48 protein-coding genes (2 of these 48 cut by a window edge) are annotated in these 57,671 nt (G+C 43.6%); 30 read left to right on the top strand and 18 right to left on the bottom strand.

Annotated features, from left to right (window positions below; genetic code table 11):
• The 11 genes from fliD to QQL66_RS13760 all read left to right on the top strand — a co-directional run.
• Positions 1-623, top strand: partial view of a flagellar filament capping protein FliD gene (gene fliD, locus QQL66_RS13710; protein ID WP_284382144.1) — the 3' end only. Its footprint begins 1,456 nt before the window's first position; only the last 623 of its 2,079 coding nucleotides appear in the window; its start codon lies beyond the left edge, outside the window; its stop codon occupies positions 621-623.
• Between the two features lie 77 nt (positions 624-700).
• The gene (locus QQL66_RS13715; protein WP_284382147.1) at positions 701-4,060 is read left to right on the top strand and encodes a tetratricopeptide repeat protein; all 3,360 of its coding nucleotides are present in this window, start codon (positions 701-703) and stop codon (positions 4,058-4,060) included.
• A 32-nt stretch (positions 4,061-4,092) separates the two neighbouring features.
• Positions 4,093-5,121, top strand: a complete 1,029-nt coding sequence (gene gmd / locus QQL66_RS13720) for a GDP-mannose 4,6-dehydratase (protein ID WP_284382150.1) — start codon at positions 4,093-4,095, stop codon at positions 5,119-5,121.
• On the top strand, positions 5,118-5,909 hold the full coding sequence (locus QQL66_RS13725) for a hypothetical protein (RefSeq protein ID WP_284382151.1): 792 nt from the start codon (positions 5,118-5,120) through the stop codon (positions 5,907-5,909). Before gmd ends, QQL66_RS13725 begins: the two co-directional genes overlap by 4 nt.
• An 11-nt stretch (positions 5,910-5,920) precedes the next feature.
• Positions 5,921-6,592 carry a hypothetical protein gene (locus QQL66_RS13730; RefSeq protein ID WP_284382153.1) on the top strand — a complete coding sequence of 224 codons (672 nt, stop codon included), beginning with the start codon at positions 5,921-5,923 and terminating at the stop codon, positions 6,590-6,592.
• Between the two features lie 40 nt (positions 6,593-6,632).
• Positions 6,633-8,057, top strand: a complete 1,425-nt coding sequence (locus QQL66_RS13735; protein ID WP_284382154.1) for a mannose-1-phosphate guanylyltransferase/mannose-6-phosphate isomerase — start codon at positions 6,633-6,635, stop codon at positions 8,055-8,057.
• Positions 8,054-8,761, top strand: coding sequence for a class I SAM-dependent methyltransferase (locus QQL66_RS13740; RefSeq protein ID WP_284382155.1), 708 nt, complete (start codon positions 8,054-8,056; stop codon positions 8,759-8,761). Before QQL66_RS13735 ends, QQL66_RS13740 begins: the two co-directional genes overlap by 4 nt.
• A gap of 20 nt (positions 8,762-8,781) precedes the next feature.
• Entirely contained in the window at positions 8,782-10,443 is a 1,662-nt protein-coding gene (locus QQL66_RS13745) for a tetratricopeptide repeat protein (RefSeq protein ID WP_284382156.1), read from the top strand.
• Positions 10,444-10,528: 85 nt separating this feature from the next.
• Positions 10,529-10,963 (top strand): flagellar export chaperone FliS, encoded by a 435-nt coding sequence (gene fliS, locus QQL66_RS13750; RefSeq protein WP_284382158.1) that lies wholly within the window; start codon positions 10,529-10,531, stop codon positions 10,961-10,963.
• Between the two features lie 31 nt (positions 10,964-10,994).
• On the top strand, positions 10,995-11,294 hold the full coding sequence (locus tag QQL66_RS13755) for a flagellar protein FliT (protein ID WP_284382159.1): 300 nt from the start codon (positions 10,995-10,997) through the stop codon (positions 11,292-11,294).
• A 208-nt stretch (positions 11,295-11,502) separates the two neighbouring features.
• Positions 11,503-12,969 carry a sigma-54 interaction domain-containing protein gene (locus QQL66_RS13760; protein WP_284382162.1) on the top strand — a complete coding sequence of 489 codons (1,467 nt, stop codon included), beginning with the start codon at positions 11,503-11,505 and terminating at the stop codon, positions 12,967-12,969.
• Between the two features lie 167 nt (positions 12,970-13,136).
• Here the strand turns inward: QQL66_RS13760 and QQL66_RS13765 are convergent, their stop codons facing one another.
• The 8 genes from QQL66_RS13765 to gloB all read right to left on the bottom strand — a co-directional run bounded on the left by QQL66_RS13765 (position 13,137) and on the right by gloB (position 24,357).
• Positions 13,137-13,940 carry an enoyl-ACP reductase FabI gene (locus QQL66_RS13765; RefSeq protein ID WP_284382163.1) on the bottom strand — a complete coding sequence of 268 codons (804 nt, stop codon included), beginning with the start codon at positions 13,938-13,940 and terminating at the stop codon, positions 13,137-13,139.
• Positions 13,937-15,544, bottom strand: coding sequence for an ABC transporter ATP-binding protein (locus QQL66_RS13770; protein WP_284382166.1), 1,608 nt, complete (start codon positions 15,542-15,544; stop codon positions 13,937-13,939). Before QQL66_RS13770 ends, QQL66_RS13765 begins: the two co-directional genes overlap by 4 nt.
• 12 nt (positions 15,545-15,556) lie before the next feature.
• On the bottom strand, positions 15,557-16,639 hold the full coding sequence (locus QQL66_RS13775; protein ID WP_284382168.1) for an ABC transporter permease: 1,083 nt from the start codon (positions 16,637-16,639) through the stop codon (positions 15,557-15,559).
• Positions 16,640-16,641: 2 nt separating this feature from the next.
• Positions 16,642-17,736, bottom strand: coding sequence for a microcin C ABC transporter permease YejB (locus QQL66_RS13780; RefSeq protein WP_284382169.1), 1,095 nt, complete (start codon positions 17,734-17,736; stop codon positions 16,642-16,644).
• An 83-nt stretch (positions 17,737-17,819) separates the two neighbouring features.
• Positions 17,820-19,715, bottom strand: a complete 1,896-nt coding sequence (locus QQL66_RS13785) for an extracellular solute-binding protein (protein WP_284382170.1) — start codon at positions 19,713-19,715, stop codon at positions 17,820-17,822.
• Positions 19,716-19,727: 12 nt separating this feature from the next.
• Positions 19,728-21,659: an extracellular solute-binding protein gene (locus QQL66_RS13790; protein WP_284382172.1), complete on the bottom strand. Its 1,932-nt coding sequence runs from the start codon at positions 21,657-21,659 to the stop codon at positions 19,728-19,730.
• A gap of 27 nt (positions 21,660-21,686) precedes the next feature.
• Complete coding sequence (locus tag QQL66_RS13795) at positions 21,687-23,366, bottom strand: lytic transglycosylase (RefSeq protein WP_284382173.1); 1,680 nt, start codon at positions 23,364-23,366, stop codon at positions 21,687-21,689.
• A gap of 118 nt (positions 23,367-23,484) precedes the next feature.
• Positions 23,485-24,357: a hydroxyacylglutathione hydrolase gene (gloB, locus tag QQL66_RS13800; protein WP_284382176.1), complete on the bottom strand. Its 873-nt coding sequence runs from the start codon at positions 24,355-24,357 to the stop codon at positions 23,485-23,487.
• A gap of 25 nt (positions 24,358-24,382) precedes the next feature.
• On the opposite strand from gloB, the gene QQL66_RS13805 reads away from it, so the two are divergent.
• The 3 genes from QQL66_RS13805 to dnaQ are packed head-to-tail and all read left to right on the top strand — an operon-like array spanning position 24,383 to position 26,441.
• Positions 24,383-25,231 (top strand): class I SAM-dependent methyltransferase, encoded by an 849-nt coding sequence (locus QQL66_RS13805; RefSeq protein ID WP_284382178.1) that lies wholly within the window; start codon positions 24,383-24,385, stop codon positions 25,229-25,231.
• Complete coding sequence (rnhA, locus tag QQL66_RS13810; RefSeq protein ID WP_284382180.1) at positions 25,232-25,672, top strand: ribonuclease HI; 441 nt, start codon at positions 25,232-25,234, stop codon at positions 25,670-25,672.
• Positions 25,673-25,727: 55 nt separating this feature from the next.
• Entirely contained in the window at positions 25,728-26,441 is a 714-nt protein-coding gene (gene dnaQ / locus QQL66_RS13815; protein WP_284382182.1) for a DNA polymerase III subunit epsilon, read from the top strand.
• 141 nt (positions 26,442-26,582) lie between these two features.
• Here the strand turns inward: dnaQ and nhaB are convergent, their stop codons facing one another.
• Positions 26,583-28,091, bottom strand: coding sequence for a sodium/proton antiporter NhaB (nhaB, locus tag QQL66_RS13820; RefSeq protein WP_284382184.1), 1,509 nt, complete (start codon positions 28,089-28,091; stop codon positions 26,583-26,585).
• Between the two features lie 184 nt (positions 28,092-28,275).
• On the opposite strand from nhaB, the gene QQL66_RS13825 reads away from it, so the two are divergent.
• Both QQL66_RS13825 and QQL66_RS13830 read left to right on the top strand, forming a co-directional pair.
• Positions 28,276-29,979, top strand: coding sequence for a FimL-related protein (locus QQL66_RS13825; RefSeq protein WP_284382185.1), 1,704 nt, complete (start codon positions 28,276-28,278; stop codon positions 29,977-29,979).
• 16 nt (positions 29,980-29,995) lie between these two features.
• Entirely contained in the window at positions 29,996-30,613 is a 618-nt protein-coding gene (locus QQL66_RS13830; protein WP_284382186.1) for a hypothetical protein, read from the top strand.
• A 109-nt stretch (positions 30,614-30,722) separates the two neighbouring features.
• Here the strand turns inward: QQL66_RS13830 and QQL66_RS13835 are convergent, their stop codons facing one another.
• Positions 30,723-31,037: an SCP2 sterol-binding domain-containing protein gene (locus QQL66_RS13835; RefSeq protein WP_284382188.1), complete on the bottom strand. Its 315-nt coding sequence runs from the start codon at positions 31,035-31,037 to the stop codon at positions 30,723-30,725.
• A gap of 345 nt (positions 31,038-31,382) precedes the next feature.
• Between QQL66_RS13835 and sohB the strand changes: the two genes are divergently transcribed.
• From sohB to QQL66_RS13850, 3 genes are all read left to right on the top strand, one after another.
• Positions 31,383-32,438: a protease SohB gene (gene sohB / locus QQL66_RS13840; RefSeq protein ID WP_284382190.1), complete on the top strand. Its 1,056-nt coding sequence runs from the start codon at positions 31,383-31,385 to the stop codon at positions 32,436-32,438.
• 52 nt (positions 32,439-32,490) lie between these two features.
• Positions 32,491-33,501 (top strand): YhdH/YhfP family quinone oxidoreductase, encoded by a 1,011-nt coding sequence (locus QQL66_RS13845; protein WP_284382192.1) that lies wholly within the window; start codon positions 32,491-32,493, stop codon positions 33,499-33,501.
• Between the two features lie 153 nt (positions 33,502-33,654).
• A complete protein-coding gene (locus QQL66_RS13850) occupies positions 33,655-34,005 on the top strand; it encodes a hypothetical protein (protein WP_284382193.1) in 351 nt (116 codons plus the stop codon).
• A 65-nt stretch (positions 34,006-34,070) separates the two neighbouring features.
• Here QQL66_RS13850 and QQL66_RS13855 read toward each other — a convergent pair whose 3' ends face one another.
• The 5 genes from QQL66_RS13855 to metH all read right to left on the bottom strand — a co-directional run bounded on the left by QQL66_RS13855 (position 34,071) and on the right by metH (position 42,982).
• Entirely contained in the window at positions 34,071-35,249 is a 1,179-nt protein-coding gene (locus QQL66_RS13855) for a cation:proton antiporter (RefSeq protein ID WP_284382194.1), read from the bottom strand.
• Between the two features lie 141 nt (positions 35,250-35,390).
• A complete protein-coding gene (locus QQL66_RS13860) occupies positions 35,391-35,885 on the bottom strand; it encodes a DUF934 domain-containing protein (protein ID WP_284382196.1) in 495 nt (164 codons plus the stop codon).
• The gene (locus QQL66_RS13865) at positions 35,869-37,536 is read right to left on the bottom strand and encodes a nitrite/sulfite reductase (RefSeq protein WP_284382197.1); all 1,668 of its coding nucleotides are present in this window, start codon (positions 37,534-37,536) and stop codon (positions 35,869-35,871) included. Before QQL66_RS13865 ends, QQL66_RS13860 begins: the two co-directional genes overlap by 17 nt.
• Before the next feature lie 322 nt (positions 37,537-37,858).
• Entirely contained in the window at positions 37,859-39,262 is a 1,404-nt protein-coding gene (locus QQL66_RS13870; RefSeq protein WP_284382198.1) for an MATE family efflux transporter, read from the bottom strand.
• 27 nt (positions 39,263-39,289) lie between these two features.
• Positions 39,290-42,982 (bottom strand): methionine synthase, encoded by a 3,693-nt coding sequence (gene metH / locus QQL66_RS13875; protein ID WP_284382199.1) that lies wholly within the window; start codon positions 42,980-42,982, stop codon positions 39,290-39,292.
• A 410-nt stretch (positions 42,983-43,392) separates the two neighbouring features.
• Here metH and nfuA point away from each other — a divergent pair, with 410 nt between their 5' ends.
• Positions 43,393-44,001, top strand: a complete 609-nt coding sequence (nfuA, locus tag QQL66_RS13880) for a Fe-S biogenesis protein NfuA (protein ID WP_284382201.1) — start codon at positions 43,393-43,395, stop codon at positions 43,999-44,001.
• A 154-nt stretch (positions 44,002-44,155) separates the two neighbouring features.
• On the opposite strand, the gene QQL66_RS13885 is transcribed toward nfuA, so the two are convergent.
• A complete protein-coding gene (locus QQL66_RS13885; RefSeq protein WP_284382202.1) occupies positions 44,156-44,482 on the bottom strand; it encodes a hypothetical protein in 327 nt (108 codons plus the stop codon).
• 214 nt (positions 44,483-44,696) lie between these two features.
• On the opposite strand from QQL66_RS13885, the gene QQL66_RS13890 reads away from it, so the two are divergent.
• The 8 genes from QQL66_RS13890 (at position 44,697) to QQL66_RS13925 (ending at position 53,590) form a co-directional block, all read left to right on the top strand.
• The gene (locus QQL66_RS13890) at positions 44,697-45,446 is read left to right on the top strand and encodes a pseudouridine synthase (RefSeq protein WP_284382203.1); all 750 of its coding nucleotides are present in this window, start codon (positions 44,697-44,699) and stop codon (positions 45,444-45,446) included.
• A 138-nt stretch (positions 45,447-45,584) separates the two neighbouring features.
• Positions 45,585-46,598, top strand: a complete 1,014-nt coding sequence (locus QQL66_RS13895) for an alpha/beta fold hydrolase (RefSeq protein ID WP_284382205.1) — start codon at positions 45,585-45,587, stop codon at positions 46,596-46,598.
• A 126-nt stretch (positions 46,599-46,724) separates the two neighbouring features.
• Positions 46,725-47,360, top strand: a complete 636-nt coding sequence (locus tag QQL66_RS13900) for a glutathione S-transferase family protein (protein ID WP_284382206.1) — start codon at positions 46,725-46,727, stop codon at positions 47,358-47,360.
• A gap of 26 nt (positions 47,361-47,386) precedes the next feature.
• Complete coding sequence (locus QQL66_RS13905) at positions 47,387-47,725, top strand: c-type cytochrome (protein WP_284382207.1); 339 nt, start codon at positions 47,387-47,389, stop codon at positions 47,723-47,725.
• Positions 47,726-47,886: 161 nt separating this feature from the next.
• Positions 47,887-48,954: a GGDEF domain-containing protein gene (locus QQL66_RS13910; protein ID WP_284382209.1), complete on the top strand. Its 1,068-nt coding sequence runs from the start codon at positions 47,887-47,889 to the stop codon at positions 48,952-48,954.
• A gap of 123 nt (positions 48,955-49,077) precedes the next feature.
• Positions 49,078-50,142 (top strand): helix-turn-helix domain-containing protein, encoded by a 1,065-nt coding sequence (locus QQL66_RS13915; protein ID WP_284382211.1) that lies wholly within the window; start codon positions 49,078-49,080, stop codon positions 50,140-50,142.
• A 206-nt stretch (positions 50,143-50,348) separates the two neighbouring features.
• The gene (locus tag QQL66_RS13920; protein ID WP_284382213.1) at positions 50,349-52,127 is read left to right on the top strand and encodes a parallel beta-helix domain-containing protein; all 1,779 of its coding nucleotides are present in this window, start codon (positions 50,349-50,351) and stop codon (positions 52,125-52,127) included.
• Positions 52,128-52,222: 95 nt separating this feature from the next.
• A complete protein-coding gene (locus QQL66_RS13925; protein ID WP_284382215.1) occupies positions 52,223-53,590 on the top strand; it encodes a hypothetical protein in 1,368 nt (455 codons plus the stop codon).
• Between the two features lie 85 nt (positions 53,591-53,675).
• On the opposite strand, the gene QQL66_RS13930 is transcribed toward QQL66_RS13925, so the two are convergent.
• The gene (locus tag QQL66_RS13930) at positions 53,676-54,632 is read right to left on the bottom strand and encodes a ChaN family lipoprotein (protein WP_284382218.1); all 957 of its coding nucleotides are present in this window, start codon (positions 54,630-54,632) and stop codon (positions 53,676-53,678) included.
• 47 nt (positions 54,633-54,679) lie between these two features.
• Between QQL66_RS13930 and tmpT the strand changes: the two genes are divergently transcribed.
• Both tmpT and QQL66_RS13940 read left to right on the top strand, forming a co-directional pair.
• Positions 54,680-55,324, top strand: coding sequence for a thiopurine S-methyltransferase (gene tmpT, locus QQL66_RS13935; RefSeq protein ID WP_284382220.1), 645 nt, complete (start codon positions 54,680-54,682; stop codon positions 55,322-55,324).
• Between the two features lie 112 nt (positions 55,325-55,436).
• Positions 55,437-56,054, top strand: coding sequence for a MiaE family protein (locus QQL66_RS13940; protein WP_284382221.1), 618 nt, complete (start codon positions 55,437-55,439; stop codon positions 56,052-56,054).
• Between the two features lie 70 nt (positions 56,055-56,124).
• On the opposite strand, the gene QQL66_RS13945 is transcribed toward QQL66_RS13940, so the two are convergent.
• Positions 56,125-57,671 carry the 3' portion of a cation:proton antiporter family protein gene (locus QQL66_RS13945; RefSeq protein ID WP_284382223.1) on the bottom strand. Its footprint extends 34 nt past the window's final position, so the window shows 1,547 of its 1,581 coding nt (coding positions 35-1,581); the start codon falls outside the window, past its right edge; the stop codon is at positions 56,125-56,127.

Genomic DNA, 57,671 nt, shown 5'->3' on the forward strand with positions numbered 1-57,671 from the left:
CAGCTGAAATTCAGACGCAAATTGATGCAGATTCTGCGCTTTCAGATGTGGGGGTAACAGTCTCTGTTGATTCGGATACGTTAATTTTTACCTCAGAAAAATTTGGATCGTCATCTTCTGTTAATTTAACCAGTGTTGAAGATGGGAGTGCTTATGGCCTAGCTGCGGGTTCAGGTACTGATGGTGTTAATGTTGAAGGAACGATCAATGGGCAAACGGCAACCGGTAGTGGGCAAAGACTTTCCTTAAGCCTCAAAGATGACCCGGCAGATGGTGTTTCTGTTGATGTAACAGCAACCTCATTTCCTGCTGGTTCAAGTCAAATAACGTCAACAGTGACTGTTGCTGATGGTGTTGCACAAAGCATGGTTGAGAGTTTCAACGACATGCTTTCCTATGAGGGGTTAATTAGCAATAAAATTTTATCCTTGAATGAACAGTTGAGTACGGTAGATCAGCAACGCACCGACTTGGATGAGCGCCTTGAATCATTCCAGGAACGGCTAACTAGGCAGTTCATTGCTGCGGATTCTCGAGTATCACAGCTTAATAATACTGAGCAATTTGTAAAAACTCAGCTGGCCGCAATTGTCAATTCCTTTACTGGAGCAAGTAAAGATTAGTGAGGCTTTGTTCTGGCATTTTTTTTGCTTTTATTCAGCTATAGTTTAAATACTGTCAAAAAAATGCTGGGAACAATATGAAACCGCTAATACGTATTTTACCGATTAAAGAAAAAAAACGTGAATTATTAACTATCGGTGATATTACGGCATTGGAATCCCTACTAGGCTCTATGTCTGTAGAGCTCACTAAGTTGTATCCAGTCTTTCTCAATGATGTCATGTTGGAAGTGTCTCTCAAGCAACATGGTCTTCAAGTACTAATTGAGCAAGCATCTCAAATTCCTGATAGACAACTGGCTTCTTATACACGTGGGGCCTTATATACTCTTGCGGGTTCTCCAACGGATGCATTACACGCTTTAGCCAGTTCTTTAGAGTCTAAAGAGGGTGATCCTCTATCCTGTATTTATGCGGCCAGATCATGCGTTCAGAAGGGGTTGCTGAAAGAGGCCGCTCAACTTTATGAGGCGGCAGGGGATTATCGTCTACCGGAAAGCTGGTTGGAGTTGGCTAAGGTATATAATTCTCTCGGCTATTACCCACGGGCTCATGAGTGTTTTGAAAAAGCATTTGAGGTATTTAACGATGATGAAACGTTGCTTTCATTGATTGTTTTTCTCCGAGACAGGTTAAGGATGGAAGAGCAGTTTCGATCCAGTTATCAGCAACGTCTCTTGATCTTGCTCGACGTTTCTATGTCTGAGTTGCAAGACAGAGAAGCAGAGCTTCTTGGTATGAAAGCTGATGTGGCCTATATTCGCGGGGATGATCAAGAAGCTGAATCGTTGTACCGTGAAGCCTTAAATTTAGATCCTAATAATCTTTCTGCTGAAGTGAATTTAAGTTACTGCCTTTTACGTCAAAGTAAGTTTGAAGAAGGGTGGGCGTTGAACTCTAATAGAACTGCTGTGGCTAGTAATGCGGTATTGCAGTACGAGGGGTTATCTTTACTTCCGAAGTGGGAAGGTCAATGTCTTAAAAATAAAACAATGTTAGTTTTAAGCGAACAAGGCGTAGGGGATCAAATTCTTTTTGTTAGGTATTTATTACTTTTACAAAGCCGTTTTGTTTTAAAGGATATTGTCTGCATTGTTGAACCAAGAATTGCTTCGTTGTTTGAATTTTCTGACTTCGGAAAAGTGCGATTTGTAAGTGTTGATTCAACGAAATTAAATGCCCAAGGATTTGACTATTATAGTTATTTAGGGGATTTACCTCGGAATTTGGGTGCGGGTACTGACGCTACGCTGTTTAAAAGCGAGCAATATATATATGCGCATCGAACAAGGGTTCATGAGTATAGAGATAAGTACTTTAAACTATTCGGTAATAAAAAGAAGATAGGCATAACCTGGAAAAGCTCCAGTAGGCTCTCTGGTGACCGGAAAAACCTGGAGCTGGCTAGTATGGCTCCGCTGTTTGAGCTTGAAAATGTACAGTGGATTTGTCTTCAGTATGGTGATGTCTCTGAAGATTTGTATAAATTAAATACCGCCTTTGAAACCAATATTTATGTGGATGAAACAGTAGACTTAACCAATAATCTTGCATTATCCGCTGTACAAATTATGGCGCTTGATTTGGTTGTTACTGTTTCAAATGCTACCGCTCATTTGTGTGGTGCATTGGGTGTTGATTGTTTGCTGTTAACATCCAAGTCGCCGATGTGGTATTGGGGAGGAGATGGAGAAAAATCCGTTTTCTATCCATCTATAAGTATTTATCGCCAGAAAGAACACAATCAATGGTTGGAAGTGGTCGAGCGAGTTAAAAAGACCATTAGTGAAAACTACACCTCTGTTACGTCAAAAAACACAATTTCTGATGTTGAATTGCATAAGGCATTTACAGCTGGAAAATATCAACAAATTATTGAACGCTTATCTGGAGAGCCTGTTGCCTCTTTAACGTTCGCTCAAAAATTATTGTTAGCTAATAGTTTCTTAAAAGAAGGCTTTCCAACAGAAGTTACGAGGGTTCTGGACTATTGCTCTATAGAAGAAAAACACTCAGAAGAAACTCTTCTGCTTTATGCAAAAGTCGGGATTTATAAGAAACAATTTGCACAAGCAGAAACAATACTAAACTCCATAGTGCAAAATGAAAGAACTGTAAACTGGTATTTAGTCTACATAGATCTGTTCTTATCTCAGGAAATTCATAACCCTTCAGTAGAACATGCCTGGAAAACCCTACTCAAAATTTCATCTTCTGATCAAGATTTAGATGCTTTGGTTGTTTATTTCTCTGAAGTAGTTAAGAAAATAGGCCAAGAACAGTATTTTAATGTTGTTAAGTTCAACATGCTGAAGCAAATGTTAGAAGACTTTGATAGAAGTTTTGGCAAAAGAAATCCGGTTGTAAACTGTTTTTTAAAAGCAGAGATGTACAATCTTGAAGGCCAACCAGAGAAAGCTATAGCTTATTATGAAAAAGCCATCAAAATTAAACCGGAATTAAAGCAGAGATTTACAAATACCCTTGGATATTGCTTTCTAAGGGTTGGTGAATTTAAAAAGGGGTTTCAGCTTGTTGAAGAACGCTTAATGTTAGATAAACGGCTGACTCGTTCTGATTCACTAACCTATGAGTATGAAAAACTTAAACATAAACATCTAAATAAAAGCAAAGGCAAAGTTTTGTTAATAACCTCCGAGCAAGGTTTAGGTGATCAATTGCTTGGGCTTCAGTTTGTAAGAAAGTTGCAAACTTACTTTAAAGGTAAGGTTGTTCTAAAGGTTGATTCAAAGCTTCTTCCTGTAGTGAAAGAGACTTTTTCTGATTTATTGTATGTCGGCTCGGACTTAGATCAACTACCAGAAAATATATTGTCACAGATTGATTATCAGCTACCCATTGCTAGTATCTCAGCTTTAATTCCAGAAATCTTTGAAAACTATACGCCCGTTGATCAAATCATTAAAGCTAATCCAGAACGTGTTCAGTTTTATCGAAATAAATATAAAGAACGCTTTGGGGATAAAAAACTGATCGGTGTTTCATGGCGAAGTGCAAGCCCAACTTGGAAGGGCCGTAAAGACATGAATTTAGATGATTTCAAACCTTTATTAAGCGCAGAGGATATTCAATGTATCTCCATTCAGTATTCTGATGTAAAGAGTGAGATAGACGATTTTAATGCTGCGAACGGGGTTTCGTTATTTCTTGATGAGAGTTTTGACGCGACGAACGACCTAAAAGAGCTATTCTGCCAAATTGCTGCTTTGGATGCTGTTGTGACGATATCAAATGTAAACGCTCATTTTGCTGGTGGATTAAATATACCTGTTCATCTTTTAGTGAAGAAAATGTGTTTATGGCACTGGCATGCCAATACCAGTCAGAGTATGTGGTACCCATCTATGACGATACATAGAGAGCGCGAATTTAATGAGTGGGGTCAGGTTATGGCTGAATTGGTCAACGAACTCTAGTGGATGAGCAAAGAATTACTAAGGAATGATTGATGAAGAAGAAAGCATTAATTACTGGTGTTACTGGACAAGACGGAGCATATCTCGCTAGATTCCTACTAGATCAGGGATATCAGGTATTTGGCGCATATCGTAGAAGTGCAACGTTAGATACTTCTAGACTCGATTATCTGGGGATAACAGATGATGTAGAGTTTGTGGCGTTTGATCTTTTAGAGTTTAGTAACATAGTTAGGACGCTAGAACAGTGTAAGCCTGATGAAATTTATAACTTGGCTGCTCAAAGCTTTGTAGCTTTGTCCTTTGAACAACCTCTATACACTTCTGATGTGGATGGCCAAGGTGTTCTTCGTATACTTGAAGCAATTCGATTGCTTGGTATGGAGAAAAGCACGAAATTTTATCAAGCATCTACCTCGGAGATGTTCGGAAAAGTTAAAGAAACTCCACAAACAGAAGACACTCCTTTCCATCCTAGATCGCCTTATGGTGTAGCTAAGTTATTTGCCCATTGGGCGAATATCAACTATCGAGAGTCATACGGCCTATTTGGTTGTAACGGCATCCTCTTTAATCACGAATCTCCTTTACGCGGTTTGGAGTTTGTCACTCGAAAAATTACCCACAAGCTTGCTCATATGGCGACTCATGGTGGTGAGCCTCTTGAACTCGGAAACATGGAAGCCAAAAGGGATTGGGGATTTGCTGGAGATTATGTGAAGGGTATGTGGTTGATGCTACAGCAAGACAATCCTGATGACTATGTACTTGCAACAGGTCAAACCTACACTGTAAAAGAATTTGTAAATTTATCTGCAGCTGCTCTGGATATTCAACTGGATTGGGTTGGTGAAGGGGTAAATACCCAGGCTATTAATCGTAAGTCAGGTGAAGTTGTTGTTAAAGTAAACCCTGAGTTTTATCGTCCATCGGAAGTAGATTTACTGCTCGGTGATTCTTCCAAAGCTAAAAGTCAACTTGGTTGGGAGCCTGAAACTACGCTTTCGGAGCTGGTTACTATGATGGTTGAAGCCGATCTGAAGCGGGTGTCGAAGATATGAAAAAAATTACATTGGTAACCACTTTTCATAAAGAGGGTTATGAGAAATATGGTAGACGAATGCTTCAAAGTTTTGTTGAGCATGCGCCTCAAAACATTAATTTAGTTGCATATGCCGAGGACTTTCAACCTGATTTTGTGTCTGATCGTGTGACGTATATAGATCTCCATAAGGCCTGTCAAAATCTTGTGACATTCAAGAAGAAATTTGGTCGGTTCACTGAAGCAAAGGGGATAGTGTTCCAGAATAATAAGGCGGTTTATAGCTATCACTTCGACGCTATTCGTTTCTCTCATAAGGTTTATGCGGTCGTACATGCCGCAAAACACTTGGACAGTGATTTGATGTTTTGGGTTGATGCCGATGTTGTGGCTATTAAATCGATTCCGGAAGGATTTTTTGAGGGATTAATGGCTGAGGATGTTTATACGTGCTACTTAGGAAGAGAGCATATGTATACTGAATGTGGCTTAGTTGGGTATAACCTGAAACATCCTGAAAATATTAACTTTGTTCAGTTAATGGAAAATATCTATAACTACGGTGACCTGTTCTTACTTGAACAGTGGCATGATTGTATGGTTTACGATGCGGTACGTGATCACTTCTTCAAACAGGGTAAGATAAAGGTAAACAACTTATCTGCTCATCTTAAAAAGAATATGCATCCGTTTATTAATACTGAGTTGGGTGAATATATGGATCATTTGAAAGGTCCAGCAAGAAAAGAAAACGGAGCTTCTTTTGATAGTGACTTTGTTTCTAAAAACGGTCAAAAGATAAATTAGGGAGTAACCTCATGCCTTCACAACATGAAGAAGATCTCTTGATTGAATTTTTTCTGAATAAATTATCAATTGTGCAGGGAAACTGTATTGAAATTGGGGTTAACAACTTTAGCCCTACTGGGGACATACAGTGTAATACTCACAAATTACTTTCCGAAGGTTGGAAGGGGGTGTGGATTGATGCGTTCTTTGATCACCCGAATGTATATAAGAAATTTGTGACGCCAGAAAATATTCTGGAAATATTCAAGGATATTAACTCGCCAGACGTTGTCGACTTTTTCTCAATTGATATCGACTCCACGGATTGGTATGTGATGCAGGCATTACTAGATAGTCACTACAAATTTCGCCTGATCTGCACTGAAGTAAATGGTTATCATGATAAATGGGCTGACTTGATCATGCCAGAGAATCACCAACGACCTACGAAGAGCAGGTGTTTTGGGGCCACACTATTAGCATATCAAAAGCTATTCTTGATCAAAGGGTATGAATTGGTTGGGGTGACCAGTAATGGTGTGAATGCTTTTTGGGTACCTAAAGAAGATGCTGCTTTGTTTGAGCATGCTGGTGATTATGACTTCCATTATAGAAAGACGGATATTAAAAATAATTGGAGTAGGGATCATATCTCGGATCTGTATACAACCGCTGAAGCTCAATTGTTTGGATTAAGGTAATTTCAGGATCAAATCACTCAGGATTTGCTATGAGGTCAATATGTTACATCCAGTCGTTTTAGCGGGAGGTTCTGGTAGTAGGCTCTGGCCTATGTCGAGAGCATACTATCCCAAACAGTTTTTAAAGCTGGTCAATGACAATTCTTTGTTGCAAAACACGCTTATGCGACTTGATGGTTTTGAATCCAGTGAAGCTTTGGTCATCTGTAATGAAGAACACCGATTTGTTGTGGCAGAGCAGCTTCGAGAAGCTAATTTAAGCTGTGACTCGATTATTCTTGAGCCAATAGGTAGGAATACTGCACCTGCAATTGCCATTGCTGCGCTAAAGCTACTACAAGACCACGATGATCCTATGATGGTGGTGCTTCCTTCAGATCACTTGATACAGAATAACCAAGCATTTCAAGAAGCCGTTTTAAAAGCTACAGCTCTCGCAGAGAAGGGCCATCTTGTGGTCTTTGGTATTGAAACTCAATATCCGGAGACAGGGTATGGTTACATCTTGAGAGGCGAGAAAATCAATGATTCAGGTTCAAAACTAGAGCGATTTATTGAAAAACCTGACCAAGCGACTTCAAAGCAGTTCCACGGTGATGAGAACTATTTTTGGAATAGTGGAATGTTTGTTTTTAAAGCAACTGGTTATCTGGATGAGTTAAAGAAACATAATCCGGAAATGATGAAATGTTGCGAACAGGCACTCTCTAAATCAAAGGTGGATCTGGACTTTCTAAGGCTGGATAAAATGTCTTTGGAGTGCTGCCCTGAGGACTCTATTGATTATGCTGTTATGGAGCATACCAAAATGGGAGCTGTGGTCGAGCTAAGTTCCGGTTGGAGTGATTTGGGGTCTTGGAATGCCATTTGGGATGTAAGAGATAAAGATCAGAACGGTAATGTTTCTCATGGAGATGTCATCCTTGAGAATACTCAAGGGTCATTAGTTTTTTCTGAGCATAAACTGGTTACGACGGTAGGTGTCTCAGATATGGTGGTGGTAGAAACTAAAGATGCTGTGATGGTTGCTTCTAAAGACTCCGTACAGGATGTAAAGAGCATTGTAGAAAAACTCAAGACGGATGGTAGGAAAGAGTTCTGTGATTTTAGGGAAGTTCATAGGCCGTGGGGAAAGTATGATTCGATTGATGGTGGCCATAGGTTTCAAGTTAAACACATAACAGTGAATCCGGGTGGAAAGTTAAGTATTCAAAAGCATTATCATAGGGCTGAGCATTGGATTATCGTTTCAGGGACTGCAAAAGTTACCAAAGGTAAAGAAGAGTTTTATTTGTCTGAGAATGAATCTACTTTCATACCGTTAGGGGTTGTACATGGTTTGGAAAACCCTGGTCGAATTCCTTTAGAAATGATTGAAGTTCAGTCGGGCTCTTATTTAGATGAAGACGATATTGTTCGATATAGCGATGCGTATGGTAGAGATAATAATGAGGAAGGGAAATGAATATTAAAGTAAGTGATGCTCTTGGTCTTGAAAAAATCTATTGGGACAGAGTTTGTAATTATTTGGCATCTAACACAAAGCGTTATGCAGAACTGTTGCTTCAACTAAGAGAGCGGAAAGCAAAAGTTATTCTGGAAATTGGGGTGTACAGTGGCCAGCGGGCTAAGGAAATGATCGAGGCAGCGAAGATTGATCATAAAGCTGAAGATATCTGGTATTTGGGCTTTGATTTATTTGAAATGTTTGAGCCTGAAATCCTGGAAAAAGAGTTTTCAAAGGTACCTAAAACATCACAAGAAATTTACGATATCTTAGCTCCAACAGGCGTTAATGTATGCTTATTTAAAGGGTACTCACAAGAAACCCTGAAAGAGTTCGTTAGTAAGAAACATCTATATCCAAGTATTGATTATATTTTTATTGATGGTGGGCATGCTCTGGATACTATTAAGAGTGACTGGGAGTATGTCAAAGAATTAATGACCTACGATACGACCGTTATTTTTGATGATTACTATCATGGAACTCACGGTGAAAACGATAAGTTTGGTGCAGACCACCTTGTTGAAAACTTACCCTCGGATGAATTTGTAGCTGAATGTCTGAATGTTACAGACTCATTTGCTAAAGACTTCGGAAAGCTTGATATCTCTTTGGTTAAAGTAACGATCAATAATCAAAATAATATCAAGGGTATTTCCTAGTTGGGTATGGTTCGTTGATTATGGGATCTTTATCGAAAGAATTAAGTACTGTTCTAACTAAGAGTGAGCAACTGAAAATGGTTTCTGTTGAAGAAGCCATTAGTTATTTATTCTCGGTTTGGAAATCAGGTATCAACGAACCAGAAGTACTCTATAAAATTGCTGAGAACTACTACCTGATAAATGATAATAATAAAGCAGTTCAGTTTTGTGAGTTGGCCTTAAAATTTGACCCTTCAAATGTCAAATACAGTTATATGTTAGGTGTCTCCTTACTTGCTTTAGGTAGTAAGGAAGCAGCAAGGCAGGCTTTTGATCTTCCTGGTAAGGGGCGTTCTTATTTGGCTGATATTGAACTTGCCAAATTAACGATTGATGATCAGGAAGCAGGCTTTGGTTGGCCGTATGCACAATCGGCACTTAGTAAAAATCAGACTATACCGACCTTAATCACAGCTATTGAACATTGTATTGATTCTTTGAAAAAACCTGGAGCATTTCGAACTGGTAATATCCAAGTACTGCAGCGTTATCTTAAAAAGTTAAAAGATGCTGACACAATAAGTTATCAGAAATTAAATGCCGAGTTCTTATTCAAAATTGGTGAGTTTTCAGAATCGGTTAAGTTCTTCAAGATGTATTTTGAAGCGTGTGATACTACTAAGCCCACCGAATACTACAACTATAGTCATGCACTACTTTCTTCTGGCGCTTATCAAGAGGGATTGTCCGAGCTTTATCAAACTTCATGTGTGAATAATGATCAGGGTAGAAATGATCGCTTCGCAGAAAGCAAAGGTTTGAAAAAAATACAGCCTTCGAACCTTAAGGAAATAAAGAACCAAACCGTTGTGGTAGTTTCTGAGCAAGGTATGGGTGATCAACTTTGGGGGCTAGGTTACGTAGATGCGTTTGCGAGTCGCTATGAATGTTCTGTTGAGTTATGGCTACCCCCGAAGCTTGCCATAAAAGTAAGAGGAGACTTTAACGACAGTGTTGAGGTGTTTTCCTTACCAGAGACAGATCTAAAAGATCATAGGGACAAACAGTGGTATACATCTACCATGTTCTTGTTTTACTTACTGAAATCGGACGATAGAGAATTCAGTTGTGACAATCGAACGTTGATGAAGCCTCAAGCATTTAATGTTTCAAAGCTAAGATCCAAATATGTCACAGCAAAGAGTAAAGCTATCGTTGGGTTGTCATGGAGAAGTGAAGGAAGCCCATTTTCGGCCACAAAGAAGATACCCTATAACTTCTTCTCCTTCTTAAAGGAAATTCCTGATCTTCAGTGTATTTCTTGCCAATACCATGCGACGGATGATGATCAAAATGGTTTTGCTCAACAGAATATAAGCCTTCAGATTGATGATGAAATAGACAACTATAACTCAATGCTTGATGCCTTTGATCAGGTTGCAGCTTGTGATTTTATTATTACTAATGCAGGCGTTGTGGCTCATATTGCGGGAGCACTAGGAAAACCTGCTGTAGTTTTGGTAAATATCCCAAGTGTATGGTACTGGAATTCTCCTGATGCAAACCTATGGTATCCCACTGTTTCAGTTATCTCTAAAACTTCGTTTGAACCTTGGGAAAATCTAACATCAAAGGTAGAAGAGTTTGTTTTTGAACAGCTTGCTCAATTGAAGATGGGCGGTATGGATTCATCTTCATAAATTACTAAAATTAACATAAAGATTTCAGAATCTGAGTCGATAAACTTTAGGTATACGTAACCAACTTTTTTGAAGGCAAATCGTTATGATGGCTAACCCTAAATTACAACAATACAGCAAGGTCAATGCTCAGACTGGTATTGTCGATGCAGATCCTCATCGTTTGATCCAGCTTCTTTATCATGGTTTGTTGGAAAATCTCGCGAAAGCAAAGGGCATGATCGATCGTAAAGATATTGAAGGAAAAAATAAGCACATTGTTAAAGCGTGCGACATTTTGAATGCCTTGAGAACCTGTCTTGACCCTAAGCATAATAAGGAATTAGTTGATAGCTTGGATTCTCTATACGACTACTGTATCCGTCAGTTGTTGATGGCGAACTTGAAAAATGACAATGCCATTATTGATGAAGTGGTTGGTTTGATTCTTCCGGTGAAAACGGCATGGGATGAAATCCGTGATCAGGTCGTTCAGCAGGAAAAACAACCGACGTATAACGGTACTTCTGCAACCGCTTAATTTATTTGTCTATCTGAAAGGAGAGTCAGCAATGTCTGATGTAATTCAAAAAATATCTGATGTACAACAGTCTATGCGTCTGGCTCTCTCTAAGGATGATTGGGAAGCGTTGAGTGAACTGGATCTCCAGTGTCGGGATCTGGTTCAACAAGCGATGGATCAGGCAACAGGTGATAAGCTCATTGTCAGAGATGCCATTGTTCCTTTGTTAGAGTTGTATAAGCACGCGGTGGCTGCCTGTGAAAGACACCGAGATGAACTGGCGGAAGAACTTCAAACGTTTAATCGTCAACGATCTGGTGCTAAGGTGTATCAGAATTGTCAGTTTTAAGTATTGCCTGCTTTCTTTTTGCTCAATAAATCAAGAGATTATCAATTTCTTGGATTAAAGGGTGTCATTTAGTTGACTCTTTAAGAGTCCTCCGCTTTACTTTCCTGAGACAAAAACTAGAAATATTTTTGGCGCTTAGTGGTATTCCTTTTGTTCGTATGAGGACAATTGGGAGTCTGCGCTAATTTGAAGGGATGGATTTCATAATATGTGGCGCGAAGTTAACGTTCTTGTGGTTGATAATAATGAAGAACGCCGCACTCAGTTGGGTATCATTTTAAATTTCCTAGGTGAAGAATTTTATTTAACCAGTGAAGATGACTGGTTAAACGTGGCAAACAGTATTTCTGCAGATGACCAAGCTGTTACTGCACCTGATGTAATTAGTATTGTGGGTCAGGTCTCTGACAAAGAAGCTTTATTAACAGGCATCAAAGAATGGGATCAGTCGGTTCCGGTTATTTCAGTTGAAGAAGCTGAAAGTGCGCCAGTAGAAATACAGACTGAATCCTTACAGCGCATGTGTGTTGGCGTACTAACTTGGCCAACGACTTATAACAAGCTGATGGATCAGATCCATCGATCTCAAATCTATCGTGAACAGTTTGATTTACGCCGTGGTCAACAGCAGCGTCGTGAAGTGCAGTTGTTCAGAAGCCTTGTAGGCACCAGTAGAGCGATTCAACAAGTTCGTGAAATGATGGCCCAGGTGGCGGATAAAGACGCTAGCGTCCTTATTACAGGGCCAAGTGGTACGGGTAAAGAAGTTGTGGCCCGTAATCTTCATCATAACTCTCCGCGTAAAGACAAACCGTTTGTTCCTGTGAACTGTGGAGCAATTCCTGCCGAATTACTGGAAAGTGAACTTTTCGGGCATGAAAAGGGCGCATTTACCGGTGCGATTTCGAGTCGTTCTGGGCGTTTTGAATTAGCGGAAGGCGGCACTTTGTTCTTGGATGAAATTGGCGATATGCCATTGAACATGCAAGTGAAATTGTTACGTGTTCTTCAGGAGCGCACGTACGAGCGTGTTGGTGGCACCAAGATGATGAAGACGGATGTTCGAATCATTGCTGCGACCCATAAAGATCTTGAATCCATGATTGAGTCTGGTGATTTCCGTGAGGATTTATATTACCGATTGAATGTATTCCCGATTGAAATGCCGCCGTTAAAAGAACGCATTGAAGATATTCCTCTGTTATTAAATGAATTAATTGCGCGCCTTGAGAATGAAAAACGCGGTTCGATTCGATTTAATTCTGCAGCGATCATGTCGCTATGTCGTCACGAATGGCCTGGAAACGTCCGTGAACTTGCAAACCTGGTAGAGCGTATGGCGATCATGCATCCATACGGTGTTGTGGGTGTACAGGAGCTTCCTAACAAATTCCGTCATATTGATGGTTTTGAAGAAGACGAAACGGTTCATTTCCCGGTTGAAGTTCCAGCATCAAGCTCTTCTAATGTGATGGATCCAGACGCACCAGCCTTGTTACCAGTAAATGGCATTGATCTGAAAGACTATCTAGGTCGTTTGGAAAAGTCGTTAATTTCACAAGCCTTGGATGATTCTAATGGTGTGGTTGCAAGAGCGGCGGAGAAACTGTCTTTAAGACGAACCACGCTTGTTGAGAAAATGAGAAAGTTAGGTCTTAGCAAAGATAAAATTTGAGTTATAGGCTCTTAAATAGCTCTTAAATAGCTCTTAAATAGCTCTTATTTAGCTCTATATTTAAATACGGCATGATCTATAAAAAAGCCTTTCGGGTTGATAACCTGAAAGGCTTTTTTAATGTGTCGGAAATACTTGGTGAATCTGTTTTGTAATAGAGAAATCGATTAACCGGTGATTGTTCCCACTTTACTCAGTCCACCGTCAACATAGACGATTTCACCCGTGATGCCACTGGCCATATCTGAGCATAGAAAGGTCGCTGTATTTCCCACTTCTTCAATGGTAACGCCACGGCCAAGAGGTGCAATTTCAGCACTGTCTGACAACATTTTCCGGAAGTTCTTAATCCCTGCTGCGGCTAATGTTTTGATTGGGCCGGCAGAAATCGAATTGACTCTAATATTGCTCGGGCCAAAGTCGGCCGCTAGATAACGAACACTGGCTTCCAGGCTGGCTTTGGCTAATCCCATTACGTTGTAGTTCGGGATTACTTGTTGAGAGCCGTGGTAGCTCAGCGTTAATAAACTGCCGCCGGAACGAATCATAGGGTTCATCGCACTGGCGAGAGCTGTGAAGCTGTAGCTGCTGATTTCATGAGCGATTTTGAAGTCTTCCCTGGTGGTATGTTCCAAATAGCTTCCATCCAGAGCTGCGACAGGCGCGTAACCGACGGAGTGAATGATGATATCGAATTCGCCCCAGTGCTCTTTAAGGGCGGTAGCTAATGATTCGATGTCCTCATCTTTACTAAGATCGCATTGCTGAACGAAGTTGCAGTTCCACTCTTCGGCAAAGCCTTTAATTCTTGGGCCCAGCTTTTCAGTTTGATAGGTTAATGCTAACTCAGCGCCGTGCGCATGGAATGCATCGGCAATGCCTTTTGCAATGGAGTGTTTACTGGCTAAGCCAACGATTAACGCTCTTTTGCCTTGTAATAAGCCATGCATGGGTGTTGTGGCATTGCTCATGTTGTTTCCTCGTAAAATGCGGCTTCCATCAGGTCTTTTGTGTAGTCATGTTGGGGGGCTGAGAAAATACTTTGGGAGTCACCTTGTTCTACCACTTGCCCCTGTTTCAAGACGATCAATTGATGACTAATGGCTTTAACGACAGCAAGATCGTGACTGATAAAAAGGTACGTTAGTTTGTATTTCTCTTGCAGGTCTTTAAGAAGATCTAACACCTGAGATTGTACGGTACGGTCAAGTGCTGAGGTGGGTTCGTCCAGCACCACCAGTTCTGGTTTAAGAATCATCGCTCGGGCAATCGCAATGCGTTGTCTTTGCCCACCTGAGAATTCATGCGGATAGCGGTGTCGAACGTCAGGTGATAGACCTACTTCTTCTAAAATCGAGACCACACGCTCTTCTCGTTGCTGTGCCGTAAGGTGTGGTTCGTGCACTTCGAGACCTTCTTCAATAATCTCTGCAATCGACATTCTCGGGCTTAGGCTTCCGTATGGGTCTTGAAACACAATCTGCATTTTCTTGCGGAAGGGAAGAACTTGTTTTTGATTCATTTGATCGAGTCGGTTTTGATCCAGCTCGATCTTACCTTCGCTGTTTAGAAGGCGGATGATGGCGTGGCAGAGCGTTGTTTTGCCTGACCCGCTTTCACCCACGATACCAATGGTTTCACCTTGTTTAACGTCGAGCGTTACGCCTTCGACGGCAGTGAAATGGTCTTTAACCCGATTTAAAAGACCACCTTTGATCGGGAAACGTACCGCTAGGTTATCTGTCTTCAGAAGAGAAACTGAATTCTGAGCCAGTTCTACAGGCAGACCCGTTGGATCGGCATTCAGTAGCGTCTGGGTATACTCATGCGACGGTTGCTTGAATATTTGATCGGTAGGGCCGCATTCAACAAGGTGACCGTGGCGCATGACACAGACGTCGTCGGCGTATCGATGAACCACATTCAAATCGTGTGTGATCAGCAGAATCGACATGCCGAGCTTTTGTTGAAGTTCTTTCAGAAGCTCAAGAATCTGTTTCTGAATCGTTACGTCCAGTGCGGTGGTCGGCTCATCAGCAAGAAGAATGTCTGGCTCATTGGCTAAGGCCATTGCAATCATAACCCGTTGTTTTTGACCACCGGACAATTCGTGTGGATAGCTTTTCAACCGCTGTTCCGGATTAGGAATTCCCACCAGGTGAAGTAACTCAAGCACTCGTTTTCTTGCCGCCGAGTTTTTCATCCCTTTATGAAGATAAAGTACTTCGGCGATTTGTTTTTCAACGGTGTGCAGTGGATTCAATGAGGTCATGGGTTCCTGGAAAATCATACTGATATGATTGCCTCGGATACCACGCATCTGCGTTTCATTCATCTTTAGAATGTTTTTGCCGTTGAACAGGATCTCGCCTTGGTAGTGCACGGATTTAGGATGGAGTTGTAATGCCGATAATGCCGAAACGGATTTTCCTGAGCCGCTTTCGCCAACCAGCGCCAAAGTTTTACCCGGATGTAAATCAAAGGAAACATCTTTGACCGCTTGAGTACTATCAACTCCGTTGTTGAAGGTGACGGATAAATTCTTAATTTGTAGGATCGGTTGTTGATCTGTCATCTTATGCTCACCTTATTTTTGTTTTCTGGGATCAAACGCATCACGAGTGGCTTCACCAATGAAGACCAATAACGTGAGCATGACGGATAAGGTGACGAAGGCTGTGATTCCAAGCCAAGGGGCTTGAAGGTTCTCTTTTCCTTGTTTTACCAATTCACCCAAAGAGGCTGAACCGGGTGGCATACCAAACCCAAGGAAATCTAGCGAGGTTAACGTAGTGACTGCACCTGTTAAGATGAAAGGTAAGAAGGTCAGGGTGGCAACCATTGCATTGGGCAGCATGTGCTTGAACATAATGGTGTGATTACCTAAACCTAGCGCTCTTGCAGCTTTTACGTATTCAAGGTTCCTTGCCTTTAGAAATTCCGCTCGAACCAAATCGACTAATGTCATCCAGCTGAACAGCAACATGATGCCAAGTAACCACCAGAAGTTCGGGGTTACAAAACTCGAAAGAATAATTAATAGATAAAGAACAGGTAATCCTGACCAGATTTCGATAACACGTTGACCGATCAGATCTACTTTACCACCATAGAAGCCTTGAAGTGCTCCTACAAAAATTCCTATGACACTGCTCACAATGGTTAGGGCGAGAGCAAATAATACTGATATTCTAAAGCCGTAAATCACTCGAGCTAACACATCCCGAGCCTGATCATCACTGCCTAGCAAGTTTTGTGTCGATGGTGGCGCAGGGGCTGGTACAGGTAAGTCATAAATCACCGTATCATAACTGTACTGGATCAGAGGCCAAACCATCCAGCCACCTTTCTCTGTAATCAATTCTGCAATGAAAGGGTCTGTGAAATCCGTGGTGATATCGAACTCACCACCGAAAGTGGTTTCTGGGTAGTCCTTCAGGACAGGGAAATAGAGGCTGCTTTCATAGCTCACCAAGATGGGTTTATCGTTAGCGATGAATTCGGCAAATAAGCTCAAGCCAAATAAAACTAAGAAAATCCATAATGACCAAAAACCGCGACGGTTCGCTTTAAATTGTGCAAGTCGCCTTTGATTAACCGAACTTAATCGTGATGCTTTCCCTTTTTTAACCGCTTGAGTCGAAGGCTGAGAGGAGATATTTGCGTTCATGATTAGCCCTCCCTGCTTTCAAAGTCGATGCGTGGGTCAACCAACACATAGGTGATGTCAGAGATGAGTTTCAATAGGAGGCCTATCAAAGTAAAAATAAATAACGTACCGAAGACCACCGGGTAATCTCGATTGAGTGCTGATTCAAAGCCGAGCAAGCCTAAACCATCCAAAGAGAAGATTACTTCAATCAATAAAGATCCTGTCAAAAAGATACCGACTAAGGTTGCAGGAAGGCCTGCAATAATTATTAACATGGCATTTCTGAACACATGGCCATAAAGCACTTGGTTGGGAGCTAAACCTTTTGCTTTTGCGGTAAGTACATATTGTTTACCTATTTCTTCAAGAAATGAATTTTTGGTCAATATGGTAATAGTTGCAAATCCACTAATGGACATGGCGAGAACAGGTAAGGTTATATGCCAGAGGTAATCGGTAATTTTGCCCCATGTACTTAGTTCTTCAAAGTTAGGAGAGGTCAGTCCTCTGAGAGGGAACCAATCAAGGTATGAACCGCCAGAAAATAAGACTACAAGCATCATAGCAAATAAGAATGCAGGGATGGCATAACCAATAATGATGATAGAGCTGGTCCAAATATCAAATCGTGACCCGTGGCTAACGGCTTTTCTAATACCCATTGGGATAGAAATCAAATAGATGAGGAGGGTTGACCATAAACCTAATGAGATAGACACAGGAATCTTATCCCAAATCAGTTCTGTAACAGTTCTGTCTTTAAAGAAACTGTCACCGAAATCAAAAGTGCTGTAGTTGACGATCATTTGCCAGAAACGCTCATAGGCTGGCTTGTCGAAGCCGTACATTTTTTCGATGCGTTTAATGAGTTCCGGGTCTAAGCCTTGAGCACCCCGGTATTGACTGTTGGCGGAGCCGCCATTGGAGACAGAAATTTCCGTACTTGGGCCACTCCCTGTTCTGCTTCCGACCCCAGTGTCCATGCCTTGAAGCTGTGCAATCACTTGTTCTACAGGGCCACCAGGGGCGGCTTGAATAATAATGAAGTTAATGAGCATGATGCCCAACAAGGTTGGAATCATGAGAAGCACACGACGAAGAATATAGGCAGTCATTTCTTGTTCTTTTGTTAGTTGATATGCCGAAGCCTTAACGTTTCCGCTAAGGCTATACCAAGTGAGTTCAACACGCTATGCAATTATTTATCCTGCTTTGCGTCCTTGGCCCACCAGGTGTCGGTGGAGAAATAATGGGTTTTGGCATCTTTCGGGAAATCAAACTTATTCCAGTACACTACTCGATACGCAGGGAAGTGCCATTGAGGAATGACGAAATGATTCCATAAGAGTACCCGATCTAATGCTCGTGTTCTGGCCACCAGTGAGTCTCGTGTAGGAGCGGTGATAACTAGATCGATAAGGTCGTCAATGACCGGGTTTTTAATGCCAATTGTGTTTCGTGACCCTTTATTATCGGCTTGGGTACTGTGCCAATAACCCCTTTGTTCATTGCCAGGTGAACTGGACTGCCCGAACGTACCAACCATCACATCAAAATCAAAGGATTGGAAACGTTTAATAAACTGTTGTACATCTACTTTTCTGATGTCAACTTCAACTCCAATTCGTTTTAGATTCTTCTGGAAAGGAAGAATGACACGCTCAAAAGAAGGTTGAACAATCATGATTTCGAATTTCATGGGGGCGCCTTCTTTGTTTAAAAGTTTTCCGCCTTTTAGGGACCAGCCTGCTTCTTTTAACAGTGTAATGGCTTTTCTCATATTTTGGCGGATGTTACCGCTGCCATCGGTTTTAGGCACTGAATATTCTTTAGTGAAGACTTCTTCAGGTAATTGATCACGGTATTTATTAAGGATTTTCAGTTCTTCGCCTTGAGGAAGACCTGTTGCTCCGAGTTCTGAATTGTTGAAGTAGCTGGTGGCGCGAGTGTATTGATTATAGAAAAGGGTCTTATTGGTCCATTCAAAGTCGAAGAGATAACCAAGAGCCTCACGCACTTTGATGTTATCGAATGGTTTTCTACGGGTGTTATATACGAAGGCCTGCATGCCGGTTGGGTTATCGTGCTTGATTAAGGTTTTAACCATGCGGCCGTCTTCAAATTGTGGCCCTTCATAGGCGGTTGCCCATTCTTTGGATGAGCTTTCTACTCTAACGTCAAATTGATCTGCTTTTAAGGCTTCAATTGCAACACTGTCGTCGCGGTAGTAGTCGTAACGAATGGTATCGAAGTTATATTGGCCTTTGTTGATGGCTTTGTCTTTGGCCCACCAATCTTTTACTCGTTCATAAACGATGGACCGGCCCGGATCAATGGTTTTAATGCGATAAGGACCATTACCAACTGGGATGGTCAGGTCAGCTTTAGTAAAGTCTTTATCTTGCCAGTAGTGTTTTGGTAATACAGGTAATTGCCCGATAATCAGAGCTAATTCTTTATTAGTCGTGTCTTTAAATTTGAAGGTGATGGTTAGCTCATCCGGCGTTAACACTTCCACAACGTCGCCATAATAGGATTGATACTGCGGATGTCCTTTGGCTATCAGAGTGTCGAAGGTCCACTTGACGTCGTCTGAGCGAATTGGCTCACCGTCATGAAAACGTGCCTCTGGTTCTAATTTAAAAGTGACCCAAGAACGATCTTCGGGCCAGATAATGGTTTTTGCTAGGGAACCATATTGTGAGAAAGGCTCGTCTTCGGATTGAGTGGTTAAGGAATCATACAGAAGGCCTTGCCCTAATGAGATTAGTCCAGCCGCTGAGTTTCCTTTGATTACAAACGGATTTAAGCTGTCAAAACCACCAGTGGAGGCTAATCGAATCTCACCGCCTTTAGGCGCGTCAGGATTGGCATAATCGAAGTGTTTGAAATCCTTGCTGTATTTCAAGTCGCCATGCATGGCAATACCATGGGATGAGTGTATCTCTTGATCTTTAGACGCATCACTCATAACAACGCCGGAGAGCAGTAAAGATAACGTAGTAACAAGCGTCAGTTTTGAGCGTTGTAAGAAGCGATAGCCCAATTTAGAGGTGGTATTGCGATTACTGATTGGTTTGGCAAGGGATGTCATGCGTATCCTTTTTTATTTGTTCTTATCTACCCACCATGTATCGAAGGCCAAGTCGTATTTGGCTTGATTGGCTGGTCGTTTAAAGAAAGAACGATAAGCCACTCGATGGTGAGATATATGCCAGTTAGGAATCATATAATGATGCCATAAGAGTACTCTATCAAGTGCTTTGCTGGCGGCAACCAAAGTTTCACGCGTTTCAGCTTCGATAATCTGTTCAACTAAAAAATCCACCGCCGGATTATTAACACCGGATAAGTTCAGACTGCCAGCTACATCCGCGTTGGAGGAGTGAAAATAAAGACGCTGCTCATGACCGGGAGTGAGTGTTTGCCCCAATACAAACGTTGTCATATCAAAATCAAACTCATCCATTCGCTGTTTGTACTGGCTTGGATCGATTACTCGAATCTCTGCCTGTATTCCCACTTTTGACAGATTTTTTACATAGGGGTTCAGCACACGAGTGATGCTTGGTTGACGAACCAGAATCTCAAACTTGAAAGGCTGACCGGTTTTGCTGTTTACCAAAGTTCCTTTTTGAAGCTGCCAGCCGGCTTGTTTTAGCAAGGCCAGGGCTTGTCTGATTTGTCGACGTATTTGTCCTGATCCGTCTGTGACCGGTAATTTGAAGGGCTTTTTGAAGAGTTGCTCAGGGAGGTATTTTTTTACCGCAGTGAGTAGCTCAAGTTCCTTGTCTTCAGGTAGACCTGTTTGGGCTAACTCGGTGCTGGCGAAGTAACTGTTAGAGCGTTGATAAGCTCCGTAGAACAAGCTTGTGTTGGTCCATTCAAAATCAAATAACAATCCCAGTGCCTCACGAACCTTGACGTCTTTAAATAGCTCTCGACGAGTGTTCATGAAGTAGCCCTGGCTGCCCGCCAGCGTTTGATGCGGAATTTCTTCCTTGATGATTTCACCGTTGTTGAGTGCAGGAAAGTCAAAACCCGTTGCCCAGTTTTTGGATATGTATTCGATGTAGACATCAAAGTTTTTGGCTTTGAATGCTTCAAACGCGACAGTAAGATCCCGATAAAAATCGATTCGAATTGTGTTGAAGTTGAATCGGCCTTTGTTAACGGCAAGGTCTTTACCCCAGTAATCTTCAACACGTTCAAATTCTATGAATTTTCCCCAGTCAAAACGTTTGATCTTATATGGACCACTCAAGAGCGGGGGAGTGTTGAGCGATTTTTCAAAGTCTTTATCCGACCAGAATGTCTTGGATAAAACGGGCATTTCACCAATTCGAAGAGGCAGTGTTTTTCGATCGTTACCACTGAGCGTGAACTCTACCAGCTGTTGATTAATGGCGTTTACCTTAGTGATATCCTTGAATTTGTTTTGAAACTGGGGGTGACCTTTTTCGATCAGTGTGTGGAAACTGAAGACCACATCATCGGCTGTAATCGGCGAGCCATCATGAAAGCGGGCTTCAGGTCTTAGGTGAAAGCGAACCCAGCTTAGGTCTTTAGGATATTCAATCCATTGGGCAATAAGACCGTAAGCCGTTTGTGGTTCATCACCGGAAATACCAGGATATTGTGTGCCTGTCAGTAAGGTCTCGTTGAGCTCTCCGACTCCGTATTTAAAGGTACCTGGCGTATTGTAGGGGCTGTTTCCCTTGAGTGTGTAGGGATTTAGCGAGTCGAAGGTTCCTGTCGCCATAAGACGAATATCGCCACCTTTAGGGGCGTCAGGGTTTACGTAGTCAAAATGAGCGAAATCAGCTGGATATTTAGCTTGTTCATGCAACGCATAGGCATGAGTTTTGATAATACTTGCTGTTAAAATAGCTGATGTTGTTGAACTAGCTGATGTTGTTGAACTAGCCGAGGTTTCTGAAGCGGGCGTTGTTTCCGCCATCAAAGAGAATGAAGAGACAAACAGCAAGGTTGCTAAAATCTGGCGCAGAGCGGCTTTGATTGACGGAAACGTCTTCATAACTAGCGTCCTTGCTGTTCGATAACATTAATTAATATTGGTTACGTCAACATAGAGAGTGATCGATTGACCTGGGTGAATGTATTTTGTCGCGGCATTTGGGTTCCAGCGTTTGATGTCGCCAACTGACACGCTGAATTTGCTGGCAATACGAGCTAACGAGTCGCCTTTGCGAACTTTATAGCCCACTTTACGAATGACTTTGTTACCGTTCTTGCTGACTTGCGGCTTTTTCGTCCAGATAACCAACTTCTGATTGATCTTTAGAGGGTCGGTGGGTGCCATGCTGTTCCATTTCGCCAGCTCACGAACCCCAACGCCAAACTTGCGTGAGATGGTCCAGAAACTGTCGCCACTTCTTACAAAATAGTTGGACTTATGGCGACCACCATTCGGTGCTCTATTTTGACGTTTATGAAGACGTTGAATCGCACTCATGGTGTATTCATCCATGTTGCGACTGCTGGTTGGGATCAGTAGTGTGTCGCCAGCACGGATCATGTTTTTACGGATACTGTTAACTTCGCGAAGCACTTGAGGTGTTGTTCGGAATTGCTTGGCAATGGTAATTAGACTGTCGCCAGAGCGAATTTTGTAGCGTTTCCAGTTAACACGATGTTTTTTATCCAACGACGCAAGGTTGGTTTCAAAAATGTCGGAATTTTCAACCGGAACGAGTAGACGGTGAGGGCCGTCTGGATGAGTCGCCCACTGATTGAACGCCGGGTTTAATTTGTAGAGTTCATCGATCTCAATGTCTGCCAGCTCTGCGGCTTGCGCTAGATCGATTTGACCATCGATTTGGATTTCTTTGAAATACGGTTGGTTTGGAACATGTGGCCATTCAAAGTTGTATTTTTCCGGGTTAGCGAGCAATTCCGCGAGAGCAACCATCTTTGGTGAGTAAGCCGAGGTTTCGCGTGGTAAGTGTAATGACCAAAAGTCCGTTGGCTTATTTTTGCGAGTGTTTTTGCGAATGGCTTTAGAAACATTGCCACCGCCAGCGTTGTACGCAGCTAAGGCCAGTAGCCAGTCATCAAAACGGTTGTTGAGTTGAGATAGGTAGTCTAAAGCAGCATCGGTTGAAGCCACAATGTCGCGGCGTCCGTCATACCACCAGTCTTGCTTGAGGTTAAAGTGACGACCTGTACTTGGAATAAATTGCCATAAACCAGAAGCTCTGCCGTGTGAGTAGGCAAATGGATCATAAGCACTTTCTACAATTGGTAGTAGCGCCAATTCTGCGGGAAGATCACGTCGTTCCAGTTCGGTAACCACGTGATACATGTAGCGGCTGGCACGGTCGCTGATTCTCTTGAAATAGGTCGGGTGCTTTTTGTACCAATTAATCTGCGCGATGACTCGGGGTTGAGCAATGTCACGTTCAAGCTGAAGGTTATTACGGACTCTGTCCCACAGGTTATCGTAATAAATCGGTCCGACAAATTCGTTACTGACCACTTGATAGCGCTGTTCAGGGCGTTGGTCCATTTCTGATTGTGTAACTTCAGCATCAGTCAGTTCGGGGGCTGCAGCGTCTTGATTCGATGATGGTTCGGTCGGCTGGGAATCATCAGACAGAGTATCGGTCAGACTGACTAATTGTTCGTAACTTTGGTTGATTCCTTGATTAATGGAGGCACAGCCAGACACCATCAAGGAGGGCGTTAGAATGCTGAATATCAGTGTTTTAATCTTAATTCTCATAGTTCTCACGCAAATGATTGAAAAATAACGATGAAGTAGATGCGTCGTAAAAGTCGTTGAGTATAGCTTACCGTTGCATGTGGTGGAACATGGCTAAGACGTTTTGTCGTATGGATCACTAAAAGTTGTCTTTCCAACGACGAACGGCAGCAAAACACTCATCTTCAGAAAAGGTATCGGCCGATACTCCAAACTGTTCAGTAAGTTTTTGACGTATTTGGGGGAGGGAAGCTCGTAAAAAGGGGTTTATGCGTTTCTCTTTGGCTATGCTGGTGGGGAGGCTGGGTTGTTTACTGGTATCCAAAGCCTGGACTATTGAAAGCTCTGCCTCAATATCGGTGTTGTCTGGTTCAACCTCCAAGGCAAATTTTAGATTGCTTTCGGTATATTCATGAGTGCAAAACACCAGAGTTTCATCATTGAGTGTCGTCAGTCTTTGTAAGGAGTGATTCATTTGTGCCGGGGTTCCTTCAAACAAACGGCCACAGCCTGCACAGAATAAGGTATCACCACAAAAAAGCAGTGGTTGACCTGCAGCAGTAATCCCAAAATAAGCAATATGTTCAAGGGTATGCCCAGGAACGAAGAGTACTGTAAGCTGTAAACCAAAGATGTTGAGTTGATCTCCTTCGTTCACAACTTCGGTAACTTCCGGAATTTTCGGGTGACTCGGTCCATATACCGGGATCTGGCGGTTTGAAGTCAGCTTGCTGATACCTGTTATATGATCCCAATGATGATGGGTGATGATAATGCCATCCAAGTCGAGCTTGTGCTCTGTAAGAAACGCCTCTACGACTTTGTGATCCCCAGGATCAACCACCCAGGCCTTCTCTTCCGTATGAATACACCAAATATAGTTATCTGAATATGCATGGATTGGTGTGATTGAAAAGGATTGGAAATCAAGCGTGGCGTTTGGCATGGTTTGGTTCCGGGAGTAAACATGAATCAATGCGTTCAGTGGTTCCAATCTATCATTGGTACTCACTACGCTTCCAATTATAATTGAGCTTATGCAACCTAATAAAGATAACGCTCATAAATACGCCGATATCCCAACGCTGAATGAAGCCTGGTTGGATTGGTTAGCGACGCCTGCAGGTTTTAACCTTCATCAGCAGGAATTGGTGTTATTTAATGAGGTATTGCCAAATGCGAGAGGGTACGCTTTAGTTGTGTCATCGTTAGCTAACCCTGAGTTGCTGGTCGAGTCGTCTAAAACGGCACATCAGTGGTGGCTAAAGGCGCATATGTGCACTCAGGGTGCAATGACCAGTGTTCAGGTTGATCCTCTTCAATGGCCTTTTGAAGATGACTCTTTGGATGTGGTCATTCTTCATCACACGTTAGATTATGCCCAGTGGCCTCATCAAACACTAAGAGAGGCGGCTCGTTGCCTGAATGATTCCGGGCGATTAATTGTTGTTGGCTATAATCCGTTCTCGTTATGGGGCATGGGAAAAATGATCTTCGGCCGTTGGAGCCAGAGATTTCCCTGGTTGTGTCGGTTTATAAATCCCTGGCGTGTGGCCGATTGGCTCACGATGCTCGACTGTCGAGTAGTGAAAGCTTACTATACTCGCCCGCTGTTACCTTGGGGGACTGGTGAAGTCGGTAAGTATTTCTTTTTGAAAAAGAAGCCGGATGCAGCCAAGAAGATTCCTTCAGGTTTTTGGCCGGGTGCTAGTTATATGTTGGTCTGTAAGCCTGAAACACCGTGTTTGACGCCAATACAGAAAGATTGGCGTCGACGTCAGTTTACGAACTTGCCAATTGCGGGACGTACTTTTAACGTAAATCCAATTGCTTCAGAACCCAATAAGCGAGCGGAAACAAACAACTCTGATTCCTTGAAGTCCTAAATGACGATCATTACAGAAGTATTTACCGATGGCGCTTGTCGTGGAAATCCTGGCCCGGGTGGTTGGGGTGTTTTGTTGCGACATGGTCGGTTTGAGAAACGATTGTGTGGTGGTGAACGTAATACCACGAATAACAGGATGGAACTGTCAGCGGCTATCGAAGGCTTGGCAGCTCTTAATCGACGTTGTGAGGTTCGGCTGACTACCGATTCTCAATATGTGCGGAAGGGCATTACTCAATGGATTCATGGTTGGAAGAGGAATGGTTGGAAAACTTCGTCCCGTGAGCCTGTTAAAAATGCCGATTTATGGCAACGTTTAGATGAATTAGTGACTCAACACACGGTTGAATGGTGTTGGGTGAAAGGCCACAGTGGCCATCGAGAGAATGAAATAGCAGATCAATTAGCGAACCAGGGGATCGATGAGTTAACCTCATAATGATCCAAGACACTGGAAAGATCTGAAACTAGAGCGTTTAAAATTAGGTAAGAAAATGGCCAACCGTCAAATTGTACTGGATACGGAAACAACAGGTCTTAATGCCAAGTCTGGGGACCGTATTATTGAAATTGGTTGTGTTGAGCTGATAGATAGAAAGCTCACAGGTAATCATTATCACGTATACATTAATCCGCAACGGGATGTTCCCGAAGATGCAGTGAGAGTTCACGGTATCACTAATGAGTTTTTGGCGGATAAACCCCTTTTTAAAGATGTAGCCGACGAATTTTTAGAGTACATCAAGGGCGCAGAGCTTGTGATTCACAACGCGGCGTTCGACGTGGGCTTTATCGAGCACGAATATTACCTTTTAACAGGTAAGTCTTGGGATATCACAGAATACTGTGGTGTTCTGGATACCTTGGCGATGGCCAGGCATAAGTATCCGGGACAACGAGCTACTCTGGATGCCTTATGTAAACGACTGGACGTTGATAACTCTGCTCGTGAATTGCACGGCGCTTTGCTTGACTCGGAAATCCTAGCTGATGTCTATCTGGCGATGACGGGTGGACAAACATCTCTAGGGTTGGATGCTGACAGTGATTCAGGTTCGGACGGTGCTGGTGGTGCGCGGCGTTTTAGCCGATTTGAGCAGGTTATTGATTTGCCTGTATTACTCGCTTCGGAAGAAGAGTTAAAACAGCATGAGTATTGTCTGGATTTAGTGGATAAGCAGAGCGATGGCGCTGTTTGGCGTAAATAGCTGATATCTTCAATTAGTACGGATATTAGTACTGATGTTAGTTAATGGTTTTCTGAACTGAATATCAGGTATTAAAAAAGCGGGCATAGCCCGCTTTTTTAATACCTAGCGATTTTACTGCAAATCACGGCAGTTAACCGATCAGAGTGTCGATACCATTACATAACCAACGGCAGTCAGTACCAATGTGTAAGGTAGCGCCATGATGACCATGCGTCCGTAAGACAAGCGAATCAATGGTGCTAGTGCTGAGGTTAGTAAGAATAAAAACGCCGCTTGACCATTAGGCGTTGCAACACTTGGTAGGTTGGTACCTGTGTTGATGGCAACCGCTAAGGTTTCAAAGTGTTCACGAGTAATTTCATTTCTTTGAAACACTTGTGCAACTTCTGAGATATATACAGTTGCAACGAATACGTTGTCACTGATCATTGATAGGATACCGTTTGCCAGGAAGAACATTCCAGGCTGAGCGCTGGTTTCCAGACTCAATACCCAGTTTGTCACAGGGCTGAATAAGTGTTGTTCATGGATAACTGCTACAACGGCAAAGAAAACAACCAAAAGGGCTGTGAAAGGCAGTGCTTCCTCAAACGCATGACCAATTTGATGTTCTTCTGTGTAGCCATTAAATGCAGTTAATAACACGATAACCATCAGGCCAATCAAACCAACTTCTGCAATGTGGAAGGCCAAACCAAAGACCAGAATCGCAGCACCAATTGCCTGAATGATCAATTGTGCTTTGTGTTTTTTATTTCTGGCTGCCGCTTCTTTTGCAGCAAAGTCTTCCAGGATATGGCGCACGCTATCTGGCAACTCATGTCCATAACCGAACCATTTTGTTTTCTCTAGGATTACAACCGTAAGTAGGCCGGCAAATAGTACAGGCATAGTTACTGGAGCCATCATTATGAAGAAATGAATGAAATCATCCCAACCGACGTATTTTGCAATCAATAGGTTTTGAGGCTCACCCACAAGCGTACATACACCACCTAGGGCGGTACCTACCGCACCGTGCATGATTAGGCTGCGTAAGAACGCACGGAATTCTTCCAGATCTTCGCGTTGATGTTCTTCAATGCTGGCGTCATCTGTGTGGTCGTGATCATCGTATTCTTCATAATCGCCGCGAGAAATAACTTTGTGATAGACAGCATAGAAACCAACACCAACGCTGATTAATACTGCGGTCACGGTAAGTGCATCAAGGAACGCGGAAAGTAGAGCAGAGGAAATTGAGAATAAAAGCGACAGTGCTAGTTTAGATTTAACATTCACCAGGATCTTGGTGAATACAAACAACAGCAGGTCTTTCATGAAGTAGATGCCTGCCACCATAAACATCAGTAGCAAGATAACCGGGAAATTGACCAGTGCTTCATGATAAACGTTTTCAGGTGATGTCATACCGATTGCGACAGCTTCTAATGCGAGTAAACCGCCAGGCTGAAGAGGGTAGCAACGCAACGCCATTGCGAGAGTAAAAATAAATTCAGCAATTAATGCCCAACCAGCAACGAAAGGACCCATTGTGAACAGAATCAAAGGATTAAGAATTAGAAAGGCGATAATTGCTTTTTTGTACCACAATGGAGAGTGGCCCAAAAAGTTCTTTGCAAAAGCACCGGACAATGAATATGACATGTTATAACTCAACTCCATAAGTATGAGGTTACAAAATTCTAGTTCCGAAGATCTTGTATGTATAGATTAATCGAATAAAAAACATTGTTTTTTAACAGGATAGAGCATATTCCCTTTAATGTGCTTTAAACCTGTGCATAATTACTTGACCATTTTTAACAATTTCCAGGTAAAGGATTTCACTATGTCGTTAACCGGAAGTGCGCCAGTCAATAAAGCTACTTCTTTTAATATTGTCCGAGAAGAAGTTATTGAGTCTTTGGGGCAAGCCGAAGCTGCTTTAGAACGCTTCCTGGAGAATCGAGAAAGCGCCGCTGATATGCAATTATGTATTGATCAGTTTTCTGCGCTGAAAGGCGTGTTCGATATCATCGAACTGGAAGGTGCCAAGATTCTCTGTGAAGAAATACTGGAAGTTGCCAATGAAGTTCCAGTCGGTGCAGGTGATGAAAAAGACTCTGTTTTGACTGTGATGGGGAAAGGCATTTTCTCTCTATCCCGTTACCTTGAATTTATAAATACCCGACAAAAGGATTTACCTGAGTTACTTATCCCTGTGGTCAATGAATTACGTCAGCAACGAAAGCTTGCGTTAATTCCTGATAGTCATTATTTCATGGTGAACTTAAAGCAGGAGCGACCAGCCAAAGGCGTTGCTTGTGCTGATGAAACACAAGTAGCGGAAGTGAGTAAACGCTACCGTCATATGTATATGGTGGGTCTGCTTGGCATCATGAAGGGCGAGCATATTCCTCTGTGTATGCGCCTAATGGTACGTAGTATGGATGGCCTGGAGCAACTTTGTGGCGATAAGCCTGTTAGTAAGCTCTGGTGGTTGATGGCCGCAGCTTTGGAAGGTTTGATTGATCTGTCACCAACAGAAGTTGCGGATGGTCGTAAACGCTTGTTTATGCAGATTGAGCGCTATATTCGCAAGTTGAATGTTAGTCCTACGCACTGTATCGAGGTTGAACCTCCTATCGGTATGGTCAAAGACTTGCTCTACATTAATGCCTTGGTAAAAGGGCAGTCGGAGCGCTGTCAGCAAGTTTTGGATATCTACTCTCTGGCAAACTTCCCTGATCATGAAATAGATCGTCAACACCAGATTGCTTTGTTGATGGGGCCTGGCAGTTCTGTGCTTGCTTCGGTTTCAGCTGCACTCTGTGATGAGTTGAATCACGTTAAAGACCAGATTGATTTGTCTTCAAGGGTACTTACCCAGGAACCTGAAGACCTGAAAGACATTATTGGTGCTTTGCGTAAGATCTTGAGCACATTGGTGTTGCTGAATCTGGATCAAGAAGCCAAGCAGGTACACCATCAGGTGGAACGCTTCGAGTCCTGGTTGGCGGAAGGTAAGAAAACAGAACATGATGATTTAATGCAAACAGCAGATGCCTTGCTGGCGGTTGAAGATTCCATTCGGAATTTGGAAGGTACGTTAGTTAATCAAGCAGATAACACGGTTGGGGCTCATAACATCTTGACGCATGAGCTTGATCAAGCTCAGATCAATGTACTGAAAGAAGCTGATTCTGGCTTATCCATAACCAAACGAGCGTTAAACGATTTCGTCGAGTCCGACTGGGATAAGATGCATTTAACCAATATCGTTCCAACCCTAGCTTCAGTGCGTGGTGGTTTCTTGTTTCTGGAGAAAGAGCGAGCGGCAAAAGTCGTCGATATTTGTTCTCGTTATATCGATAACTCTATTATTCGATTGGATACGGCCCCAAGGGAATCTGAGTTGAATGCAATCGCAGATGTGTTATCCAGTCTTGAATATTATTTAGAGGGCATGCTGACTTCCAGTGGTGGTTTTGGCGAGCAAGTATTGGATTTGGCGGATGAAGCGTTAAAACAGCTTGGATGCCGAGTAGATTAATTAAAGGGAGTTTGCCGTGGAATTGGCGTTTTTAACCTATACGCTAATCGGTTGTGGGGCGCTGGCGTTAATAGTGTCCTTAGTTGTCTTTTTTAAGTTCACCAACTGGCTTGTCTGGATCAAAGGTAATGTACCTATGTTGGTTGCCTTTGTCGGGCTTTGGTTGGTGGTAACAGGCTATTCATTAAAATCCTATGTGTCTGTCTCTCCGTCACACAGCGTTATGAATGCGTCCGTTGTCGAACTTACACAAGGCGAGTTTAAATTAGTTATTGATAATGGTGTCTCTGAGTTTGAATTGGTTGGTAAAGGTGATCTTTTTCAGACTAAAACAGAGTTGGTTGTACCGAATAGTGTATGGCAAGCAATGGGGCTACCTGTATTAGCTGTTTTGGATTCCATGGTGATTGAAACCAATCGCTTTGAGCAATCCGTGTTGGCTGATCGAAAGGACAGCTGGGAGCGTAGTGTTGGTATTGTTGGGCGATTTCATCTGACCGGAGTGGATCACCAAGCAACCTTGTCTCGTCAATTACCTTTGGTAGATGGTGCTTTGTATAGCTTAATGCTTAACAATGACCGTTTAACCTGGGTGGCTACGAATAGTGTTGCGAAAAAGGCATTGCAACTGTGATTTGAATTGGAATGATATTAATTGAAATAATCTGCTCTGATCTAAATGAAATTTCGGGCAATAAAAAACCAGCCATTGGCTGGTTTTTTCGTTCTGGTAATTCGCTGAATTAAACAGGGAACAACTCAGAAAGTTTAGTAGCCAACATGATGTCGCCTTCAGCTTTAAGCTGACCCATCATGAATGCTTGCATGCCGTCAACTTCGCCGTTCATTAGACCACCAAGAGTTTCGGTGTCCATGATCAGAGTAACAGAAGGGTCGTCAGACTCACCTTCAGCGATGTCAAAGCTACCGCCATTGATTGTTACGAAGAAGTCGTCGCCATCTTCAATGCTGAATTGGAAAACATTTTCCATGCCTGCCGCTGCATCAGCGTTAAACTTGGACTTCATAGTTTCAATGATTTCTGCAACTGTAGCCATTGATTTTATCCCTTCTTAGTCGGGCTTATGCCCTTGTTAGTGTCTGACCAAAAGAGGTCTTGGATAGTGTTTGCCTAGCAAATACCTGGGCAACGAAAGCCGAGATTAAGATGTATGAAGGTATGTGTCAAGGATTAATCAAACGACCGTTTGAACTATTTAGCCTAATTTATGTTTTCAATGTAAAGATTTAGGTGGGGATGACCGGTTATCGAAAATTTGTGTCGTGTTTGCCTTTCATCCCGGTGAATAAATGCAGTGATTACGTTGTCCTAAACGCATAGGCACATTATTATCAACTGCTGTTAATATTTTGGTCTGAAACGAATCAATAGGAGAGTAACTTTGGGCTTTTGGAGTGAGTACAGTGTTTTTCTGGCACAAGCAGTGACTGTGGTATTAGCGATCATCGTCATCATTGGTTTTCTCGCTGCTGTGGGTCAGAAAAATCGAAGAGAAGGACATATTGAAATAAAAAAACTCAATGACAAGTTTGAGGATACTAAAGAGCTTTTTGAGCATGAGTTGCTTTCGAAAGATGAATTGAAAGAGAAACACAAGGCTCAAAAGAAAGCAGATAAAGAAAAGAAAAAAGCTGAGAAAAAAGAGGCTAAGACCGAATCAACAGAAAAAGTCCGTAAAAGACGGGTTTTTGTCATTGATTTCGATGGGGATGTAAATGCTTCTGCAGTAAGCTCCATGAGAGAAGAAATCAGTGCGGTTTTAACCTCGGCAGAACCATGTGATGAAGTCGTTGTTCGTCTGGAAAGCCCTGGTGGGGTTGTGCATGGTTATGGTCTGGCTGCTTCTCAGTTGGATCGTATTCGCAAGAAAGACATTCCATTAACGATTTGTGTCGACAAAGTAGCGGCCAGTGGTGGTTACATGATGGCGTGTTTGGCAAATAAAATTATTGCAGCGCCATTTGCTATTGTTGGTTCAATAGGTGTGGTTGCCCAGATTCCAAACATCCATCGTCTATTAAAGAAAAACGATATCGATGTTGAGTTGCATACGGCAGGCGAGTTTAAGCGCACTTTGACTGTGATTGGTGAAAATACGGATGAGGGGCGTGAGAAATTCAAACAGGACCTTCAGGACACCCATGACTTGTTCAAATCGCATGTGTCTCAATATCGTCCGGAGTTGGCCATTGATAAAGTGGCCAATGGTGACATTTGGTATGGCACTGAAGCACTGAATAATAATTTGATTGATGAAGTGATGACCAGTGATGAGTATTTAATGCAAGTGGCTGATGAGGCTGATGTCTTTGAAGTGAAATACGAAGTTAAAAAGTCCTTCCAGGAAAAGCTTGGAATGGCTGCATCATTGGGTATCACAAAGAGTATTGATAAGGTGCTGACTCGTTTCATCGACACTCGTACTCAAATTCGTTAATTAATCGATTTAACTGTTGCTCCGTTACGTGAGTGCATGGGAAGGAGAAGATATGGATAGTAATCAAGTGACCAGTTATCAGGCGTTTGAAGTGACAGAGCAGGACGATGGCTCGTTTGCTCAGGCAATCGTTACTAAAGACGTTCCATCTTTAAAAGAAGGCCATGTTCTGATCAAAGTGGAATATTCTGCGATTAACTATAAAGATGCTTTGTCTTCTACTGGGAACAAAGGTGTGACACGCGAATATCCTCATGTACCGGGGATTGATGCGTCAGGTACGGTATTATCTTCTTCATCTGATGAGTTCAAAGCTGGCCAGCAAGTTGTTGTTACTGGTCATGATTTAGGCATGAATACTGACGGTGGCTATGGTCAGGTCATTCACGTTCCGGAAAGTTGGGTGCATTCTCTACCTGAAGGGTTTTCAACTCAGGATGCTGCTGTTTTAGGAACGGCTGGTATCACAGCGTCTCTTTGTATTGATAAATTGCTCATGACAGGTATTGGGCCGGAAAGTGGCCCTGTGCTTGTAACAGGTGCAACCGGCGGTGTCGGTTCAATTGCGGTTGCCTTACTGGTGGATATGGGCTTTGAAGTGTATGCAGTTTCAGGGAAAGCAGACCAACATGAGCGTCTAAGAGCTTTGGGTGTAACAGAGGTCTTTGGTCGTGAGGAGTTGTCTGAATCCAATAAAAGACCCTTGCTGAAAGGTCGTTGGGCTGCAGCGATCGATACTGTGGGTGGTGTACCTCTGGAGAATATTCTCAAGTCGTTAATGCCTCAAGGTACGGCTGCAATTTGCGGCTTGGTGTCATCGCCGGCTCTGGCTATGACAGTCTTTCCGTTTATCCTTCGTGGTATTAACTTGGTTGGGATTGATTCAGCGGAAGTGTCTTCTGCGAAAAAGGCAGCTATGTGGGCCTTTATGCAGGAGCACAGTTCTATTCTACAAGGCTATCAAGACTGGGTAACTCCGATCACTCTAGATCAACTTCCTGAGTACATTGATCGTATTTTGAAAGGTGGTGCGGCAGGTCGAACTTTGGTTAAAGTAAGCTAATTTTTTGTTACTAATGAGTTGGTAATATCAATCAGTGATAAAAGCGCAGCCTCGGCTGCGCTTTTTTTTTGACCATTTAGACCGGATTGAGCATGACTTTTGCTGAGTGTTGAGTGATACCAAATTCTGAGATCAATTTAGTAAGGAAACTGGATGAACTTTACAAAGCCAATGATCGATTTAGTGCAAGAAATCCGTCGACGCGTACCAAGTGTGCATAAACCCAGTATCAAACTCGCAAATCCTGAGCTGCTGAATGAGCTGATCCCCATTTATAAAGAATCGAGTGATGCGGTGTTGCAGGCATTATTAAAGGAGTTGTTCTTTAAAGCCGGAGACGAGTGGCTCGCAAAATTAGAAGCGGGAGATATTTCAGATGAAAAGCTGGTTACTAAAATCTATCGGGGGCAGGTGCAGTTAGTGTCTGCTAAAGATGCGTCTTCTAAAGTGGCTTCGGTTGCTGAGAAACCAAGGAAAGTATATCGGGGCAGGGTGGTAGCCTAAGTCTTCACTACTCTGAATATTGGCTGTTTAACTGGTTGGGGGTGAAAACCCCCTTGTTTGGTTTATCAGTCTCGTCTTAGCTTGTCTGTCATTGCAATGGGTGATGGATAGCGAGAAATAACAATGTAGGTGGAAATTAGAAAGGTGATAATTGCAGTAGCCTGAATCACATGAGCAGCTTCCACACCAATCATCCCTGTACCCAGTGCCAGGAAAGCCACAAGCAATGCGAATTCACTGTTTTGTCCTAAGCGGAATCCTACTTCCCAGCCCATTCTAGGGCTTTCCTCCAGCTTGAATAACAAGAAGCGAAACACCAGCGGTTTGAGAATCAAGAAAATCGCGGCGAGAATGATGGCGGGTAACCAGACTTGTGGGAGTAATCCTAAGTTAAAGCTGGCGCCCAATGAGAAGAAGAACAGAACCAGAAAGAAGTCTCTCAATGGTTTTAGTGTTAAGGCAACAAATTGAGCAATAGGGGTTAAAGCCATGGTAACGCCTGCAACGAAGGCCCCAATTTCCTGGGATAGGCCAATGAACGAGGCAAGTTCGGCCAAGCCAAGACACCAGCCAATGGTAATCAAAAACATAAATTCCTGAATTCGATCAAACTTGACCAATAGAGGGATAATCAACCATTTGATCAGAGCCCAGGCAACGATGATTAGAAGCGGAAGCATGACCAGGGGTTGAATCATCATCCACCAGTCAATGCCTTGAGTACCGGCCTGGTTGCTCAAGGATTGAATGGCAATCAGCACCAGAATGGCGATTAAATCCTGTAAAAGTAACAGGCCAGTCACCAATTCACCAATATGTTTGTGGTGTAGGGCCGTAGTGGGTAGTAACTTAATACCTATGATGGTGCTGGAAAACATCATGGCCAGGCCAATGACCAAGGACTCGATGTCTGAATAGCCAAATAGGCTGGCAAAGCTGAACCCGGCAAATGCAAAAATAGCTGAAGAAAAAAGCGCTATCAGGGTGGCTTTTCTGAGCATGGTGATTAACTTGGCTGGCTGCATGTCTAGGCCAAGCAGGTACAGCAGAAAGACGATGCCAATGTGCGCTAAATCGCTGATTAGGCTCGGGTCATCGATAGTTGCAAAGCCATAGGGGCCTAATAGCGCTCCAAGTACAATGTAGGCAATTAGAAGAGGCTGGCGGCCAAACATGGCAAGCGTGGCTAAAATAGCGGAGCCTGTAAAAATGACGAAGAAGTTAAATGTGATGCTGTGATCCATCAACCGAAGGAAATCCTTAGAGCCAGGTTATTAGAGAGGTCTTACTGACTATAGCGGTTTTAGGAAGGGATTTGAAACAAAGAGATGGTTATTCACGGGAAAGCCATTAAAAAGGGGAAGCTCTGCTTCCCCTTTTTAACATTACCCTAGGCGCTTACGGAAAAGCGGGGAAGGGTTGTCGTTTGCAGCCTGATAAGAGTAACGGAATGCTTCGAAGCCTGTTAATGCCTCTTCGATGTCCGTGTCTTCACGTACAGCAAAACTGTCAAAACCACAGCGAGCCATGAAGTGAAGTTGATCAAGCAGAACGTCACCAATCGCGCGTAGTTCACCCGTGTAGTTCATGCGTTCACGGATTAGGCGAGCGTATGAGTAACCACGGCCGTCAGCAAACTTAGGGAAGTTAACTGCGATGAACGCCACTTCTTGGTGGATGTCATTCAATAACTCTGCAGGCTGATCTGATTCAAGCCAAACAGCAACGTTATCACGGCTAGCAAGCGCGTCACGGTTGTCTAAATAATATTGAACAGGAAGGATCACGTTACCCTCTGGGGCGTCCGCTCCTTCCTCAATGGTAGTTACCAGTACGAAATCGTCTTCAACGATAGCACGGTTCTTAATTAGCTTTGGCATATACGCGCTCCTTGAATACTTCCATTCCGATACGTTTGAAAGTGTCTATGAACAGTTCATCTTCTTGGCGATTTTCAACATAGATGTTCAGAATCTTATCCAAAACATCAACTACTTCATCGCGTTTGAAGGATGGGCCAAGGATCTTGCCAATTGCAGTTGTATTCAGTTTGCCTGAATCACCACCTAGAGAAATTTGATAGAACTCTTCGCCTTTCTTATCAACACCCAGGATACCGATGTTTCCAACGTGGTGATGACCACACGCATTCATACAACCTGAAATGTTCAGGTCCAGATCGCCTAGATCGTGTAGGTAATCCAAATCATCAAAGCGGCGCATGATTTCGTCTGCAACCGGAATAGACTTGGCGTTTGCCAGTGCACAGTAGTCGCCACCAGGGCAGCAGATCATGTCGGTAAGCAGACCAAGGTTTGGTGTAGCAAAACCGGCTTCTTTCGCTGCTTCCCAAACGGCAAATAAGTCAGATTTTTTCACGTCTGCAAGAACGATGTTTTGCTCGTGAGTTGTACGTGCTTCACCGAAGCTGTATTGATCAGCGAGGTCAGCAATTTTATCCAATTGAACGTCAGTAACGTCACCTGGCGCGTGACCTGGACGCTTGATTGACAGCGTTGCAATCGCATAACCCGGCTTTTTGTGTTGAGCGACGTTACGATTTACCCAGTTCGCGAATCCTTTCGACTCGGCAAGCTTCGCTTCAAACTCCGGGCTGTTGTCTTCAAGTGCTTCATAAGCAGGTTCGGTGAAGTATGACTTCATCTTTTCCAGAAGTTCTGGTGTTAGCTTGCTGTCGCTGTCTTTGATGTGTGACCACTCTTCTTCTACCAACTCTGCGAATTTTGCTGGTGTAAGAGCTTTTACCAAAATTTTGATACGCGCCTTGTATTTGTTTAAGCGGTTACCTTTTTGGTTGTACACGCGAATGATCGCTTCCAGGTAAGTCAGAAGATCTTCAGCAGGAAGGTAATCGCGGATGGCGCTACCAATAATCGGTGTACGACCTAAGCCACCGCCAACAACAACGCGGAAACCGGTTTTACCTTCGGCGTTTTTCACCAAGTGCAAAGAAATGTCATGTACGTCCGTTGCTGAACGATCTGATTCAGTATTGGCGTTTACTGCAATTTTGAATTTACGAGGTAGGAACGCAAATTCTGGGTGGAATGTAGACCATTGACGAATGATCTCGCAGTACGGACGAGGATCTTCTACTTCACCAGTACATACACCTGCAAATTGGTCGGTGGTGGTATTACGAATACAGTTACCAGACGTTTGCACCGCGTGCATTTCAACATCAGCCAATTCTTGCAGGATGTCAGGAACATCTGCCAGCTCAGGCCAGTTGAATTGAAGGTTTTGACGAGTACTGAAGTGTGCGTAGCCTTTGTCGTATTTGCGAGCGATTTCCGCAAGCTTACGAATTTGCTTAGAGGCTAGCATGCCGTAAGGTACAGCGACACGAAGCATTGGTGCCATGCGCTGAACATAAAGGCCGTTTTGAAGTCGTAGTGGCAAAAACTCCTCTTCGCTGAGTTTTCCCTCAAAGTAGCGACGGGTTTGGTCGCGGTACTGCTTCACACGGTCTTGGATGATCGCGTGATCGTATTCGTCATAAACGTACATGGGTTAGATTTACTCCCACCTTGCTCAAAAATAGCAGGGCATAATCACAGTCGTATTAATGGTAGTTATTTCAATCAGAAATGAACCCGTGGGTCAGATGAGTATCTGGGCTTAAGATACTGCAAGACAGACGATGGGCGAACTACCGTTTTCTTATATGGCGCGCATTCTAAGTTATATAAAGCACGACTTAAAATTCATAATTGAAATAAAGTTCATCGGTTTAATAGATTAACTTTAAATTTTTTATTGGTTTTCTGTATATCAGGGTTACAAGGCAGTTTACCTGATAGAGGACGGGGAATTTGATAGGAACGTGTGCCTAGACGGTTACATCAGAGGTCTCTAGGATTTGTGTGGGGTTGGCATGTTCCCTTTTCCATATTCGATAGAGGCACACACCGTTTATGGCGCGTTGGCACGCATGGCAAAGGGTGTAAATTTCCAAAGAACCATAACCACTAAGATGGATTGCCAGCATGATGGGAAGTAAACCAAACCATTGGGTCATGCTGAGTACTCGCAGCACGGCTTTATTCTGATGCAGTGCATACAATGATTGTTTGGTGGAAATGGTAAAAGCTTCAAACAACAGAGAGACGGTAAGAATAATAAGCGGCCAATAGGCAGCATTGATGACGTCCGTTTCTTTGGTCAGGATTTCTAACACTGGTTCCGTGGAAAATAAAAGGACCGGGCTGACCAGTAAGATTGTTCCAAGGGAAAGAGTTAGTGTAATTCGATACCACTTCTGTGAGTCTGAGGCATCGCCTTTGCCTTGTTGGAACAATGTGTGGGTGCGACTGATAAAGGTGGTTGCAGACATTCCAAAGCCAATGACTGGCAGAATCAGCACCAGTGACAGGGTGATAATGATATGCGCTGCGGCAAGCTCAGTAACGCCGGTTTGGGCAATGATAGCCATAAATACGGCGGTGCCGATGGCAAAAATAACTTGTTGAAACGAAGTTGGCCAAGCCAGCAGCCATGCAATTTTAAATTCAGAGCGCTTGAGAGGGGCGGTTGCTGCAATGTGCCGTATGAGGTTTAGAGGCTTTAGCGTCAGTATCAGCAAGCCTGTAGTACCTATAGACATACTGATTAGAGTGGCTAACGCTGCTCCCTTCAGGCCGTACTCAGGGAAACCGAATTTCCCGAAGACTAAGGCGTAGCAAAGTACTGCCGAAACAATATGACTGAATAAAAGGCAGAACAAAAAAACCTTTGGACGGTTAGATCCGTGCCAAAAGCCTCTTAACGCCATTAAAACGGCGATGGGAAGTAAGCTCCAGCTTTTTATCCTGATGAACTCTGAGGCTAAAGCCACAATACGTTCATCATTAATTTGAGCGGCAATTAGCTCACGACTAAAAAAATGCACGAGTACTATAAAGCACAAAGCAACGAGCGTTAGTTGTATAAGACCAATCAGGGTGTATCGTGTAGCTACTTCTGGTGTCTGTTCAATATGGCGCGCTACTTGAGATTGAACCGCAATGGCAAAACCTGCAAAGGCCGAAAGGAAAACAAAGAACAAATAACTGGCAGAGGCATTTGCGGCAAGCGCTTGTTGGCTGTAGTGACCAAGAATGGTGGTTTCTATCAGGCCAAGAATACTTAAGCTGGCCATGCCTAAAGCAATAGGGATAGCCAGTTTAAGAAGGTTTTTTATGGTGGGCTCGCAGACCTTGGCAAGGTCTGCGTTCATCGTTGGGGTACTACTCATTCAGATGAATTCAGCTTAGTTCAGAACCTAGTTATCGTAAGACAGAACAGGGGATAACCAGCGCTCTAGTTCTTCCAAAGACATGTCTTTACGTTGAGCTAATGATTCCACCTGATCCTTAGCGATTTTGCCTGTGCCAAAGTATCTGCTCTCAGGGTGAGAGAAATACCAACCGCTCACAGAAGCCGCCGGGTACATTGCAAAGTGTTCAGTAAGCGTAACGCCAGTATTGGCTTCCGCATCTAGCAGTTTGAATAACGTTGCTTTTTCTGTGTGGTCAGGGCATGCAGGATAACCCGGTGCAGGGCGAATACCTTGATAACGCTCTTTGATCAGGTCTTCATTCGAAAACTCTTCGTCAACGGCATAGCCCCAAAGTTCTTGGCGAACATGACGATGCATATGTTCAGCGAAGGATTCAGCAAGGCGGTCAGCCAAGGCTTTCACCATAATCGAGTTGTAATCGTCGTGTTTATCTTCGTAGGATTTCGCTAGCTCTTCTGCGCCGATACCTGCTGTAGTCACAAAACCGCCAATGTAGTCGTGTTTGCCAGACGATTTCGGTGCGACAAAGTCTGCCAGACTCTGGTTTGCTTTGCCTTCAGGGCGTCGGTTCTGCTGACGGATGTGATGTAGGGTCGCCTGGATGTCTCCGTTATCGTCGTAGACTTCAATGTCATCGGCATTGACCTGATTTGCATTCCAGAAACCAACGACCGCACGTGCTTTGATTAACTTATTATCAACAATGTGCTTCAACATCTTTTTAGCATCATTGTAGAGGTTGGTTGCGGCTTCACCGACGACTTCATCATTGAGGATTTTCGGGAATTTGCCTGCAAGATCCCATGAAATGAAGAAAGGTGTCCAGTCAATGGTTTCAACCAGCTCCTCAAGAGGGAAGTCTTCAAACACTTTTACGCCGGTAAAGCTTGGAGCTGGTGGTGTGTAGCTTTCCCAGTCAATTGGCGTCGCATTGGCAATTGCTTGCTCATACGTTAAATCCGCTTGTTTTGGTTTACGCTTCGCATTGCGTTCACGAACTTGCTGGTACTCTTCGCGAGTGTTCTGTACGAAGTTGTCACGTAAATCGTCACTTAGTAGTGCAGTTGCTACCCCAACACTTCGGGACGCATCGGCCACATAGCAGGCCAAATTACGGGTATAGTTCTGCTCGATCTTAACAGCGGTGTGGGCTTTAGACGTGGTGGCACCACCAATTAATAGTGGGATATCAAAGCCTTGACGTTCCATTTCTTTAGCAACGTGAACCATTTCATCCAGTGACGGTGTAATCAAGCCGCTCAAGCCAATAATGTCTGCGTTGTGTTCTTTCGCTGCTTTCAGAATGGTTTCGCAAGGCACCATTACGCCGAGATCCACAACTTCATAGTTATTACATTGAAGAACAACGCCAACGATGTTTTTACCGATGTCGTGAACGTCGCCTTTCACCGTAGCCATGATGATCTTGCCTTTGGTTTCGGCTTTATCACCTTTTTCTTCTTCAATGAATGGGATCAGGTGAGCAACGGCTTGCTTCATTACTCGGGCACTTTTCACAACCTGAGGCAGGAACATTTTTCCTTCGCCGAATAAGTCTCCTACGACGTTCATGCCGTCCATCAGTGGGCCTTCAATCACATGGATTGGACGAGCTGCTTTTTGGCGTGCTTCTTCTGTATCCTCAAGAATGTAGGTGGTTAGACCTTTTACCAGTGCGTGCTCGATACGCTTTTCTACGGGTTGTTCACGCCAGCTCAGGTCTTCCTGCTGCTGCTTAACACCATCGCCTTTGTACTGATCGGCAATTTCAAGCAGACGGTCTGTGCTGTCTTCGCGACGATTCAGAATGACGTCTTCAACGCGTTCACGCAGTTCTTCAGGAATTTCAGCGTAAACTTCCAACTGACCCGCGTTTACGATCCCCATGCTCAAACCTTTCTGAATGGCGTGATAGAGGAATACGGCGTGGATCGCTTCTCGGACCGGGTTGTTGCCCCGGAATGAGAACGAAACGTTACTCACACCACCAGAAATCTTGGCATATGGTAGGTTTTTCTTGATGAAATCACAGGCGTTAATGAAATCAACAGCGTAGTTATTGTGCTCTTCAATACCGGTAGCAACCGCAAAGATGTTCGGATCGAAGATGATGTCTTCTGGGTTGAAACCTACTTCATTCACCAGAATGTCGTAAGATTTTTGACAGATTTCATTCTTACGGGCTTCAGTGTCCGCCTGACCTACTTCATCAAAGGCCATGACGACAACGGCAGCGCCATAACGCATACACAGCTTGGCGTGCTCTTTAAAGGCATCAACACCTTCTTTCATGCTGATGGAGTTAACGACACATTTACCTTGCACGCACTTTAGACCAGCTTCAATGATGTCCCACTTCGAGGAGTCAATCATGATTGGCACACGAGAAATGTCCGGCTCAGATGCGATTAGGTTTAAGAAGTGAATCATGGCCTCTTTTGATTCCAACATGCCTTCGTCCATGTTGATATCAATAATTTGAGCGCCGGCTTCTACCTGTTGACGGGCAACTTCTAACGCCTCATCGAACTTCTCTTCAACAATTAAGCGTTTGAATCGGGCAGAGCCTGTTACGTTGGTACGTTCACCCACGTTCACGAACAAAGAATCTTCAGTGATGTTGAATGGTTCAAGACCGCTCAGGCGACAAGCTTTAGGAATCTCTGGAATGACACGAGGTTTAAGACCTTGCACTTTTTCTGCAATGGCTTTGATGTGTGCAGGGCTGGTTCCGCAGCAGCCACCGACGATATTCACCAAACCGCTTGAAGCAAATTCTGCCACGATGTTACCGGTTTCTTCTGGTGTTTCATCGTACTCACCAAACTCGTTTGGTAGACCGGCGTTCGGGTGAGCACTCACTAGACAGTTGGCTTTATATGCTAATTCTTCAACGTATGGGCGAAGCTCTTCACCACCCAATGCACAGTTAAAACCAATACTTAACGGCTTAGCATGGGCCAATGAGTTATAGAAGGCTTCTGCCGTTTGGCCTGACAGGGTACGACCACTGGCGTCAGTGATGGTCCCGGAAATCATGATAGGTAATTCGAAACCGAGCTCTTCAAATACTTCCTGAACAGCAAAGACCGCTGCTTTAGCATTTAACGTATCAAAAATGGTTTCGATCAGGATGATATCGGAGCCGCCTTCAATAAGCCCTTTGGTGGCTTCAATGTAATTCTCGACCAACTCATCAAAGGTGATATTACGTTTTGACGGGTCATTAACATCAGGTGAAATAGACGCTGTTCGACTGGTCGGGCCTAAAACACCGGCAACAAATCTTGGTTTATCAGGCGTTTGTGTGGTGAATTTATCCGCAGCAGCTCGGGCAACTTTGGCACTTTCTACGTTAAGTTCATACGCGAATTCCTGCATGTCATAGTCTGCTTGAGAGATTCGCGTTGAGTTAAAGGTATTCGTTTCAAGAATGTCTGTGCCAGAAGATAAATAAGCTTCATGAATGTCTTGAAGAATTTGAGGTTGGCTGATAGCCAAAAGGTCATTGTTGCCTTTCACTTCAGTATGAAAGTCGGAAAAGCGTTCGCCCCGGTAATCACTTTCTTCAAGCTTATAGCTTTGAATCATGGTGCCCATTGCACCGTCCAGAACCAGGATGCGTTGTTCTAATTCTTGTTTTAATCGCTCAATTCGTTGTTGTCTGGTTTCCATGGATTACCGCCAATTCTGATACTAGATGACTGATGAAACTGCAAATTAATGACTGTTTTTAGGCACTCGTTCTTTATTTACTTGTGCTATTTCTGCAATGGTCACTGCACTCATCAGGGTAACTTAAATCGCTTTACGAACTTATCTGCCCGGAGCCACACTTAAGTGAGTGTGGCTGAGTAAGACCAAAAGGCCGGTCATTCTAGCAGAGCTTCTTTCTTATTTCATGTAGCTAGTTTTCGTATTCTGTTAGTGATTTAAAAAGTTGAGTCTGGCGTTAGATCCTCTTAGAAACCGGTAGCTGGTACTTGACTAAAAAGCTATACTATTTGAAGAAATCCAAAGTTCGAGTACAATGCCGGCCAAATTAAAGCCATTGGCAACGTACTTGTGACAAGCAAAGGCACTATATGACTCAATACGAAGACATTGATCACAACATCACCATCACTGATGGAGCAAGAGAATACTTAGGCGAATTGGTCGCTAAGCAGAATTCACCAGGTATGGGCGTTCGAATGTATGTGACTCAACCTGGGACAAAAAATGCAGAGACTTGTTTAGCCTACTGCAAACCGGACGAGATTATAGAGTCTGATTTGGTGTCGGATTATATTGATTTTCGTTTGTACGTTGAGCGCCAGAGTGTGCCGTATCTGGACGAAGCTGTTGTTGATTTTGCCAAGGACAAGTTGGGTGGTCAGCTGACGATTAAAGCGCCTAACGCAAAAATGCCAAAAGTTGACGAAAACAGCCCGCTTCAGGATCGTATCAACTACTTATTGATGACAGAAGTGAACCCGGGATTGGCTGCTCACGGTGGTGAAGTGAGTTTGGTTGAAGTCACCGAAGATATGATTGCTGTTCTACGTTTTGGTGGTGGATGCCAAGGTTGTAGTGCGGTAGATGTTACCTTAAAGAATGGTGTAGAAACTCGTTTGCTAGAGGTGATCACTGAGCTGAAAGGTGTTCGTGACGTAACAGATCATACTGTCACAGAGAATGCTTATTATCAGTAAGTCTCATATCCGCAAGCCTATTATAAGTAAGTAATAGCTTTGCGATCTAAAAAAGCCCGGTAGATTAACCGGGCTTTTTTGTGTGTGACATATTTCTTGTGTGATGTACCTTCTATTGCTTTTGGATCATCATTGAAAGAGGCGGGCTGTTGGCTCACAACTCGTTCAAAGATGAGCGAAAATCATCGCTTGCGCCATAAGCTTCAAGAATAGATATTTCTCTCAGTAATTGATTTGGATCGATAGCAATCGAATCTTGATGTAGATGACTCATGCCTATACTGGCTCCGGAAAAATCCCAATCGATCAGGAAGCCCAAGGTCGCAGGATTTTTTAAAAAACGGCCCATCTTGGGGCCATAGCGGCCTTCAAGAATGATAACGGTTCGCTTTTTTAATGGGGCAAGGCTTTCGAATATGGCACACCATTTCGCAATTTCTTGCTGATGGGAGTCGTGTGTCGTAGCAAAAGAATGCACCATAGATTAGCCTCCGATGAATTGAAATGTGACATAGTGTCTTTTAATTTTAGTTGGAGATCTCAGGGTGTTCTTATTTGTGCTTTTATTTGCAGTTTGTTTCAGATGGGCGGTTGAAAAATAAGATAGAACTTGACGGAAGTCTCACTGTTGATGAGGCTTGGGTAAATTTTGATGGGGATGAATCCATTGTTGATGTTGGAAGGTTGGTAAGTTCATGTGTTCTGAATTAGCCATTTTGTATCAAGACGAATATTTAGTTGTAGTCAATAAGCCAGCAGGAATGTTGGTTCATCGAGGTGAGCGAGACAGTGAAAATCGCCCAATTCTTTTGCAAACATTAAGAGAGCAATTGGGGCAGCGAGTTTATCCTGTTCATCGCTTGGATCGAATGACGTCTGGTGCAATTACTTTGGCTTTGAATTCTGAAACGGCCAGTCTAATGGTTGAGCAGTGGCGGGTTCGAACGGTGGAAAAACGTTATTTAGCAGTCGTCAGGGGGTACATGCCGGATGAAGTGCACCTTGATTATGCAATGGCTCCACCCATAGATAAGTTCAAAAAGAACCCCAAGCCCAAGCCTGTACAGGAGGCCATCACCGATTTTTACTGCCTCGGGCAAGTTGAAATACCCGTCGAGATTGATAAGTACCCTCAATCCAGATATTCCTTGATCGAAGCACTGCCAAAGACGGGAAGGAAACATCAGATTCGACGTCATTTGAAGCACTTGAGCCATCCTATCATCGGTGATACCCGTTATGGAAAGGGTAAGCATACGCAATATTTCAGAGATCATATGGCCTGCAACCAGATGTTGTTGCATGCTTGGCAATTGTCTTTTCAACACCCATATTCAAAGCAAACCTTATCACTGACAGCTCCGTTGAATCATACATGGTGGTCGATCGTGCAAACCTTTGGTTGGACTGAGGTGATTCCTCAAGCGTTAGTGGGCCATAGATGACGTTGTCTGGGTTCTGAGGATGGGGAATCTGTTTCTGGATATTCGGTCAGGATTGTCTATTCTCAGACACTAATGGGCATGAAAATTGATCTTACCGATTTGATTGCCACATTCTTATTACGCGGTGAGGATTGATCTATGTTGCTTAATTACATAGAGGGACTCAATTCGAAAGTAATGAGAAGGAACTCTGAGAAAATTTCTGACACCCCTGTGAACTTGAGTGAATTAAAATGCTCCGAGTTTCATGGATATTCAGTGACTGAACGGCATGTCAGTTCAAACGGGTTGTCCTTTTTTGTTCGCGACTATGGTCGAACGTCTGATCCCGCAGTCTTACTTGTTATGGGGCTGGCTTGTCAATTGACTGTCTGGCCTCCTGATCTGATTAAGGAATTACTGGGTCACGGTTACCGGGTTATTTGCTTTGATAACCGAGATGTTGGTTTATCCTCCAAAATTAATGGGCAACTTCGTGTAAACACCATAAAAGCCTTTGCTTGCCATCGGGTGGGTTTTCCTGTCCGAACGAATTACAACCTTTACGATATGGCAAAAGATGTTCATGGTTTGATTGAAAACCTGGAGTTGAAACAGGTTCATTTGGTTGGTGTTTCTATGGGGGGAATGGTGGCTCAGATAGTGGCGGCATGTTATCCGCAGAGAGTGGCCAGCTTAACTGCCATCATGACGTCTACGAATAGCCCTTTGTTGCCATTACCTGATATAGGCTTGATTATTCGATTGAGCGGTGCCGGAAGTGGTGGGCACGATCTTGATTCAGTTAAACGCCGTGTTATTGCCTTTTGGAAAGCAGTTCAAAGCCCAGCGTATCCCAAACCGATAGATGAAATCGAGTTCATGATAGAACGTGATTATCAGCGTAATTATTGCCCTGGCGGTATTATTCGCCAAACGCAGGCGATCTTATCTACTCGTGCTATCACTTCACTTATAAGACGAATTGGGGTTCCGACCCAGGTGATTCATGGTGATGCAGATCCTCTTATTAAATTGTCTGGAGGGCGAGCTGTAGCGGACGCTATTCCTGATGCAAGGCTGGCTATCTTATCTGGTATGGGGCACGACTTGCCTGACCCTTTGTTGCCTCAAATTGCAGATTTGATCCATAGGAATGCGATCCAGACCTAGAGCCCTGTGTATTTTTAATCCCATGCTGAGCTCGTCTGTGTTATAACCAAAAAAAGATTACACCGATTTTTCCCGAGGAAACTGTGTAATTCTATTTGGTTGATGCATGAAAGATAAGGAAGATACATGATTAAAGTGTATGGGTATCCAAAGACCAGAGCGTTACGTGTCACCTGGTTGTTGGAAGAGCTTGAACTGGATTACGAATATCACTTAATTAACTTTGCCAAAGGTGAGTCACAATCACCTGAATTTCTTGCAATCAATCCGGCCGGTAAAGTGCCTGCATTAGAAATAGACGGGCAAGTTATCTTTGAATCCGGTGCGATTGTTACCTTTCTTGCAGATAAGTATGCTTCGGGTAAATTAATTCCTAATGCTGGAACCGTTGAGCGGGCTCGTCATGATCAATGGAGTTATTTTGTTCTAACCGAGTTAGAACAACCGTTGTGGACGATGGGCAAACATAAGTTTGCAATCCCAAAAGAGTATCGTGTGGCTGAGGTATTACCTACAGCAGCCTGGGAATTTCAGCGCGCTTTGACAGTCTTAAGCAAAGGCCTGGGAGACAAAGAGTATATTCTTGGTGATTCTTTCTCAGTTGCTGATTTGTTGATTGCACAAACGTTGCGTTGGGGGTTGAGCTTCAAGCAAGCCATTGAACAACCTAATTTGATTGATTATCTCAATCGTATGGAATCGCGAAGTGCCCGATCACTGGCAGATCAGCGGGAAACTCAAGCGTTGGCTGAGCAAGGATAATTGATAATCTACCCCAAGGATGGGCAATGAAATCATTTCTTATCTTCTTCTTTTCTGGCGTGTTCATATCGATGTTGTTATCGGGGTGTAGTAAGCCCGATGACGAGATGAATGGCAAAGAACTCTACGAAAGCTATTGTGCAAAGTGCCACAAGTCTTCAGGTAAAGGAAATTTCCTCTTAGGGGTACCTGATAATCGGGGCACGAATTTGTCTTACTGGGAAATCAAAGTAATGATTACCCGAGGGTCGGAAAATCATAAAAAGATGCGTAAGTTTAAACATCTGACTGATACCCAGGCAGGCTTAATAGCAGCGTATGTTATGTCGTTAAAGAAATCGGGCAAATCTGGCGCTGCAAAGTAGGGTGCTTAAATGTACTGTTTCAGGTTATAAAACGCACTGTCTTACGTTTTGATACCAAACGGTAGCTATTGGTAACATTGTCAGGCTGGTTAATTTTAGAGTAAAAACGCTATTATCAGATGGGCGTTATTGTATTTGTAATCTTTGTGGCATAGAGAATAATGATAAAAATTGCCGATAAGAGACAAGATGTCGCATTCGAACGAGCCCGCAGGAATGACTTGTTGAGTTCTGCACTATGTTGGTTTGGCGTCTTATTTCTTACTATCTTTGGACTTAAATCCTACTTTTCGGGCTTGCCGGATTATGGCATAGGTTTGATGGTGTTTGGCTTGTGCACTGCGTTGATTTGGTTGCAGTTCAAGCTAACCCAGAATTGGCGTGTCTTTCAGAGCATGATTTGTCTGGGTTTTTCGGTGTTATATCTCTTCTTGCTCTCTTCTGGTGGTCAGGCAAATACCGGGCTGCTTTGGTGTTATACCTATCCGCTTATCGTGTTCTCGCTGTTAGGTACTCGGCTTGGCACGTTGTTAGTTGGCGTGGTGTTGTTCTTATCTGCCATTATTTTGTTCGTTCCTAATCTGGATTTCGTCACGCATTCCTATTCCCCCGACATTAAATACCGCTTCACAGGGTCGATTTTGTTTGTGACGGCCTTGGGTTACTTGATGGAGTTGTCTCGTATGGAGGCTCAAAGAAAAAGTGATCAGGCGAATGATGTATTAAAAATGATGGCCCATCGGGACGAATTAACGGGCTTGTATAACCGTCGTGGGATCAAAGAGTGCAACGAGATTGAAGTTTATCTTAATAGCAAGCCAACGAATGAAATGGCATTGGCCGTTTGTGATGTGGATTTCTTCAAGAAAATTAATGATCAATACGGTCATGATGTGGGCGATGAAGTATTAAAAGTGGTCGCTGAACGCTTAAAAAACTCCATTCGAGAGACCGATCTTATTGGCCGTTGGGGTGGGGAAGAGTTCATTATCCTTTTCCCAAGTACTTCGCTGGAAGAAGGCTATCAGCTTATTGAAAGGGTTCGCCAATCTATGGCGGAAACGCACTTTGATATTGCCGGTCAGCGTATTCGCTTGTCATTCAGTACTGGAATAAGCTCAACCCGATATTATGACAACTGGAATGACCTCATTAAGTCTGCTGATAAACAATTATATAAGGCAAAGTCGGCAGGCCGGAACTGTACTAAGACGACAGAACACAGTTAAATACATTATTGATAATTTTATTAAATGGGCAGTTATACTGCCCATTTGTGCTTTCTAGACCTTCAATTTTGGCGTTAGATTAAGCACTATTAAGTACTTGATCAGAATAATTGGAGTGGAACATTGGAGTTGCTAACGGGGTTTGGTCTTGGGTTACTGGTGAACATCATTGTGGTGGTCGCTAGGGATTTTGGTCGATTAGCCGTAGCCAAAGTGTTCGTTGTGTTTTTGCTAGCGGCCGTTGCGTTCTTAATTTTTCCATTAGTACCCAAGGAATGGTCTCTTTTCACCAATAACATTCAGGGGGCCGTCCCTGCTTTATTTTGGTTGCTGTGTCAGTTTGCGTTTAATGATCGACCAAGACTAAAAAATCTATGGTCAGTGATGGCTGTGTATAGCTTTATGGCTCCGGCCTTAGCGAGGTTTTTCTGGGCTGGTGAAGAGTTCACGCCTGTAATGGCATTTTGGGGTTGGCACTCAGGACAGATCTGCGAGTACTTATTAATCAGTCATGGGCTTTGGGTGATCATCTCCAATTGGTCCGATGATTTGGTGGAATCCCGCAGGAAGCTTCGAGTGGCGATGCTGGTTGTGGTTGGATTTGCGGTAACGACCGCTGCGGTCACACTTAATTTTGGATTGGCCGGTGAATATACACGTGGAATCATTGTTTCTATCAGCGGGTTCATCATTTCCATTTTCTTGATTAAAGGAAAGGATGGCATTTTGTTTGGGGAGACTCAGGTTGCTCATGAAACTGAATTTTCATTGACCACATCACAGGCGGATAACGAAGCTACTGAAGCCGCGCCTAGTGTGATGGCTGATGTTCAGCAAATGTCTGAAGAAGCCCAGCTGTTAAAAGATACTATGGATGCAGGTTTTTATCGGACTGAAAATCTCACCCTTAAAGTATTGGCCCGAGAAATCGGGTTGCCAGAATATAAGGTTCGCAGCCTGATTAATCAGACACTGGGCTATCGAAACTTTAACGATTACATTAATAAACTGCGAATCACAGACGCAGCGAAACGTCTGATTGAATCCCCTGATGACCCGATTTTGAATATTTCTCTGGACGTAGGGTATCGCTCTATTAGTTCCTTCAATCGTGCTTTTAAAGAAATCGTGGGCGTCTCGCCAACGACCTATCGGCAGCAAACAATTCGGGAAAATACCGTTTTGTAGGTTCTCAAAAGTTTAAATTTTAAGAATTGCATACCTATTGGTGAGCTTCTTTTTGTTGTTGTTAACTTGCTGAAATATATGGTTATTTTAATAATTGGGTAGTGGTCTTTTGATTCTGCTAATAGCTTTAGCTCGTTCATTATCTGTGAATTCTTTAATTTCTAATCTCGAAATAATTACAAAAATAAGTGTTCTGGAGATTAGGAATGACGAGTCGAACATCAAGTGCGATCGATAACATATACCCATCAACTACACAGACAGCAGGGTGGCTTAAGAAAACTCTTGTTGTTTGTTTAACAGCAGCCATGCTGACTGCCTGTAATGGTGATGATGGTGATCAAGGGCCAGCAGGTCCGGCTGGCCCGGCAGGTGCTGACGGGGCTTCACCAAGCGCAGGTAATGGTGGCGTGGCGAATCCGGACGGTTCTAACGTAACTACATCTGGTTATGTATTTCCTGCTAATGCTATTTATGTGGAATTACCTGAAGCGACTGTTGCCGCTGGTGAAGTAGATATTACTGAAGCTATCCAGTTGGCTTTGTTTGAGGTGACTGACAGTGGTTTGAGTGATGTTACTTTGGTTTTGCCAAAAGGTGAGTTCCTGGTTCACGATACCATCATGATTGACAGTGCAATTGGCCTGACTTTTACTGGCTATGGCATCAACGAGACCAAACTGGATTTCACTACCTCCATCGGTGACGATGCGATCCGTTTTGAAGGTGGCACAAATATCACCATTCGTGATTTCAGTGTTTATGAAGCACCAAAGAACGGTATTAAGGTGACTAACTCGAATGGTGTTCATTTGGCGTATACCGCAACCATTTGGGAAGGCGAGTTGAATGATGGAAATGGCGCGTATGGCCTGTACCCACTTCAAAGTACCAACGTACTGATGGAACATAACTACGCTCGTGGTTCTGCGGATGCGGGTATCTACGTTGGGCAATCTACCAACATTGTTGTTCGTGACAACATTGCTAAAGAAAACGTAGCGGGTATCGAAATTGAAAACTCGTTCAATGCGGACGTCTACAACAACTTGGCGGTGGGCAACACCGGCGGAATTTTGATTTTTGACCTGCCAGGTTTGGAGCAAGCCTATGGTGGTCATGTTCGTGTCTTCAACAACCAGTCGTATGCAAATAACTCAGAAAACTTTGCTGGTGGTGGTGCGGTTGGTATTGTTCCTCCTGGCACAGGTGCATTGATTTTCGGTACCAGTAATGTTGAGGTCTATAACAACGAATTTACCGATAACGAAACTGCTGCTATCGAGATTGCTACCTACTTCATGGCTGATGATGATGTGGCCAGCTACGTTGTTGGTGATGGTTCTGGAACCTATGAAGCGACCATTGCTAATGGCTGGAGTCCACTACTGAAGAACGTCAATGTTCACAGCAATACCTTTGCTCGTAATGGTGGCGACGCTCGTGGTCCTTCCATCGGTGGTCAACCAACGCTACCTGCATTCGACCAAATCGTAGCCGGTTATGAGGGCGGTGCGGCCAACGATATGTCGGGTGTGCCTACTGTGTTCCCTAACATCTTATACGATGGAATTGGTGAGCTTCTGTCTAATGCAGGCGCATTAGCAGGGTGGGATGCGATTGTTGCTCAGTCGGCAAAAGACGATGGTGTTGATCATGACCCTTACGCTGATGCAGACAAAATCTGTATTGGTAATAACATCAATGGTAACAACATCAGTGATGCGGCGAACACTACAAACTACCTAGCGTATGAAAACGTGAACATTGGTGTGGTGTACGGTACGGATGCGGCAGATGCAACTAACTGGAACGGTGCTGATCCTGCTGCTCGTTTGCTTTCAGAGCGTATGGACGGGCCTGCTCGTACACTTCTTGATTGCGATACTGAATTGACTCGTTTAACGCCAGCGGAAGTAACTTTCCGTGGCAAGGTCTATGGCTGTAATGGCGATGACCTGGCTGAGCCGGCGTGTTCACTATAAATCAAGGCAATGATCACCAAAGGGAATGTTTCTTTGAGAAAGCCTCTTTGGTGATCCCTGATTTATATAAGTAGTTTCAAGACGAGGGTAGATTCATGAGTTCTTTTGATATGTTTAATTTAAAGTTTGATGTGTTTAATTTAAAGAAAGTCACCCGACTGGGTGTTCTGTTAGCAGCGACAGGTTTAATGGCTGCATGTAGTGATTCAGACAGTTCCGGTTCATCTGTAGGAACCGGCGGAAATTCTACAACAGGTGGCATGATCAACAGTGGCGCCAGTGCAGCATCGGGTAATGAAGGTAATTGTGAGGCGAATACGGCCGGTGTCAACTGGGATGCGTTAATGACAGAAAACTGTCCTAACTTGTCTGACTACAACTTATTCCAGAATTCCACTGATCCAACCGCTAACCCTAATGCGGGCGGTGTTATCTTTGATTTAACCACGCCATTATTTACGGATTATGCGTCCAAGTATCGTTTTGTGTTTGTACCTGAAGGGGAAACCATCAAGTACAACGAAAATGAAGTGTTAAGCTTCCCGATAGGTACTGTCATTGCTAAAACGTTTACTATGCCGGTGGATACCTCTGCTCGGGATGGCGATGAAGTCGTCATTGAAACACGATTGCTTATTCATCGTGAGAGTGGTTGGGTAGCTCGCCCGTATTATTGGAACCCGGGCTCTGGTAACACAGATGCAGCCTTGTCGATCTCTTCTAAAACAGTCTCTGTGTCGACGACTCACGAAGGCACCACAAGAACCTTTGATTATATCGTTCCGTCGCAAGCATCTTGTTTGTCATGCCATGCGGTTCAATCAGCAGGCTTGCCAAAAATTACGCTGCCTATTGGTCCTAAAGCGCGCTTCTTAAATCGTGATTTCGATTACACCAGTGGTTCAGCATTAATTCAGACGGAAAATGAAACGGCCAACCAGCTTACCTATTGGGCTGAGCATGGCATTTTGTCTGGCTTGCCAAATCTAACTTCTGTGCCGGTGACTCCATCTTATCGTGATGAGAATGAAGCTGGGTTGACTAACATGTCTAAGGCGGAAGTTCAGGATGCTGCAGAGGCGTATCTTGATATTAACTGTGCACACTGTCACCGTGCAGGATTGTCCATCTCTGAGATTCAGTTGGGCGATGGTTCTTATGTGGATGAAAGCTATCGTGGTGCGGCAGGAAGTACGGGGCTACAAATGGAATACAACCGTAACTTTGAAGACGATCAAACCAAGTTTGGTGTATGTAAGACGCCAGTGGCGGGTGGTCATAACAGCTATCCACAGGACGTAGTGCCAACTCGTGCTGATTTATCTTACTTACGATTCCGTGTTGATACAACGGATTCTCGTCATAAGATGCCGGAATTGGGCCGCGTAACTATTCATGATGAGGGTGTGAGCCTGATCAGTGCATGGATCAATCAGATGGATCCTGCGAACTGTACGCCATAACCTAAACTTAATTCTCTTTTTACTTTGAGCGATGTAGCTTGGGCAGACGATATCTCAGATTCTGAGATATCCATCCTGCCCCTTTTTATTTTTTGCTCGTGTGTTGTTTCATATCATCGCAATAGTCTTTGTCTGTCCATCTCGGGGTAAACCAGAGATAGTCTGCCTGGGCTAGCTTATCTGAGTTCAACATTTGAACCGTCTCATAGTTGTCATCCACTTCCACAATCTGAACAACGACTGTTTTCTTTTTGGGGGCTAACATCGTCAGATGTCGTGGCACACCTATTGTTTTATTTACATGGTAATTTCCAGCAATAAGAACGGCCTTGTCTGACTTGCTCATGCTGTAGGCCATGCTGGCGTCTTTAGCGATTTGAATTTTGGCCATAGGTGCTGTTTGACTGGCAGGCAGTATGCCGCAATGATCCTGAAAAATGCGATCTTCCAGCTCACTGAGTTGTTCTTGGTTGAGAGCATCTGACGTTGTGAAGCGAGTCGGTTCGAGCGCTGAAAACCCTTCTTGATAGATTGTCATGAGGTCATCTTTTGGAAGGTTTCCTGCAATTATCTGAGCGCCTCTGGATAATCCGGTTTGAATCAGTGGCGTGTAATATTTTGATGGCCAGCCGGATTGGTCGAAGTTTGCTGCGTCGGAAATGTCTGTCGGAAGAGAACTTGAAGACAGTGCAGAAATGGCGTCTTGCTGATTGTAGTTGAGCATTTCAAACACCAGGTTGTATTTTGTTTCGGGAAGAAGCTCAGTCAGCAGCCAATTCTGGACATTATGATGATCTGGATTATCGTGCTTTTCGCCAATTAATACATAATCTGCAGAGCTGAGTTCTTTGATGAGTTGTTCAGGTTGAACTCGGCGCAGATCGGATATTCGAACAATATCGCCGACCAGGGAGTGGTCAGTTGATAGAGTGGATTCCCAAAGTATTTGTGTACGAATGTATGGACTGCATCCGACAATCATGACGGCTGCCGCAAGACTTATGGAAAAGAATGCACATGACCGAACAATCAAAGATGGCATAATACGTCCCCGGTTTAATGATCCAATGACTCTTAAAAGGTAATGCAATGGAACATAGCTTTTGGCACAACAAATGGCAATCCAATCAAGTAGGGTTTCACCAGGAAAGTGGACATCCTGACTTTGTAAGGTACTTTCCAACGTTACCCGCTGGATCGAGCGTGTTGGTTCCTTTGTGTGGCAAAAGTAAAGATATGCTTTGGTTAGCTGAGCAAGGCTATCAAGTGGTTGGCGTTGAGCTATCTGAGATTGCAGCAAAAGATTTCTTTGCGGAAAACGGCTTAACGGCGGATGTAACGGATCAGTCTATCAACGGTTCACAATTCCTACTGTATCAATGTCATCAGTGTGCTATTTCCATTTGGGTCGGGGATTTCTTTAAGTTCGAGACTGATGTATTCGATGCGTTATATGATCGGGCGGCCCTAATTGCATTGCCAGAGTCAATGCGTCCGGCCTATCTCGCTCATTGTCAGGCGTTATTGAAGAATGGTAGTAATGGCTTAATTATTACAGTCGTTTATGATCAAACATTGGCATCGGGGCCACCGTTTTCTGTACAACCAGAAGAGCTTACCTCTTTATGGAGTGGTCCTCTGGTAAAGGCTGGAGAGATTGAGTTGATCGAGCAGGAACCTCGTTGGAAGTCTAAAGGGTTAACCAGTTTTAAAGAACAATTTTGGCGTTGGTAAAGACCTTGGAATTACTTGATGGGAATCAACTTACTTTATATAGATGCTTTCTATGTAAGTGCTTTCCGTTATAATGCCGCGCAATTTTTACACAGATCAGAGACGTTTATTCATGCAACAGGTTGATCCTCAGGCACTCGACGAATTAAAAGCTTTTTTACCATGTGAAACACCGGATGAGTGGGTGGAAGAAGCCTTAAAAAATCAAGATATGTTGCTGGTGAACCATGCGTACCTCGAAAAGTGTGCGGCACGCACCGCGTTGAATTTGATGTTTAAGCATCCCGACAAACCGGATCTTCTGCACAAAATGTCTCGGTTGGCTCGTGAGGAGCTGGTCCATTTTGAGCAGGTAATGAAGATTATCAAAAAGCGTGGCTTGAAATATCGTTCTCATCAACCGTCCAGATATGCGGGAATGATGAATTCTGGTGTACGCAAGCAAGACCCTGATAAAGTCATTGATACCTTGATTGTAGGGGCCTTCATTGAGGCTAGATCGTGTGAGCGTTTTTCGAAATTGGCTCCGCATTTGGATGAAGAACTTCAGAAATTTTACATTTCGTTGCTTAAATCCGAAGCGCGTCATTACAAGGATTACATTACGCTTGCTGAAAAATACGCAGGGAAAGCAATCGATGATCGTATCGAATACTTTGCTGCTGTTGAGAAGGAAGCCATTCAATCACCGGATGAACTCTTCAGGTTTCATAGCGGCATTCCGGCTTAATTTAAAACAAAAAACGGGCTTTTAAAGCCCGTTTTTTTTGTTATGTTCTATTTGGTTTTTTTGTTTATGGCTAAGCGGTTTGTTGGCTCGGTGTGATGATTTTTAGGCTTTCTTCTGCAAAGCCGGAACCGGCTTCAGCAAAGAAGTTAAACACGTGATCAATGCCGCTTTCTCTTAATATTTCTTGTTCATCAACATAGCGTGCAATACCGGCAATCGAGCCTTTGTAGTGACTCAGTTGTAATTGTTCAGAAATGTTCTGCATATCCTCGATACTTGGTAGGGCAAGCATCACCAGTTTGACTCGATCAAGATTGAGGTTGTCCCAGAAGTCCGCATCTTCCGCATCTCCGAGTACCACAGGTAAACCTTCTTCGGTTAGACGTTTGATGGTTTGGTTGTCCGCATCAATACCACAGACTCTGTCTCCGATTTCTTTATGGAGCGCTTTATAAGCTCCTTGCCCGACTCGCCCTAAACCAATGACGAGAATCTCTGCATTGGGTGGTTGGCAAAAAATATCGCGGTTGAGTCGTTCCGAACGCTCGTATCGTCGGATAAGTGATTTGTGTCGAGCGTAAAAGCTGTGCGCGCCTTTGTAGGTCATACTGGTTATCACGAAAGAAATGGACACCGCAAGAGCGACAATTACAAGCCAGTTGTTATCCAACCAGCCAGCGTCCACACTTAAAACCATAACGATCAAACCGAACTCACTGAAATTCATCAGCGATAAACCGGAGAGGTATGAGGTACGGCCACGGAGTTTGAGTGCAGTAAGCAGACCAAAATAGAGGAGTGCTTTGACAAGTAATAAGGAGCAGAGACCAACCGCAATGAGCATCATGTCGACGGTAGGTAGTGCCGTGAATCCAATGGCAAGGAAAAATCCAATCAGAAATAGATCTTTAAAGCTGAGTAGAGCCTTTGCCAGTTCGCCTGATTTTACGTGTTGGGCCAATAAAACACCAAATACCAACGCGCCTAGATCGCCTTTCATTCCGACCAATTCAAACAGTTCATAACCGCCAAAGGCTAATAGGAAGCCGGTTAGAGGAAGCATTTCTCCGTGCCCGGAGCGACTGAGTATCCAATTGAATAGTGGGCGAGAGAAAACCAGAAGTAACAATCCAAGGGCCCAGACAGTGGGGAGTTGGCCTTTAGCGAAGACCAGGAAAAGCACTGCGGCGATGTCTTGCATTACCAGAATACCAATCGCTAACTTACCGTGTCGTGTTTTCATTTCACCGCTGTCTTCCAGCAGTTTTACAATGCACACGGTACTGCTAAAGCTGAGGGCAAATGCGATGATTGCGGCTGATTCGAGTGTTAAATCGGTGAAGTAGGGCAGGGCGGAAATAGAAAGTAGGCTGAAGACACCAGTTAATGCAGCGACCCATAATCCCATATGGAAAAGCGTGCCTCCCCAGACTTCAATGCGTGTCAGATCTTTTATCTGGATCTTCAAGCCAATGGTGAACAGTAAGAGTGTTACCCCAAGGTTCCCCAATGTTTGTAATAGTGAATCAGCCTCTAATCCATAGGCATGAAGTGCAAAGCCGGCAATCAAATAGCCAATGAGTGGTGGGAATCCTAATTGTTTAAAGGCAAATCCAA

The sequence above is a fragment of the Litoribrevibacter albus genome, from assembly GCF_030159995.1.
Classification (GTDB): Bacteria; Pseudomonadota; Gammaproteobacteria; order Pseudomonadales; family Litoribrevibacteraceae; genus Litoribrevibacter; species Litoribrevibacter albus.

Bases quoted from the DNA above. Each gene is read 5' to 3' on its own strand.
- QQL66_RS13715 (WP_284382147.1), top strand. From the start codon at position 701: ATGAAACCGCTAATACGTATTTTACCGATTAAAGAAAAAAAACGTGAA.
- QQL66_RS13920 (WP_284382213.1), top strand. From the start codon at position 50,349: ATGACGAGTCGAACATCAAGTGCGATCGATAACATATACCCATCAACT.
- QQL66_RS13930 (WP_284382218.1), bottom strand. From the start codon at position 54,632: ATGCCATCTTTGATTGTTCGGTCATGTGCATTCTTTTCCATAAGTCTT.
- nfuA (WP_284382201.1), top strand. From the start codon at position 43,393: ATGACTCAATACGAAGACATTGATCACAACATCACCATCACTGATGGA.
- nhaB (WP_284382184.1), bottom strand. From the start codon at position 28,091: ATGTCATATTCATTGTCCGGTGCTTTTGCAAAGAACTTTTTGGGCCAC.
- QQL66_RS13740 (WP_284382155.1), top strand. From the start codon at position 8,054: ATGAATATTAAAGTAAGTGATGCTCTTGGTCTTGAAAAAATCTATTGG.
- QQL66_RS13845 (WP_284382192.1), top strand. From the start codon at position 32,491: ATGGATAGTAATCAAGTGACCAGTTATCAGGCGTTTGAAGTGACAGAG.
- rnhA (WP_284382180.1), top strand. From the start codon at position 25,232: ATGACGATCATTACAGAAGTATTTACCGATGGCGCTTGTCGTGGAAAT.
- QQL66_RS13735 (WP_284382154.1), top strand. From the start codon at position 6,633: ATGTTACATCCAGTCGTTTTAGCGGGAGGTTCTGGTAGTAGGCTCTGG.
- fliS (WP_284382158.1), top strand. From the start codon at position 10,529: ATGATGGCTAACCCTAAATTACAACAATACAGCAAGGTCAATGCTCAG.
- QQL66_RS13925 (WP_284382215.1), top strand. From the start codon at position 52,223: ATGAGTTCTTTTGATATGTTTAATTTAAAGTTTGATGTGTTTAATTTA.
- QQL66_RS13895 (WP_284382205.1), top strand. From the start codon at position 45,585: ATGTTGCTTAATTACATAGAGGGACTCAATTCGAAAGTAATGAGAAGG.
- QQL66_RS13850 (WP_284382193.1), top strand. From the start codon at position 33,655: ATGAACTTTACAAAGCCAATGATCGATTTAGTGCAAGAAATCCGTCGA.
- QQL66_RS13765 (WP_284382163.1), bottom strand. From the start codon at position 13,940: ATGAGCAATGCCACAACACCCATGCATGGCTTATTACAAGGCAAAAGA.
- QQL66_RS13805 (WP_284382178.1), top strand. From the start codon at position 24,383: ATGCAACCTAATAAAGATAACGCTCATAAATACGCCGATATCCCAACG.
- QQL66_RS13745 (WP_284382156.1), top strand. From the start codon at position 8,782: ATGGGATCTTTATCGAAAGAATTAAGTACTGTTCTAACTAAGAGTGAG.
- QQL66_RS13755 (WP_284382159.1), top strand. From the start codon at position 10,995: ATGTCTGATGTAATTCAAAAAATATCTGATGTACAACAGTCTATGCGT.
- metH (WP_284382199.1), bottom strand. From the start codon at position 42,982: ATGGAAACCAGACAACAACGAATTGAGCGATTAAAACAAGAATTAGAA.
- QQL66_RS13785 (WP_284382170.1), bottom strand. From the start codon at position 19,715: ATGACATCCCTTGCCAAACCAATCAGTAATCGCAATACCACCTCTAAA.
- tmpT (WP_284382220.1), top strand. From the start codon at position 54,680: ATGGAACATAGCTTTTGGCACAACAAATGGCAATCCAATCAAGTAGGG.
- QQL66_RS13825 (WP_284382185.1), top strand. From the start codon at position 28,276: ATGTCGTTAACCGGAAGTGCGCCAGTCAATAAAGCTACTTCTTTTAAT.
- QQL66_RS13890 (WP_284382203.1), top strand. From the start codon at position 44,697: ATGTGTTCTGAATTAGCCATTTTGTATCAAGACGAATATTTAGTTGTA.
- QQL66_RS13940 (WP_284382221.1), top strand. From the start codon at position 55,437: ATGCAACAGGTTGATCCTCAGGCACTCGACGAATTAAAAGCTTTTTTA.
- dnaQ (WP_284382182.1), top strand. From the start codon at position 25,728: ATGGCCAACCGTCAAATTGTACTGGATACGGAAACAACAGGTCTTAAT.
- QQL66_RS13910 (WP_284382209.1), top strand. From the start codon at position 47,887: ATGATAAAAATTGCCGATAAGAGACAAGATGTCGCATTCGAACGAGCC.
- gmd (WP_284382150.1), top strand. From the start codon at position 4,093: ATGAAGAAGAAAGCATTAATTACTGGTGTTACTGGACAAGACGGAGCA.
- QQL66_RS13855 (WP_284382194.1), bottom strand. From the start codon at position 35,249: ATGGATCACAGCATCACATTTAACTTCTTCGTCATTTTTACAGGCTCC.
- QQL66_RS13795 (WP_284382173.1), bottom strand. From the start codon at position 23,366: ATGAGAATTAAGATTAAAACACTGATATTCAGCATTCTAACGCCCTCC.
- QQL66_RS13905 (WP_284382207.1), top strand. From the start codon at position 47,387: ATGAAATCATTTCTTATCTTCTTCTTTTCTGGCGTGTTCATATCGATG.
- QQL66_RS13885 (WP_284382202.1), bottom strand. From the start codon at position 44,482: ATGGTGCATTCTTTTGCTACGACACACGACTCCCATCAGCAAGAAATT.
- QQL66_RS13725 (WP_284382151.1), top strand. From the start codon at position 5,118: ATGAAAAAAATTACATTGGTAACCACTTTTCATAAAGAGGGTTATGAG.
- QQL66_RS13775 (WP_284382168.1), bottom strand. From the start codon at position 16,639: ATGAACGCAAATATCTCCTCTCAGCCTTCGACTCAAGCGGTTAAAAAA.
- QQL66_RS13835 (WP_284382188.1), bottom strand. From the start codon at position 31,037: ATGGCTACAGTTGCAGAAATCATTGAAACTATGAAGTCCAAGTTTAAC.
- QQL66_RS13900 (WP_284382206.1), top strand. From the start codon at position 46,725: ATGATTAAAGTGTATGGGTATCCAAAGACCAGAGCGTTACGTGTCACC.
- QQL66_RS13865 (WP_284382197.1), bottom strand. From the start codon at position 37,536: ATGTACGTTTATGACGAATACGATCACGCGATCATCCAAGACCGTGTG.
- QQL66_RS13870 (WP_284382198.1), bottom strand. From the start codon at position 39,262: ATGAGTAGTACCCCAACGATGAACGCAGACCTTGCCAAGGTCTGCGAG.
- QQL66_RS13780 (WP_284382169.1), bottom strand. From the start codon at position 17,736: ATGACTGCCTATATTCTTCGTCGTGTGCTTCTCATGATTCCAACCTTG.
- QQL66_RS13730 (WP_284382153.1), top strand. From the start codon at position 5,921: ATGCCTTCACAACATGAAGAAGATCTCTTGATTGAATTTTTTCTGAAT.
- QQL66_RS13790 (WP_284382172.1), bottom strand. From the start codon at position 21,659: ATGAAGACGTTTCCGTCAATCAAAGCCGCTCTGCGCCAGATTTTAGCA.
- QQL66_RS13760 (WP_284382162.1), top strand. From the start codon at position 11,503: ATGTGGCGCGAAGTTAACGTTCTTGTGGTTGATAATAATGAAGAACGC.
- QQL66_RS13860 (WP_284382196.1), bottom strand. From the start codon at position 35,885: ATGCCAAAGCTAATTAAGAACCGTGCTATCGTTGAAGACGATTTCGTA.
- QQL66_RS13770 (WP_284382166.1), bottom strand. From the start codon at position 15,544: ATGACAGATCAACAACCGATCCTACAAATTAAGAATTTATCCGTCACC.